This is a genomic window from Enterococcus sp. DIV0421 (genome assembly GCF_051713745.1).
Taxonomy (GTDB): domain Bacteria; phylum Bacillota; class Bacilli; order Lactobacillales; family Enterococcaceae; genus Enterococcus_D; species Enterococcus_D casseliflavus.
The window spans coordinates 1,355,344-1,413,014 of the sequence record NZ_JBIOQM010000001.1; the positions used below are offsets into that span (position 1 = coordinate 1,355,344).

Here is a 57,671-nt window from a genome sequence, read left to right on the forward strand (position 1 = left end):
GGCTTTGAAATAATCAATGCGATATTGATCATTGATTTCTCCCTTTTCATCGATTTCATCTGCTGCGCCCACGCCGTTTTCTACAATAAACAAAGGGATCCGATAGCGATCATAGAGAGAAAGCAATGAGATTCGGAGTCCGACTGGGTCAATTTGCCAGCCCCATTCTGTCATCGGTAAGTAGGGATTTTTCACCCCTGTCGCAATGTTGCCACTGACTTTTTCTCGCTGTTCGGCATCTTTTGAAACTACTAGGGACATGTAATAACTGAAGGAAAGAAAATCTACTGTGTATTCCTTGATTGTTGCCAAATCCCAGTTTTCCATCGCCACTTCAATGCCTTTTTCCTGCCATTCTCGCAAAAGCCATTTCGGATATTCTCCCCAGACTTGTACATCAGAATACAGATGATTTTCTCGGTTGGCTTTTTCTGCTAAAGCGATATTCTCGGGATGACAATCTTCTGGATAGGTCATGAGCTTGGTAACCATCGCCCCGATTTTTGCTTGTGGGTTTGATAAACGCCCATACTTAGTTGCCAACGAACTTGCCACAAATTGATGATGCAAGGCTTGGTAGATGGCGGCTTCTGCGGCTTGTTTTGTTTCATAACGCTCTTCGACTACGCCCACGGTCGTAAACGGATGACGAAAAACACTATCGATCTCATTGAATGTCAACCAATAGGTCACTAGATCTTTGTATTCGGCAAAAACGACCTTGCAAAATTTGACAAAGAAATCAACGACTTCTCGAGAGACCCACCCTTGATAATCGGTGACTAGATGCAGCGGCATTTCATAGTGAGAAAGCGTCACTAATGGTTCAATACCATTCTCTTTCAGCTCAGTTAAAAGGTCTCGATAGTATGCTAATCCTACTTGATTTGGTTTTGCTTCGTCGCCCCGAGGAAAAATCCGCGTCCATGCGATCGACACTCGCAGTACCTTAAAGCCCATTTCTTTAAACAGTGCGATATCTTCTTTATATCGGTGATAAAAATCAATGCCCCGACGTTTTGCATAATTACCGGTTCCTTTTTCGGCAATCGCTTCAGCAATGGCTTGTTCATCGACATGCCACTGCTTCTTATAGTCTTCTACAGAAACGTCAGGCTTGTATAGTGCTACATCTGCAACTGACATGCCTTTGCCGTCAACATCCCATGCCCCTTCTGCTTGATTGGCTGCGATCGCACCGCCCCATAGAAATCCTTCTGGAAAATAACTTTTTGTCATGAAACTCCTCCTTCGTTCTATTCCCTTGTATTCTTAAACAGACTCATCTTGAGAATCCTCTTACTATTCAGCTAACTCACTTTGGCGATTGCTCAAGAAAATAAATGGTAAATAAATGAACACCCCGACTACAATAATCAGCAATTGTAAAATGACTCCATTGATTCCCCATCCAAGAAAGGCACCGACAATGATCGGTAAGCCGAAAGGTACATCCACAATGTTCGAGCCAATTAGTCCAAACTGATTGGCAGCTAATAACATCGCCGCCGGGAGTCCACTTCCTAGAACAAAGGGAATCGCAAAAATCGGGTTCAATACTAGCGGCAAACCGAACACAACGGGTTCACTGATACCAAATAAAGAAGGAACTAAGCCAATTTTGGCGACGGCTCGCAGGTCATCTTTTTTCGAAAACATCAGTAATCCGATATTGAGAGAAAGAATCAATCCCGCACCGCCGGCTACTAAGAATGTTACCCAAGAGCCCATCGTGATGACTTGATCTGGCGTTTGTCCTGATTCAAAGGCAGCAATATTGGCGGCTAGTGCTGCAATCAAAATTGGGTTTCGAATCGGAGAAATAACGAGTCCGCCATGGATTCCGACTAACCAAAAAACTTGGGAAATAATCACTAAACCAATAATCCCAGCTGGATGCTGCAAAATCCCTTCCAACGGGGCTTGCAAGAAGCGGTACAATGCTTCGTTGATATAGAGACCTGACGCCAATTCAAACAATCTTCCAGCAATAGCGATGACAAACAGCGTGATGAAAATTGGTATCAGCACACTAAAAGACTTACTGATGGCGCTAGGAACACTCGGTGGCATTTTGATTTGCAGACGCTCGATCTTATTCAGCTTGCAAAAGAATTCTACGGTAACCATCGTCAAAATCATACCAATGAACAGTCCGCCAGCATTCAAAGTATCTACTGGCAGACCTGCAGCCATTCCTGCCACTCCATCAACGACCGTTTCAAGCCCTTGGGGTACGACTGAAACATAGGCACTCAAGGAGACCACCGCACACATGATACCGTTCTCATTGTTTCGCTCACCTAAAATCCACCCCAAAATGACGATCACGGCTAATGTCATGGTATTCATCGTCGCAAAGTTGATGGCGGTAAAGGCTGGTTCCATAACGGCTAAAAAGCTTAGGGCAGAAAACTGTGCCAGCCCTGTGGTTTCGCTCGTTAACAATGAATTACCCAATGTTGCAAAAGAGCCTACGATAATGAAGGGCATCAAAACTGTAAAGGTATTTTTTACGACACCTAAATATTTGTTATCATCTACTTTTTCTGCAATGATACTGACCCCGTCAGCGAATTTGTCGAAAGCACTCATCCTTGTCCTCCGTTTACCAACTCTTCCGCATGCTTCAAGACAGCTGCTCCATTGCCCCGACCGTAGTCGACTGCTTTGATGACTGCTACTGGCACTGTATCATTGACGATCTTTTTCACTTTACGCATCGTATGTTGTACTTGTGGTCCTAAAAGCAAGACATCGAAGTTACCTAATTCTCGTTCAATCAAACTTTGATCAATCGCCCAAATTTTGTAGTCTTTTCCTTGTTCTTTTGCGGCTTCCTCCATTTTGGCAACTAAAATACTAGTGGACATTCCCGCTGCACAAGCTAACATAATTCTCATGATGAAACTCCTCCTTGCAATTCAGAAATTTTTTGGTATAAGTAAAGCCATTCTGCTGCTTGTTCTGTGGCAGTCATTGCCATTGCTAAATGATCTTGAGCATGTATCAATATAATAGATAATTCCGTTTTTTCTCCTCTAGCTTCCGCTTGCACCAAATCGGTTTGACATTGATGGGCTTGCTGAAGCTCATTTTTGGCTTCTTCTAATAAACGTTGTGCTTCTTCAAAGGTTCCTTCGCGTGCTGCCTCAATCGCCATCATGGCAGCTGATTTTGCATTTCCCGCGTGTAGAATCAGGGTAAAACTCACTTCGTAGTTATCCATATTCTCTCCTTTAGCTGTTTTGACTTTTTTGTGAGAAGATTGTTCACACTTACGAATAGAAATCAAAAATTTCCTTTTTTATCTAGAATAAAAGGCTGACCCATGAACGCTTATTTTGACCATTATTGGCAATGGTATTTCTTTTTCTCCATTCAACGTCGTTCTTCGCCTAAAGAATCAACTATGACTGCCTATTTTTCTGCCAACTTCTGGTCGTTGTCCTCGTATTAGCTAGATACTTAGACTTAGGGAGCGGAAATGGTACTGCGCAGGTACCATTTTGTGGAACCGATAGTTTTTAGGAATACGCTCCCTTGCGCTCGCCTAGTACTGTTCATCATCTACTCTGTCTCACTCCGTGAGTCAATCGTAGTGATTCACAGCAAAAAGGCATTGGACGGATTTGTCCAATGCCTGTGAGATAGCTAAATAAGCGTTAGGCTTCTTGTGTTTTTATCGAAAAAAATGCATACTCCTACTAGAAATGAAGGCGTTTTTTCGGTACAATAAACACGTTGATGCCTACGGGTATCAACTATGGCAACTTGATTGGTCATCCGTGTAAAGATTGTGACTGATCAGGGCTTCGTATTGGTGCTACCAACACCGATACGAAGTGCCTATTTTTTTGATTTCTATTCGCCTTCTAGTTTATAGAAAGCGGTTTACTTTTGCAAGGGGAACTAAATTATAAATGAATGAATACGCATGAATATCATAATTTTGTATATTAAATCAATAAAATAATCGATAAGATTTATACTTTTTCTTCTTTTGTCATTTTTATGATATAGACGTGCCTCAGGGAGATGAAACTAAGACTCAAGTTGTCTTCTTCAATTTTTGAAAAAACATATTTGAATAGTTTATGTTATGTAAACTAAAAAAAGGAATTACAATCATTTAGCACACATTAGATATGCATGTCTAAACTGTCGTAAAGTCCCTTTTTTAGTTGTGAATTTAGTTAGAAACTAAACTCGATATTGTTACTGACACTATTTTTATGATAGAGTCTGAAATACTTCCCCAAGTAGTCATTCTAGAATCTCTTCAAACATTCATGCACGTTACCTAACACATTATGCTATAAAATGCATTTATGCAAGTGATTCATATAGAAAACAATACGAATTTATCGTGACTTAGGTATTAAAAATCTATAGATTCAGTTCAAATCCTTAGCAATTCTTTATAATTTATGACTGTTTTTTCTGAGGTATCAGTCACTGCTGCAGTCGATATTGGGGATGTTCTTCATTTCCTCTTTTTTTAACACATACGTTCTCACCTCTATCGATTTTGAGAAGGTCTTAGACTACCTTTTGTCAACTTAATTCATTGGTTATAAATAATTTAATGTTTAACAGGTCGTTCTAATAAAACGTTTTATTTTAATTGTATACATCATTTTTATTATTGAAAAACGTATTAATTTTGCTTCAAACACTATTTTCATGACACTTAGTATTTACCTAAAGAAGCAATATCCGTTTTTATCTCACTGTGTAAATTGATTCATCCTCATGATATTGAAATCTCTTTCGTTAATTTAAATTTAGCGTTATACTATAAAAAAAGGAGATTAAACTATGACGAAAATATGTTTTATGCTAACTTCCAATTCTGGTATAGGAACGACTACAATATTTGCTACCCACGCTAAACGTAATATAGATGATTTATTAGCTTATTTTTCTAATTATTATAATGTAACAGCAAATTACCCAGAAGATAAAGATACTGTCGATATACTTGTTATCCCAGATTCCTTTGGCGCATTCATTAATGAACGTAATCTACCTGTTATTAAGGTACCTACAATTTTATTTTTAGAGAGAAACTTTGAGAAAATCAAGGTTTATATTGATAATTATTTTTTGGAAATTTCAAAAAACAAAATTCAGATAGACAAAATATAATTCATTATTTAACAGTAACTCTATTTCATGTCTCAGCATTTTCCATTGTTCACTCAGTTTCTTCATGCGCATGAAAGGTATTTCAAGTACCTGATGGATTAAGAATACCGAGAAAATGGATGGTTAAATTTCGGAACAATGGTGGTACTTAGACCTTTTTTAAGAAAGAAAAGCGATCTTTTTTGCCCTCCACGACTTAGGAGGGCAAAAAATAAGACGTGCAAGGCACGTCTGTAGCGTCAATGTTTGATATCTTACCGAAATCTTGCTATAATTACTATGTAAAGAGGAGTTGCGTCAACAACTCCCCTACAGCACCGTTTAAAACGGTGGCCAGTTTTAATTAATTGTTAAAAAATAATCGTCGCCTGGCCAAAGAGGACGGTTATTTTTTTGCACTCTTTTTTCGTTTCTTCTTGCTTTTACGCTTAGAAGAACGAGTGTTTATAATCGTATCTGCTAGTTTCACACATGCTTCGATTAAACCAATAAAGGCTAATAAAACAGGCGCTATTGCTAACAAAATGCCGATTATATCTACACCTTGCAAAAGACTGCTCCTTTCTTCAGATTTCGATAGTACATTCATAATGCACCACCTCACTTTCAAAAAAAGCGCCACCGTCACAAACTTTACTGTCCTACTATTATACCAAAAATCCACGCTAAAAACCGATATTTATCAAGGTTTTTAGCGTTTTTCATGCGATAAAAAGGGCTAAAATAAATGAAGATTTTTCTCGTTTCATCGTTTAAAGGAACCATTCACTCGTTTTATCTACTTTGAAAGATTTTTCTTACCTCAAGAACACATGCCGACACCATTTTTCTCTGACCTTACCGCCAGAAATCCCCATTCCTCACCCTTCCTCCTCCCAAGACAGCTCATCCAAGATCCTAATCAACTTTTGGACCTCTTGATTCAACAACGCACTCTTTAGATAGGCATATTGAATATAAAAAATTTCCTTATCTTCAGGGACTAGCGGTATTTTCATTAAGCCTTCCATTTCTTGAAACACGGGAAATTCCGTCATCAAGGTAATGCCGATATTGGAACTGACCAGCTGACCAATCGTCTGGACGTCTGAAAAATAAAAGGGGACTTCTGGCTTCTTCTTTGATTTCTCACTTAAATTCTGAAAGGCGCGCATATGGGTATAGCCTTTCTCCAGTAAGATAAAGGGATATTCGGCAGCTTCTTCAAACGAGATTTCCTTTTTTCCTGCCAATGGGTTTTCTTTTGACACAAAGATAAAAAACTCTTGCTGATGCAGCAACTTCACCTGTAGATTCGGGTGGACGAGGGGATTGACGCTGCCCAGCAAGCTAAAATCGATTTTTCCTGATAATAGTTTTGAAAGCAATTCATTGGATCCCCCAGATACTAAGTGAAACTTCGAAATAAAGCGGATGATCTCTTTTTCATCTAAGAGTTTCGAAAAGACTTTGGAACGAATGATTGGCGGCAAACCGATGTGGGTCCGATTGTTTTTAGCATGGTCGATGGCTCGGTCCAAGGTCACAAATTCATCTAAGATATACTGTGCATGAGCCTTCAAAATTTCCCCCTCCGTGGTCAATGAAATGGAGCGATGAGAGGCTTCTCGAGCGATCAAATCACAGCCATAATGCTCTTCCAAGCGTTTGACAGCGTAGCTGACGGTTGGTTGACTGACCGCAAATTTATGCGCCACTTGCGTAAAAGAAAGCATATCTGCCAAAGCGTTAAAGTATTCTAAATCTCGTATATTCATCGTCTGATTCCTCCCTTAACCGGTTTAAACTAGCAGCGGTTTTGTTATAAATAATTTTTATTATACCACCGATAGTTGACTATAATTCTGTCCGAGGATTAAAGTAGCTAATGGAAATGAACGAGTACTCAAAATATATCCATTGGAGGAACATAATGAAAGCACATGACATTTTAAATAACCCATTTTTAAACAAAGGAACCGCGTTTACGCAAGAAGAACGAAAAGAACTAGGGTTGATCGGTTTATTGCCCCCTCACGTACAAACGATCGAAGAACAAGCAGAACAAGCCTATTTACAATATGTCACCAAAGAATCCGACATTGAAAAACGTCACTTTTTAATGGAGATCTTTAATACCAATCGGACATTGTTCTACTATTTGTTCAACCAACATATCGTTGAATTCAATCCGATCGTCTATGATCCAACGATTGCTGACACCATTGAAAATTACAGCCGCCTATTTGTGGATCCTCAATATGCAGCGTACTTAGATATCAATCATCCAGAGAATATCGAAGAAACGTTGAAAAATGCCGCTGGCGATCGGGACATTCGCTTGATCGTAGCCACTGACGCTGAAGGGATTCTTGGGATTGGTGACTGGGGTGTCCAAGGTGTCGATATTTCTGTCGGTAAATTGATGATTTATACAGCTGCTGCTGGGATCGACCCTGCTTCTGTTTTACCAATCGTGATCGATGCCGGTACCAACCGTAAAGAATTGTTAGAGGATCATTTGTATCTAGGCAATCGTCAAGAACGTGTCTACGGTGATGCCTACTACCAATTCATCGATCAATTTGTTCAAACGGCAGAATCATTGTTCCCTAAACTTTACTTGCATTGGGAAGACTTTGGCCGTTCAAATGCTGCAACGATTTTGGACAAATACAAACAAACAATTCCAACTTTTAACGATGACATCCAAGGAACGGGAATCGTTGTGCTGGGCGGTATCTTCGGTGCACTGGATATTACAGGTGAAAAATTAACGGATCAAGTCTACTTATGTTATGGCGGTGGTTCCGCTGGTGCCGGGATTGCCAGCCGTGTCCATGCGGAAATGGTCAGCGAAGGTCTTTCAGAAGAAGAAGCCTACAATCATTTCTTTATGGTTGACAAACAAGGGCTTTTGTTCGATGATATGTCCGATTTGACTCCTGCACAAAAACCATTTGCCAAAAAACGAGCTGACTTTGCCAATGCTGGCGATATGACGCAATTGATCAATGTCATTAAAGTCGCAAAACCAACGATTTTGGTCGGTACTTCAACCAATGCGGGTGCCTTTACCAAAGAAGTTGTGGAAGCGATGTGTGAAAACACTGCTCGTCCAGTGATTTTCCCTATCTCGAATCCAACCAAAAAATTAGAAGCAACGGCTGAACAAGTAATCGAATGGTCTGATGGAAAAGCCTTTGTAGCAACCGGTGTCCCTTCAGGAACGATCCAATACAAAGGGGTCGACTACCAAATCGGTCAAGCAAACAACGCCTTGATCTATCCTGGTCTAGGATTAGGTATGTTGGCTTCAGAAGCCTCTCTCTTGACCGACGAAATGATTGGTGCCGCTGCTCACTCATTAAGTGGTTTGGTTGATTTGAGCCAACCTGGTGCACCAGTTCTTCCACCATTTGAATACGTTGCGGACGTTTCTATCAAAGTGGCTGAAGCAGTTGCCAACAAAGCCAAAGAACAAGGGTTAGCCCAAGCGCAAGAAACCGATATGGCAAAAGCTGTCCAAAATCTTAAATGGTATCCAACATACTAGGAAGGTCTGAAAAATGAATAAATTAAAAACGATGACGATTTCGGGAATTAGTCTTCCCTTGTATCTCTTTTTCATGGTTGTCATATTCAGTGCGATTGCCTTAGACAAATTACCATTAAATATGGTTGGGATCACCATTTTACTGGTTGCCTTAGGACACCTGCTGTATTTCATTGGGGAAAAACTCCCGATCATGAATTCTTATCTTGGCGGCGGGTCAGTTTTTACCCTGCTTGGTGCCACCCTTTTAGCCTCCTTCCATCTCGTACCCACGAAAGTCATTGACGCGGTCAGTGACTTCATGGGGGGCGGTTTTGGCTTTCTTGATTTCTATATTGCCGCTTTGATTTGCGGCTCGATTTTAGGTATGAACCGTAATTTGTTGGTGAAAGCTTCTACGAAATTCATTCCCGTTGCTTTGATCACTATGGTAGTAGGCTTTTTCTCCGTCGGCCTTGTCGGTATGCTGCTAGGCAATGGCTTTGCTGATTCGGTGATGTATGTCTCTCTACCAATGATGTCTGGCGGGATGGGAGCGGGAATCACCCCACTTTCACAAATTTATGCCGATGGCTTGGCAAACGGCAATCAAGCTGCCATCTTTTCTCAATTAGCGCCAGCAGTTACTTTCGGGAATATTCTTGCCATTATTGGTGCTTTATTTATCGCCAAAGCTTTTGCTAAAACCAAATACAATGGCCATGGCACCTTGATCAATGCCACGAAAGAAGAATTAGAAAAACCAAAAATTACGCTTGATGCCCAACAAATCGGGGTCGGGATGCTCTTTTCCTTCTCACTGTTGGTCGTTGGTGCGATTTTAAGTGACTTTTTCCCTAAAATTCACGAGTATGCCTTTATGATCGTGATTGTCTTTATTCTGAAAGCCTTGAACATTGTCCCTAAGAAACTCGAAGATTCTGTGGTGATGTTCAACAATGTTGTGATGACGAATTTGACCCATGCGGTCTTAGCGGGGATTGGTTTGGCATTGATTGATCTGTCAACATTGGCATCTGCCTTTACTTGGCAATTTGTCGTGCTTTGCCTAACCAGTGTCGTATCTATGGGGGCTGCCAGCTGGTTCTTCGGGATGGTATTGGGGATGTACCCCGTTGAAACCGCAATTGGCGCCGGTATGATCAACAACTCCATGGGGGGAACAGGCAATATCGCTGTATTGTCTGCCTCTGATAGAATGGAAATGATTGCTTTTGCCCAAATGGCCAACCGTTTATGTGGTGCGATCGTGCTGATTTTAGGTGGGATCTTGATCCGTTTCTTCTATTCTTGATCTAAAACAAAAAAACAGGTGCTGCTGCGCATGACGCATAGCAGCACTTTTTTGCATTCCTCAAACGAATTCGTCCAATTGGTTGCACGAATCAAACAAAGGTTCAATCATTTCCTCCTCATAAAAGAGTCAAAAAGAGCAGTGCCACCGCACTGCTCTTGCGTTACTGATTCATTCAAGGGTTACAGCTTCTGAAACAAGGTTGGTGCTTGATCAGGAGACCATGTTGTGTCCCCGTAATTTGAGTGGGTGTTGATCACGACATAGTTGCTGCCTTTATGGCTCACGATTTCACCGCTTGTATACACTTCTGGTGCAGAGAAAGTTCCTAGTTTCCACACACGGTATTCTGACTCCCCACCTCCAGGTGTTTCCGTTTCTTCTTTGGCATTGGTTTTCACGCTCAGCTGGTTACTAAAGGCGGATTGTTCGCCCGTTTTACTGATTGCTTTGATTTGGTAATTGTAGGTTGTATCCGCTGCTAGATTCGTGTCTTCATAGGTTGTTCCTTTGGCTGTAGCGATTTTGACGCCATTGCGGTAAACGTCATATCCAGCGATCCCATTTGTATGAGTCGATGCTTGCCACATTAAGGACACGCTGCTGTCTGTCACGCTCATTTGGTGTAGGTTGCCTGGTGTCGAAGGGGTTTCGACTTGATTGTCTGCTGAGGTAGTCACTTTCACTGCAGCACTTTTTTCTGAAACTAACGCCGTAAAGCCGACTGCTTCTACTTGATAGTTATAGGTTGTGTTGGCTTTTAATTGCGTGTCGGTAAAGGTTGGCTCAGTAGTCGTTGCCACTAAGGCACCATCACGATACACGTTGTATTCTTTCGCATCGGTTTGACCGTTCCATGCTAAAGCCACCGTGCTGCTAGTCACTCGTTCTGAGCGGACATTTGCTGGTGCTGCTGGTTTTTCAGGAATGACCGTTGAACCAGAAACGTTAACGTCGATCACGTTATAAAAGGCATTTGGCGTATCGGCAACATCCCAGACCGCTAAAATGACATGGTAACCAAGACGATTTTCTGGAATGGTAATGGTATGGCTTGGACTATTGCTGGCAGCCGAACCATCGTGATTTACAGTGGCGATCAATTCCAAGCTATCTCTTGAAAGTGGCGCGTTTTGATCCCATCCTGGTTTCGTGATATAGTAATGCCATTTTGTGGTCTTATGCGGCGCTGTATAATGCCAGTTGACCCGCAATGGTCCTTGATTGATGTCTTGTTTGGTCCAACGACTGGTTCCTTGTTCATCAAGAACAAAGTCCCCGATTTGTCCGAGTCCACCATCTGCTGAAGCGATACGACCATCTACTGGTCCTGCTTCTGGAAAGCCTTTTTTGGTTTCCAATGATTGTGGGTTTGAAATGACATTGCCATATTTTTCAAACGCAGCGCTCCACCCTAACGTATTGCGATCCAAAGACCCTTGATAGCCCCGACTGACAGGTGATTCCACATAACCATGAGCAAATACTTGTTTTCCCGTGAAGAACAAGGTCCCTCCAAGTAAGATTGCCACCCCGACCGACCATTTTACCAATGCGTTTTTCATACTCTGCCTCCTAAAATTTTTTATCATCGAATAAACCAATCTTATCCGTTTATTCCTTGATTCCGATTCATTGAAAAGCAAACCCTACTGACAAAAACATTTTGTTTATATGTGAATTATAAATTATCAAATCATTATAAGATTATAATGACTAGTTTCCCGTCCTTTCAGTGAGAAATACAAAAAAACTTGAAACGATTCTCCTCCTAATCGCTTAAGAGGATTCGTTCCAAGTTTCTTTCTTTATATACGGTCTTTTTTAGGAAAAAACAGCCGCTTATTTCCCGTTTTCTTTCACATAGTCAGAGGATTGCGCGCCTGCTTGGCGACCAAAGACCATAATGTCGGCTACAGCATTGCCGCCGATTCGATTTTGTCCGTGGATACCGCCGGTCACTTCACCTGCTGCATACAAGCCAGTGATTGGTGTGCCATCTTCTTTCAATACTTGGGTCTTCGTATTGATTTTGACGCCGCCCATTGTGTGGTGGATCCCAGGTGCGATTTGAATCGCATAGAATGGCCCTTCCGTCAGATCATAGTCCATCGCCGTTTCACGACCGAAATCTTTGTCGGCTTTGTCTGCCACTGCTTGGTTCCATGTATCTAAGGTTTTCTTCAAGGTTGCTGGATCGACATCGATTTTTTCAGCTAAGGCTTCGATGGTGTCGGCTTCTACAACTACGCCTTGTTCTTTGTAGTAATCGACTTGTTTGGCTCTGCCTGCTAACGCATTGTCAAAAATCAAATAGGCATAGCTTTCTGGCAGATCCGTGATAGCAGCTGAAACATTGTCGCGGGTTTCTAATTCATTGTAGAAACGTTCCCCTTGTTGGTTCACCAAGATGGCGCCTTCTCCACGAACGGTTTCACTGATCAACATGCCTGTATCTTGAACCACGGTTGGATGGACTTGGATTTGATCCATATCAACCGTTGCGCCGCCTAATTCTTCGATCATCTTGATGCCATCGCCTGTACTTCCTTCAGAAGTCGTGCTGACATAGCCTTTCAGATCTGGACGGTATTTTTCGATCAGTTCTTTGTTGGAGCCAAAACCACCCGTAGTAACAACCACCGCATCACCAGCGATTTCTTTTTCTTCGCCATTGATTTTCACGTTGACGCCAGTGACTTTGCCGTCTGTTTCATTGATTTTTGTCACATCAGCATTTACAAACAAAGGAATTTCTTGCTCATGAATGTTTCTCAACAAACCATCCACCAAGTACGTACCGACTGCTGAACCGTCGTGAGGACGATGGATCCGTTTTACACTGGCACCACCGCTATAGCTGATATTGTCTAAAGTGATCCCCATTGAATCCAACCAATCAATCGCTGAAGCAGAGTTATCTACTAAATAATGCAGCAATTCTTGATCGTTGGTTCCTTTACCGCCTTTTAGGGTATCTTCAAAAAATAGTTCATTGGAATCTTCAATGCCTTGGGCTTCTTGGAACTTGGTTTCTGATGCGTTCATTCCGCCAGAAGATTTCAAGGTATTTCCGCCTGCGATCGGCATTTTTTCTAAAATGACTGGATTCATTCCAGCATCTTTAGCCGACAAGGCTGCTGCCATCCCTGCACCGCCAGCACCAACGATGACGATATCATATTGATCTTTTAACTCTGCTGGATCGGTATACTCTTGTTGGGAAGCACCTGAAGTGACTTCACTTTCTGAAGAAGAGCTTGCCGCACTGCTGCTGGCTTTTGTTCCGCCATCGGCACCACATGCACTAAGCAACAATAATGAGGCTGCCCCAATCACCCATTTTGACCATCCACTTTTTTTCATTTGTTTCCCTCCGTTTTTCTTGCTCTTTTCTCCTCACTGATCCCCGTCATATACGATAAGAAAAGCAGCATTTTTCTTGCGAACTCCGCCCAACTTGTTACTTTATTAACAATGATAAACATCTTGCGATCGGACTATTTTTCTATTCGATAGCGATAAAAACATTGTTTAAGCAACATTCCAACAGCGTTCTATTTTATTTAACCATTGTAACAAAAAAAGAAACTAAGTGTCTCGTAATAATTTGTGTATATTTTAACTATCCATTCTCATCTTATTCTAATTTTTTCGAAAAAAGATAATATATTTTTCTCGCTACTTTCTGCTATTGAAAGCTATCACAAAAGACACGCTCATAGAAGGACCGTTAAGCTTGTGGTCAAAAAGATATGGCCGCGATTGTTCTTTCTCTGTTCTTTTACCTTTGTTCTGCGTCTTCTTTTGTATAATAAAAGAAAAAGCAGAAATGGAGTGGCGAATGGAAAAATTGACCCGAATGTTCGAGCGAGTGATCAGTATTTGCATTGATAGCATGTTGGCGATCTTAGTCGTTGTCGTCTTGATTTTTATGGGAAAAGCGATTTTTATGATCAGCACGACGCTCTTTCCCTTAAGTGAAGCGCCCCACCTGTCCTTTTTGATTGAAGAAATTGCCACGTTATTCATTTTATTAGAAATCATTTTGATGTTGCTGCGGTATATGAAGGACGGACACCATATTCCCGTCCGTTACTTGATTCTGATCAGCATTACTGCGATTTTGCGCGAGTTATTGTTGACGCAAGGTATGGCGAACGATGCCCTATTTTTTGCTTTAGCGATCTTTGTTTTGGTACTCGTCTTGCTAGTCCTGCAAAAAATCAATGCCTTCCAACATACCCAAGAAAAAGACCACTGAAACCACCCCATTGGATCAGTTGGTTTCAGCGGCTTTTTCGGGATCAGTTAGAGGGATACCAATATAGAAGGTGGTTCCTTTAGGCGTACTTGTAACATCAATCAGCCAATCGTTTTTTTCCACGATCGAAGAGACAGTGGAGAGTCCTAGACCAGTACCGCCAGTGGCACTCTTGGTCGTGAAAAAGCGGGTAAAGATTTTTTCTTGGATCGCTTCTGGTATGCCTGGACCGTTGTCGGCGATTTCGATCAAAGCAAACTCCTGTTGCGCGGAGAAAGCTTGCTTACGAAACAGAAAGGTGGCGCTTTCTGTCGAAGTGCGGCTCAATCGAATGCTGCAGTCGGCATTTGCTTGGTATACATTCATCAACAAGTTGTAAATAATGACTTGCAGATCGATCTTCTCGTAGACAGCATATCCTACTTCTTGGATATCATACGTAAGGGAAAAGGCTTTTGGCAACAGTGCGCGCATAGTAGCGATGGCCTCTGTCAAGGTGGCGGCGATCGACTGCACAGTTTTATCGGCACTTTCGAGTTTTGAAAAACGCAGCACATTGCTAGATAACTCTTTGCCTTTTTCTGCTGCTTTGCAGACTTCTTGCAAGTCCTCCATCAAGACTTCATCGTGTTGGTTTTCCTCAATCAGCAATTGCAGATGACCAATCATGGGCGTCAAAAAGTTGTTTAGGTCATGAACGATCGAGGTCGTTAATAAGCCAATGGTTTCCAGTTTTGATTCTTGCAAAATGTTTTTTTCGATTTCGTGCTTTTCTTTTAACAGCCGTTGTCGTTCTTTCAATGCTTGGTTTTCGACATAGGCTTGATTGCGTTTCATGTAGTTTTTGATCAGGACCGTCAATAAAATCATAATGACAAACAACAAACCTAGTAGGCCGATCAAAATCAAGTTGTCTTGTAAAAAGAGACCGCTTTGCTCCAAAAAATCAGCATTGCTGGCGACGATCAGGCGACTGTCGCCGATGGTGATCCATTGATAAGCAGCCAATTTCAGCACTTTTTGCAGTGTTTCTTCGTTCCACCAATAAGAATAATAGACGGAGGTGCCCTCTTCATTGTCGCTTTGTTCTTGCTCCAAGCGCTCAAGATCGGTGAAATCCAGCTCTGGAAATTCTTTTTTGCGGCTTTCAACGATGGAAAAACCAATTTGTTCGTCCGATGGGTGCATAACGATCCGCATCTCGGCGTTTTTGACCATCGTATAGCCGGAGACATTGCGATCGGTGGTAAATTCATGTTGATACATGCGCTGTAGATTCAAAGGCATCACAAGAATCGCTTCTTTGTCGTCAAGGGTTAAGGACTGATACACATTTAGATAGGCCTGCTTGCCATCAAAATAGACTTGCCCATTTTGTACCTGCCGTCCTGCCAATACCTTGTCTAAGGATGGGTCTTTGAATAACAATTCTTGCACCGGCGGGTCTTCTGGTTTATTGACCGCCGTTGCAGTATTTTGAGCGATGACCTGACCTTGTTGGTCGATCAAAAACAATCCGACCATGGCATTGTTCGCAGAATTGATCACTGGTAACGTTAAGGGGCGCTGCAAATCAGCTAAGGCGGCGCCTTCGAGGCGGTCATCGGCATAATTGGTAAGAGCCATGTGGTACGATTCGATACTGCGGCTGATCAGCTTGATCGCCGCTTGATTGACCGTTTCCAACTGCCGCAACCCGACGGTTTCAGCTTGTCTTTGTGCGCTTTTATAACTTGTAAAGGTAAAAATAAGCCCAATCAGTGTAATGAATAAGGTAGCGACCACACTTAAATACAGCCAAAACTTTGATGGCGGTTTCATTGTAAACCCCTTTCATATTTACTATAATACTATTGATACAGGAGGCGGATATTTTGCGAGATGAAAAAATTTTAATCGTTGATGATGACCCTGCCATTCGGCGGCTGATTTGGAAATCTTTACAGTCGACGGGTATTTTGATCTACCAGACCGATTCCGTTGAAAAAACGATTGCGATCAACTCTCGTGTCAGCTTTGATCTTTTTTTACTGGATATCAGTTTAGAGCATGAAAATGACGGCTATCATTTGGCACAACTGATTCGGGAAGAAAACCCCACGGTGCCGATCGTTTTTTTGAGCGGAAAAAGTGACGAAAAAGACATGATCAACGGCTATGAGATTGGCGCCGATCACTACATTACGAAGCCTTTTTCACCGGCACTCTTAAAAGCACAAATCGTTTCGATTCTTGATCGCCGCAACGTGCTGCGAGAAAAAGGGATCGCCAAACCGGAAGGCGATCTGTGCAGCGGCATGTTTCGTTTTGACCAAAAACGCTATCAGTTTTTCAAAAATGATCAGCCCATCAAGTTGTCTTCAAAAGAAATCATGCTAATGCGCTTTTTCATGGAAAATCCAGATCAAGTGTTCTCGAAAGAACAGATTTACAGCAATGTCTGGCAAGATGGCCAATTCGATGCCAATACCGTGATGGTTTTTATCAATCATCTGCGAAACAAAATTGAAGATGAGCCGAAGCACGCCCGCTTTTTAAAAACCGTTTGGGGGATCGGCTATACCTTTTTACCAGAAGGAGACGCCTTCTAGCTGCAAGAAATAAAGCGCCAATGCTAAAAGATCCGCCGATCCGCCGGGACTCAAATGGCGCGCGATCAATACTTGATCATAGATCGTTAATTCACGAAGCAAGTCTGTATCTGACAGATTGGCTTGGTGAATTTTTTGCATCTCCTGCTGCACGGTCTTCATCGCATCGTAACCTCCTCGATGGACGAGGTTGCTGTCTTCGGTTTCACTCATTAGATAGACTAACCCGCGCAACAAGGAAACGGAGGTTTTTTGCGGTTGCTGCCGCAAGTACTCCAGCAGTTTTTTGACCGTTGGATACCCAGCTGCAGCTTCTCCACGAATCCCCATCGTGCCGTAGGTCAAATAATTTTTTTCTCCATAAGACAATTGGTCTTTGTGGGTGATTTGCTGCAGGTCTTGCTTGACCAAATGCTGGCAGATATCAGCGGCAAGCTGCAGGATCTGATTGGTATCTTCAGCCGTCAGCTCCGCCTTGCCATTTTGTTGATAATAGACTCCTGTCGCCCCCAACAAAACTGCAAAGGAAAAATTTGCCCCTTTGTGGGTATTGATGCCTTTGGTTGCCCGAAGCATCGCTTCTTCTGCTTCTTGACCGATCCCTCGTAACTGGTCAAACAGCTGGATCAGCGAGCCTGTATGGGCAAAGCCCGCTTGGCTATAGCGCTGAAAAAAAGGCGCCAAACAAGTGATACTGTTGATAAAGGTAAACACATTCATGTCCTGATGCGCACCAGAGGAGCAAGGATCTACTAAACCAGGCTTGGGTGCTAACGCTACCTCATAATGCAGCGCATTGACTGCATAGCTGCTGGCGGTAAAAAGACGGGAATCAGTCAATTTTTCTTCGCTCCATTTCAGCAAGAATAAATTGCAGGGAGTGATCCAAATGTTCATGAGTCAACAACGTGATCTGTTCCGTGTCATTGGTTCTCATGCCGCGATAAATCAGCCAATGTTCCGCCAATGCCGCATCCCTTCTTCTAGAAGAGCGAATCGCAATGTCACGAAAATACACGAGGTACGCTTGCAGATCTAGCACGATACTTTTTAACCGCAGCATTTGACTTTTTTCGTAAATAAACGCATTGAAGTCCGAAAAGTTTTTCAAGACCCCATCCACATCATCCTCACGATTCAGCTGTTCGCCATGTTCTAACAAGCAGCGCATCTCCTGGAAATCTTCCTCAGTCATCAAGTCCATCGCTTTGATGGTCGCTAACGTATCCAATGATTTGCGGATATCGTAAATCTCATAAGCATCTTTGATACTGATCCCTTTTACGACGATGCCGATTTTTGGCACATGCTCCACCAGTTTTTCAGCCACGAGCTGAGTCATGGCGTAACGAATCGGGGTTCGGCTGATATTTAGCGTATCGGAAAATTCTTTCTCATTGATGCGAGAGCCTGCGGGAATATCTCCTAAAATGATGGTTTTTTTGAATGCTTCATAGATCAGATCTTTTAATGGTTTATTTTTGGTCAGATCCAGATTTTTATTTACTGCATCAATAATTGGATTCATGATTTACTCCTATCATACTAAAAACAAATGAGATTTTTGGGAAAAAATAAGCTTATCGATAAACAAGGAAAACTACCGAGCAAAATGGCAGCCTGCTCGATAGTTTCTGTATGAAATTACTGTGGAATATAAAACGGCATGTGACCTAATAGCACGATCGTAACGACGAAGATCACGAAAATCCCCAGTGCGTATTTCGCAGCTTCTTTTTGCCATTGTCCCATATCTAAGCCCGTCAAGCGCAACAGCAAGTAGATAAAGGCAACCAATGGACTTAGCAAGTGGAACGCTTGGCCCATTAAAGAGGCTAAGGCCATCTGCATATTGGTGAAGCCATACGAACGACCTGCTTCTGCTAAGACTGGCAGGACCCCAAAGTAAAACCCGTCATTGGAAATAAAGAAGGTCCCAGGTGCAGAAATCAGGGCGATGACTAAGCCCCAGAAACCAGCCAATTGTTTAGGGATGATTTGCGTGAAGCTATTCGCCAAAGCCGTTGCCATCCCTGAGCCTTGGAACAAGCCCATGAAGACGCCTGCTGCAAAAACTAAAATTACGACTTGCACAGCGTCGCCGCCGTTGGCACCGATCCGTGACGACTGGTCTTTCAAGATTGGGTAGTTGACCATCAATGCGATACACGTACCTACTAGGAATAACAAGATTGGTGGTAAAGCGATACTAGAGATAAAGGAACTTGCTACTAACCAGCCAATCAAGACGATCGTTAAGATACCGTTGAAGACAAAGTTTTTCGGACGGCGGATCGCTAATGTATCAGGATCAGTCACAGTTGTCATTTCTAAAATCTCATCATTCGTCAGCTCGGTAACTCCTAAACGTTTCCGTTCTTGGATCCCCATTCTGCGAGCTACAAAGAAAACCACATAGAGCAGAGACAAAATCATTCCTGGCAGCAGATAAGAAAGAATATCCGCATCGACTTCCAGCACGGCCATTGCCCGAGCAGTCGGTCCGCCCCATGGCAACAAGTTCATGATGGTGTTTTGCAAAATGATCAAGACACCAAGGTTCATCATTTTCATATTCAACTTCTTATAAATGGGAATAAACGCAGAACAACAGATCAAGGTCGTGGTCGTTCCATCACCGTTCAAAGAGACTGCAGCGGCAACGACTGCCGTTGCCATCAAGACTTTCATCGGATCGCCTTTAGCAAAATAAATCATTTTTTTCGTGATTGGATCAAACAATCCCGCATCCAACATAATGGAAAAGTACAAAATCGCAAACAGCAACATGATCCCTGTGTTGGCTGTGGTGGAGATTCCCTCAAGGACAAAATCACCGATATTGCCTTTTTCTGAAACACCAGCAACCATCGCAACGAGGGTAAATAGTAATGGGATAATTACTAAGGATGTAAAGGGTGACATTTTTTTCTTCATGATGACGAACATGAAGACAATAATCATAGCATAGGATAAAATCGTTAAGAACATTTTCTTCTTCCTTTCATGCATCGAAATGTGTAAGCGTTATCAAAAAACATTTTAAAAAATTACAGGCCCGTAATTTGTTAGCGACAAGCGTCACTAGTTTGTGAATATTTTTCTTTTCTTAAAGGAAATAATGTTATTGAATGCTTTACACGTCTAAGAATAAACAATCAAGAAATAGAAAAAAAGACCCGTTTAAAAAAAGAACAGCAAAAAAACAATTTCTCTTTTCAAATCTTATTTTTCGTTTAAAAAGTTCTTAATAGAATATTAACGCAAGAAAAACCTTGATAAATCAACGTTTACCAAGGTTTTTCGCTCTTTTTTCAAAAAAGGAACACTGAAAAAACAATTTTTAGCCGAAATAAATCTCGCTGATTGAACGGGAATTTCTATAATGAAAGGGAACGAATCATTGAGAAAGGAGAAACCCATGAATCTTATTAAAAGATTGTTCAAAAAAACGCATGATGAACCTGATGCGCCTGTCAGCTCCCCTTTGAAGCCCGAGGAAATGATAACGGATCCACCCGCGTCTGATTGGCAAGAAGTGTTGAGCTATCAGCCAGCGCCTGCAGAAGATTATCCATTAGTCAGTCTGATAGCCGCCGCACTAGGGGCTGAATGTTACCCTGAAAGTCAGTTTATCATTCGAAGAATTGAGAAACGCAATCCTGAATTTAAGCGAGTCGCCCTGATTGCTGCCAGTATTGCCGCAGGAGAGCTGCCTGATTCTCAGTTCACAATCAAAAAAATAGCCAAAAAAAATGAAAACAAGTGAGGGAAAAACATGTTACGTAAATTTAAAATAGCGATCGATGGGCAAGAATACCTTGTCGAAATGGAAGAAATCGGTGCGCCGCAACCTACCGCTCCTGCTCCAGCAGTGCCAACACCGGCTCCCACAGCGGTACCTGCTCAACCAGAGGCAGTCAGCACACCAGAACCAGAAGTAGCACCACAGCCAGCGCCAGCTACGCTTCCTGCTGATGGCGAGCCGATTCATTCTCCGATGCCGGGAACGATTTTACGTCTCTTGGTCAATGTAGGTGATACTGTACAAGAAAACCAGTCGTTGATGATTTTAGAAGCCATGAAGATGGAAAATGAGATCGTGGCACCAAAAGCAGGAACCGTGGTTGCCATTGCAGTCAATGCGGGCGACATGGTCAACCCAGGAGAACTGCTGATTACGATCGGCTAATTTATTGAAAAGGAAGTGACGTAGTGGAAACGTTAATTGAAGGTGTAGTCGGGTTAGGATCGGAGCCGGGACGGATCGTTATGATGTTCATCGGTGGTCTATTGATGTATTTGGGAATCAAGAAAGAATATGAACCGACCTTATTAGTACCCATGGGATTGGGCACGTTGTTAGTGAACTTCCCGAACTCAGGTGTGTTAAGTGCTGGCGGAGAAGCTGGCCCGTTCCAAGTATTGTTTGATATGGGGATCTCAACTGAATTGTTCCCCTTGCTTTTGTTTATCGGGATTGGCGCGATGATCGATTTTGGTCCCTTGCTGCAAAATCCATTTCTTTTGTTGTTTGGCGCTGCTGCGCAATTCGGGATCTTCTTTACGATCATCGTTGCCGTGTTGCTTGGTTTTGATTTAAACGACGCAGCTTCCATCGGGATCATCGGCGCTGCTGACGGTCCGACTTCGATTTTTGTCGCAAATACGCTGAACTCGAAATATATGGGTGCGATCATGGTAGCAGCTTACTCTTACATGGCGCTAGTACCGATCATTCAACCGGTTGCCATCAAAGCAGTGACGACCAAGCATGAACGAAAAATTCGTATGTCGTATCGTGCCGGCGAAGTTTCGCAAACGGCCAAAATTTTGTTCCCGATCGTGATCTCGATCGTAGCAGGGTTAATTGCACCTGTTTCATTGCCACTGGTTGGATTTTTGATGTTTGGAAATCTCTTACGGGAATGTGGTGTCTTGGATCGTTTGTCCATCACTGCTCAAAACGAACTAGTGAATATCATTAGTATCCTCCTAGGTTTATCAATTTCTGTGAAAATGCAATATGAAGAATTCTTACAAGTCGATACATTGATGGTTATTGGTTTAGGGCTGGTTGCCTTCATTATGGACTCGGTCGGCGGCGTGTTGTTTGCGAAAGTGCTGAACTTGTTCCGTAAAGAAAAAATCAATCCAATGATCGGTGCCGCTGGTATCTCTGCGTTTCCAATGTCTAGTCGGGTCATCCAAAAAATGGCGACAGATGAAGATCCGCAAAACTTTATTTTGATGCATGCAGCCGGTGCCAACGTTTCAGGACAGATTGCTTCGGTCATCGCCGGTGGCTTACTGCTGGCACTGATTGCTTAGGTCACTAGAAAGGAGAGGAAAACTATGAGTCAAGATTTACTGACTTCATTTGAATTGTTGTTATTCGGTTGGGGCGGCGTCTTTGTCGTGATCCTGATCATCTACTTCGCATCCTTGCTTTTGTCGAAGCTCTTCCCAGTAAAAAAATAAAGAAGGCATTGTATGTATACCCTAAAAAGAATCTGGCTGCAAAAAGATCCAGAAGTCTTTTTGCAATGGCAAAAATTGATCACCCGTGCTGGCTTAGCCGTCGGTGAAGAAGTAGCCTATACCGTCGGCATTTTTGACCAGCAAACCTTGATTGCTACTGCTTCTTGCTATGCCAATATCATCAAGTATGTGGTGGTCTGTGAAAAAAGACGCTCCGAACAGCTGTTGACGCAATTGATTTCACACCTTAGCGATCATATCAAAGACGAAGGCTTCACCAAGTCCTTCGTCTATACAGCACCGAAAAACCGCCTGTTTTTTGAATCCCTCGGGTTTCGTGAAGTGCTGGCAGCACAAGACATCTTGTTCATGGAACAAGGCGTTCCTTCTTTTGAAAGCTATGCCCAACAGCTGCAACGGCAGCGAATTGGACAAAACAACGGCGCGATCGTCATGAACGCTAATCCTTTTACTAAAGGACATTTGTACTTAGTCGAAACGGCTGCGAGTCAAAAAGAACAGGTTTATGTGTTCGTTTTATCAGAAGACCGCTCGCAATTTTCTGCCAGCGAACGGCTGCAGATGGTGACGGATGGTGTGGCTCATCTGCCAAATGTAACGGTGCTGCCGACCAACAACTATCTCGTCTCTTCGGCGGTCTTTCCCAGTTATTTCTTGAAAGAGCAAGCACCTGAGGCGATCGCCAAAAAACAAGCCGCCTTTGATGCAACCCTCTTCAAAGAAAAAATTGCCCCGCTGTTGGCGATCACTACGCGTTTTGTAGGCTCAGAGCCTTACTCGCCCGTGACCCAACTCTACAACGAGGCCATGGCTGCCGTTTTTTCTCCCGAGCTTGAACTGATCGTGATCGACCGTCTGAAGATCAACCAATCAACCGTTTCGGCTACAAACGTTCGGAAAGCGATTGCAGAAAAAGATTTACTTTCTTTGCAGCAATTTTTACCAGAAACAACGTTCTCATTTTTAATGCAGCATAACTATATTTAGAGGTGATAATAAGTGGAAATCAAAAAAAGTGCGGTTGCTGGCTCTGTTGAATCCAGTGATATCTTGATCGCGATCGAGCCTACCACAACCCAAACCATCGAGCTGACCCTCGATAGCAGTGTCGAAAAACAATTCGGCAAACAAATTCGCGCCGTCATCCTTGAGACGCTGAACCATCTAGGCGTGACACAGGCCAAAATCACCGCCACCGATAAAGGCGCCTTGGACTGTACCATCAAAGCCCGAACTCTGACCGCCGTTCATCGGGCCGCCGAACAAGAACAGTATGCTTGGAAGGAGATCGACACATGGAACGTTTAAGAAGAACGATGATGTTTGTACCAGGAGCCAATGCTGCCATGCTACGGGATGCACCATTGTATGGCGCCGATTCCGTTATGTTTGATTTAGAAGATGCGGTCTCCTTGAATGAAAAAGACTCCGCTCGGACACTGGTGCATTTTGCCTTAAAAACCTTTGACTATTCTGCCATCGAAACCGTCGTACGCATCAACGGCCTCGACACGGTGGGTGCCCTTGATATCGAAGCGATGGTCCTAGCGGGGGTCAACGTCATTCGCCTACCGAAAACCGAAACCGCCCAAGATATCATTGACGTTGCCGCTGTGATCACACAAGTAGAAGAAGAAAACGATCTGCCTGTAGGAACCACCAAAATGATGGCTGCCATCGAGTCTGCCGAAGGCGTTTTAAATGCCCGAGACATCGCTACAGCTTCCGATCGTTTGATCGGGATCGCTTTAGGGGCAGAAGATTATGTCACCAATATGAAGACTCGTCGCTACCCAGATGGGCAAGAATTGTTGTTTGCCCGCAGTATGATCTTGCATGCAGCTAGAGCTGCAGGGATCGCCGCCATCGATACCGTCTTTTCTGATATCAATGACACCGATGGCTTTATCGCTGAAACGACTCGCATCAAGCAGCTTGGTTTTGACGGAAAATCAGTGATCAATCCACGGCAGATTCCCCTAGTCAATGGGATCTATGCGCCTTCAAAAGCCGAGATCCAACAGGCCAAAGAAGTGATCTGGGCCATTCGCGAAGCCGAAAGCAAAGGTTCTGGTGTGATCTCCTTGAATGGCAAAATGGTCGATAAACCAATCGTTGAGCGAGCGGAACGCGTGATCGCCCTTGCCAAAGCAGCGAAATTGATTACCGAGGAGGAAGTGTAATTATGGTGTTAAACAAAGCAGGAAAAGACATCCCTGAATGCTATGCCAACCAATACGGGGTCTTTGAAAATGAAACGGCCAATATCCATGCCTACAAAGAAGCGAGTCGCAAGATCGAGCCAGTCCTGCCAGGCAAAAGCAAGGTCTTAGGCAGCATACGTGAAGCCATTGAAAAAACAGGGCTAACGGACGGCATGACGATCTCCTTCCACCATCATTTTCGCGAAGGGGACTTTATCATGAATCTCGTTTTGGACGAGATCGCAAAAATGGGCATCAAGAATCTTGCGATTGCCCCTAGTTCCATCGCGAATGTCCATGAACCATTGATCGGACATATCAAATCTGGGGTCGTGACCAATATCACCTCCAGCGGTCTGCGGGACAAAGTCGGTGCCGCAATCTCCGAAGGCATTATGGATGCCCCAGTCATTATCCGTTCTCATGGCGGTCGGGCTCGTGCGATTGCCGCCGGCGATATCCACATCGATGTCGCTTTCTTAGGAGCGCCTAGCTCAGATGCGTATGGCAACGCTAATGGCACCGTCGGAAAAGCAACCTGCGGCTCATTGGGCTATGCGATGGTCGATGCAAAATACGCCGACCAAGTCGTGATCATCACCGACACCCTGGTGCCGTTTCCAAATACCCCAATCAGCATTCCCCAAACGGATGTCGATTATGTTGTGGAAGTCGACGCCATCGGTGATCCTGCAGGGATCGCAAAAGGTGCGACCCGCTTTACCAAAAATCCAAAAGAATTGCTGATTGCTGAGTATGCAGCCAAGGTCATCACCAGCTCGCCTTACTACCAACATGGCTTCTCCTTCCAAACTGGAACGGGCGGTGCCGCATTAGCCGTTTCTCGTTTTTTACGCGAAGCAATGATCCAAGATGAGATCAAAGCCAGCTTTGCCCTTGGCGGCATCACCAATGCCATGGTGGAACTGTTAGAAGAAGGATTAGTAGAAAAACTGATCGATGTCCAAGACTTCGATCACCCTTCTGCACAATCGTTAGGAAAAAACGCCAATCATTATGAGATCGATGCCAATATGTATGCCTCACCGTTAAGCAAAGGGGCGTTTATCAATCAATTAGATACCGCCATTCTTTCCGCACTGGAAGTTGATACGAATTTCAACATCAATGTCATCACCGGTTCTGACGGTGTGATCCGCGGTGCTTCTGGCGGCCACTCAGATACCAGTATGGCGTGCAAAATGAGCTTAGTGATCGCTCCTCTCGTGCGGGGACGGATCCCAACGATCGTCGATACCGTCAACACGATCGTCACGCCAGGCGCCAGCATTGATGTCGTCGTCACGGAAATCGGGATCGCCATCAATCCTGCTCGCAAAGACCTGATCAGCCATTTTGAAGCATTGGATATTCCCCAATACACCATTGAAGAATTAAAAGAAAAAGCCTACAGCATTGTCGGTCAACCCGAACCAATCAAGTACGGGGAAAAAACCGTCGCTTTGATCGAATACCGCGATGGCACGATCATTGATGTGGTCAAAAATGTCTGATGCCCTATTTTCAGGAACCCCTGTGACGCTAACCGACATGCTGCAGGCGCGAGAAAATAGAAGCTCCCTTCAACGGGAGCTTCTCGCTGCGGATGAAAAAGCGGCATTACTTGTTGCCACCATGAATATTCCTGGTCCCGTGAAAAATTCTGCCTCATTGACCGCAGTTTTTGAAGAACTCATTACGGAAATCGAAGAGGTCGTCAAGGAACTAATTCCACTGGCAAACCTCTACCGCAGTTTGGAGACCGGACCAGAATATTATCTCGTACTGCCCACAGATCCTTATGAACTAAAACGAATGATGGTTCAGATTGAGACCAATCATCCTTACGGCCGGTTGGTGGATCTTGATGTCTTAACCAAAACCCAAGACCAGCTTTTACCTATCAGCCGCACCGAAATTGGACTGCCTGCAAGAAGCTGCTACGTCTGTGAACAAGAAGCCAAAGTTTGTGGCCGTTCTAGAACTCATAGCGTAGCAGACATGCAGCAGCAGATCCGTAAAATCATTCAGGAAAGAGTGAAAGAATGAAAAAAATCCAATTTACCGAAACCGTCTTGCGGGACGGCCAACAAAGTCTGATCGCCACGCGAATGCCTACCAGCGATATGCTGCCGATTCTAAAAACCATGGACCAAGCAGGCTATCATGCCCTGGAAATGTGGGGCGGCGCGACCTTCGATGCTTGTCTGCGTTTTTTAAATGAAGACCCATGGGAAAGATTGCGGGCGATCCGCAAAGAAGTGAAAAAGACCAAACTGCAAATGCTCTTACGGGGACAAAATCTCTTAGGCTACAAAAACTATGCCGATGACGTCGTCACCGACTTTGTGACCAAATCGGTCGAAAACGGCATCGACATTCTTCGTTTGTTTGATGCTTTAAATGATGTCCGCAATTTAGAAACCGCCATCCGCGCCACAAAAGCAGCCGGTGGACACTGTCAAACGGCAATCTCTTATACTACTAGCCAGATCCATACCGTGGATTACTTCGTTGACCTTGCCAACAAAATGGCAGACCTCGGCGCAGATTCTATCTGTATCAAAGATATGGCAGGCGTTTTGACGCCGCAAACCGGCTACGAGTTGGTCAGCCGAATCAAAGACGCGGTCGATCTGCCGCTGGAAGTCCATACCCATGCCACCAGCGGCATTGCTGAGATGACTTACTTAAAAGTTGCGGAAGCCGGTGCAGACATCATTGATACCGCCATTTCCTCTTTTGCTGGCGGCACCAGTCAGCCAGCAACCGAATCTGTGGCAATCGCCTTAGAAGATTGCGGCTTTGCTACGGGACTTGATTTGCAGAAAGTCGCTGAGATCGCGGAACACTTCAATCCCGTTCGTGATCGTTTCCGCGAAGAAGGACTACTGAACCCGAAAGTCAAAGACATCGAACCCAAAACCTTGATCTATCAAGTACCTGGCGGCATGTTGTCGAACCTACTCAGCCAATTGACGGAACAAGGATTGCAAGACAAGTATGAAGAAGTTCTAGCAGAGGTACCAAAAGTCAGAGCGGACTTGGGCTATCCACCGCTAGTGACCCCATTGTCGCAAATGGTCGGCACTCAAGCCTTGATGAATGTGATTTCAGGAGAACGCTACAAACTTGTCCCAAGTGAGATCAAAGATTACGTCAAAGGATTTTATGGACAATCGCCAGCACCCATCAGCGAAGAAATCAAAGAAACAATTATCGGAGATGCTGAAGTGATCACTGTCAGACCAGCTGATCTACTGGCACCACAACTGCCAGCCTTTCGGGAAGAAATCGCTGAGTATGCCAAAAGCGAAGAAGACGTGCTGATGTACGCCCTCTTCCCTCAGCAAGCCCAAGACTTTTTAGGCCGACGAGAAGATCCCTTTTATGATGTCCCCGTACAGACAGTGTCTGTGAGGATTGCGGTGGATTAACAATGAAGCCAGAAATAGAGAAAACAACTTAAAGTGCCCCTCACAAATTCGCTTGCTTTAGCAAATTTGTGAGGGGTATTACCATCTATAGGTTGTTTCTTCGTTTTTACTAATCTGCAGTGCAAAAATACGTACGCCACAGCCACTCCACCAATAAGCTTGCATTAATCGCTTCTCGCTCACGTATTTTGGGTAGCTGAGAAGCCAGGATTGTGCTTCTTCTCCATCCATTCTATAATCAGCTAAAAGAAGCGTTTTAAAGGAGGGTCTAGCCATGCAACGATACATCGCTTTATTAAGAGGCATCAATGTCGGTGGGAATAACAAAATTTCTATGAAAGAATTGAAAGCCGGTTTTGAAGAACTGGGGTTTAGCAATGTGGTCACTTATTTGAATAGCGGCAATGTGATTTTTTCTAGCGAAGATGATGATCCACAAGCCCTTGCCGAAATGATTAAAGCAATGATCAAACGGTACTTTTCCTTTGATATCGCTATTTATATCATTCGCCAAAGAGACCTGCAGGAACGCTTGACCCATATACCTGACTGGTCAGGAACGGAAGATAAAACCATCTATGACAACCTGATCTTTTTGATGCCTTCACTGACCTACGAGGTGTTATCTGAAAAACTCGGGGCTCCAAATGCCGACCTTGAACAGGTTTTCCCTTACAAAGACGTCGTCTTCTGGTCCTACATCCGCAAAGACTATCAAAAAACCAATTGGTGGAAAAAAACAGCCAGCACCAGCGTCGGCAAACAGATTACGATTCGGACTATCAATACGGTGCGGAAGATTGCGGAGATGTGAGGAATAGCAAGCCTTCTAATAATTATAAAAACCGTCAGGTAGACTCTCCTGACGGTTTTCTTATAACATTCTAATGTCTAATTAGTTCTCGTTACTACTATTCGTGATGCGCTTTAATTGACGTTAAGTTTCTACGCAATCATCCCGACTAGAAGCAATAAACTACCGAGAAGAATAATAGATTTTCACATCGTTTATTTCTATACTGAATATCTATGATAAAACAAAAATCAAGCATTAAGAAGCAATTTGAGTCAACTAGACAATAGTATAGAACGAAAGAAAAAATTCTTATTTGCAACATTCGATTACGCAAAAGATACATATGAACATCTATTATTAGCTATCCTTTTTTCTAGCTCTCATTATAGTTAACCTTTTTTATCTATCCTAACTGTTTTAAAAACTATTACACACGTTCTTTGACATGCTGTTATTGTTCCAACTTCTTTATTGCTAAAGCTAAGCAGCCGATCAATCCTGCATCGTCAGCAAGCATTGGAGTTAGTAGGTATTCTTCGAGAGTAGGGGTATCCACATAGGAACCCATTTTTTCTTTAAACGCTTGGCGAATCAACTCGAGTAGTTGCGGCTGTTTCATTACACCCCCGCCTAAAATTATTACTTCCGGTGCATATAGTAACGTTGTGTTATACACACACTGAGCAAGATAATCTGCCTCAATCGCCCAATAAGGATGATCAAATGAAATGGTTTGGGCTTTTCTTCCAAAGCGCTTTTCAATCGCGGGTCCTGAGGCTAACCCTTCCAAACAATCATGATGAAAAGGACAGATTCCTTCAAATTGATCTTCATTATGACGTTGTAGGAGCATATGTCCCATTTCAGGATGACTGAAACCTGCGACTATTTTCCCACCCACTACAGCTCCACCACCAACACCAGTACCAACGGTGTAATACAGAACACTATTTTTACCTTTTCCATAACCTGCCATATATTCTCCATAACAAGCAGCATTTACATCGGTAGTCCAATAGATGGGAACCGACAAGGCGTTTTCCAAAGCTCCTACAAAATGATAATTTTGCCAAGCTAACTTCGGTGTGTTGGTGATATATCCGTAAGTTCTTGATTCGATTTGAATATCAATAGGACCAAATGCTCCTACACCAATTGATGCGATATTTCCTTTGTACTTATCAAAGAAATCAAACACTTGCTTCATCGTTTCTTCTGGTGTTGTGGTAGGAAAACTTTTCCGTTCTATCACTTGTAATTGTTCATTACCAATCCCACAGACAAACTTTGTTCCACCAGCTTCTATCCCGCCATATAACATTTTATCTACACCTTTCATTCACTCATTTTCAAAAAAAGAAACGTATTTGCACTAAGCAAAATCGTTTCTCACTAAAGGTTTCGTTGTGCCACCTTCGCCAAATTCAATCGGCAATACGGTACGTTTTTCTACTGTCTCTCCATTAATGACAGCAATTAATTTTGCCACTGCCACTTCCGCCATTTGCTTTGTAGGTTGGGCAATCGTTGAGACTAAATAAGGATCTCCTTCTGTCATCTTTTGACCATCAAATCCAATAACTTGGACATCCTCTGGTACGTTTTTCCCTATTTTTTCAAGCATACCAATGACAGCTAATGCCATCGGATCGTTGATCGTAAAAATCCCATCGATATCGGGATTCTCTAACAAAAAATTTGTTACACGTTCTGAGAGATGGTCTAAAGGTTCTAACATATCTAACGCTTTATAGGAAATCCCCAGTTGACGGCACTCGATCTCAAAATATTTTCGACGACTCTTCGTTTCATTCGGTGTTTCTTGGTACCCACCGATATATGCTACATTCTGACATCCTCGGCGATAAAGTTCATTTGCAGCCAAACGTCCACCGGCCGCATTGTCAGCGGTCACATAAATCACCTCTTCAGTGAAATAACGGTCAATACTAACAAAAGGCAGATTACTCGAAATGTATTCATCGATATCTGAATAAGTAATTCCAATGATGCCGTCTACTTTATTTTGGCTGACCATCTGGATATATTCTTGTTCTTTTTCACTATTACCACTGGAGTTACACAAATAAAGCTTGTAGTTTTGTCTTTCTAATGCTGTTTCTACATGGTAGGCAAATTCGCCAAAAAATGGATGCCATACAGTGGGTAGAATCAAAGCAACCGTATTCGTATGCTTCATCTTTAACCCCCGGGCATAAAAATCTGGTTGATAGTTTAACTCTGTCATTGCTGCTTCAACTTTTTCTCTAGTAGAAGCTTTAACAGAACCGTTATTCAATACCCGGGAAACAGTTCCTACTCCGACACCTGCTAATTTTGCGACATCTTTCATTGTTGCTTTCATAGTTGATCCCTCACATTTCTGCACAAGTTTAGTATAATGAATTTTGTCATAAATTACTAATTTTTTCAAAATACTAATAGCAAAGTCATGGGAAATCTAGCTATCTGTTCTTTTCTAAAAATATTATCCTTCAAAACCTATTAAATAATTGATACACCGCCTAAGCAATCAAACATTTATTTCACACTCGCTGTTTCAAAAGCTTGAATACGACTTTCTCCAATCGAATGAAACAAGATATCTCGAGCTTTTTCCAGCTCATAGAAAGTAGCCGTCATAACTTCTAAACCATTAATAAAGACTTCAACTGATGAGGTATCTCTAAAAATCTCAAGAACGAGCTGATTATCAATCAAAGGTACTTCAACTTTTCGGACATTCAGAGATTCTTCTTCCGCCCCTGTAAGCTCTCTTCCTAGTTTCTGACGATCCAATTCAAAAACCTGTTTAGCAGTGTCATAAGTTAGTTTGAGACAATCCGTCTTAGACCGCAGTAATTCAATTGTAAAAACTTCTGCTTTCTCCAAATCTGCGACTAGATGTAAATATGAAGAATCCGACAGTGCGTTTCGAAATACGACTGATGTGTCAGTCACTGCGATATTTTCACTGCCTTGTTGATAAACTAAATGACTATATACAGTTGAGATGGGTTTTTGTACCAATCGATTTTTTTTCACTCTTAACTCTCGGGGCAAACTCATAGAGCCTGCCCAAAGATGGCCTAACTCATGTGTAGGCAATGTACGATCCCACATCTGCATCCAAGCAATCATCACCCGTCCACCATTAGGATCTGTTGTTGTTTGTGGTGCATAAAAATCCATTCCAAAATCCATTTCATGGAAATTATCAACTATCATCTGACCTGTTTCCCAGTCTACCTCACCAATACAAGCCATGGTAGAACTGATATTATGATATTCCAGTCCGTTCTTCTTGATTTGTATCGGTGACATGATTAAGACATCTCGTCCGTCTAAATGGAATAAATCAGGACATTCCCACATTATTCCTTGCTCTGAAGTCCCTTCTAGCAACACAGAGTAAAAGTGCCAAGTATACAAATCTGACGATTGAAACATCACTATTCTACCAGTAGACTGTGTAGATTTAGTAGCTACTACCATATAGTAAGCATCGTTGTGAACAATTACTTTAGGATCACGAAATTCTTGTATCAGCCCATTCTCACCTAGCTGTTTTTCTGCTACCACAGGATTACCACTGTATTTGCTAAAATGAATACCATCTTCAGAGACCGCCAAACATTGATGCTGATGGCTAATACCATCAATTTCTTGACAGCCTGTATAAAATAAATATAGTTTTCCGTCTCTTTCAATTGCACTTCCTGAGAAACACCCGCCGCTGTCATAAGGTTGATCTGGGGCTAACGCTACTGGTAGATCTTCCCAATGGACCAAATCACTACTGCGCGCATGCCCCCAATGCATGGGCCCCCATCGACTATCGTAAGGATAGTATTGATAGAAGAGATGGTAATGCCCTTTGTAATATATAAATCCATTGGGGTCATTTATCCACCCGATGGGTGCGGAAAAATGATAGTTTTGTCGATACTGAGGGTTAACTTTTCCTCGCATCATTTCAATAAATCGATTTGCTTTATCCAAAATCGCCGTTTCTTCTACTAACACTTATTGTGCTCCCTTCAAAAAATTATCATAGCCAGTTTGTTTTATTTGAATCCATTCTTCCAAACCTACACGTTCCAATTCAGCAAGGTATTCTTCCCATTCTTCATCGATTTTACCGCCGGTGATCCACTCTGCTCTTTTGCGATAGATGTAATCCCACATATCTGTTTCAATTTTTGCTAATCGATCTGTTTCTTCTTTTTCTAAAAAGACACGTGGATAGATATTGTCTTCTGTAATATATGGCAAATACGTGTCATGCATCAAATCTAAACGCCACTTCGCATCATCTGGCATTGTCGTGACTGTGCCGTAATAAGAATCAAGAACTGCTAATGGTCCTCCAGCTTCGGTTTTTTGTCTTAGTTCCCCCGGTGCTGTCCCCTCTAAAGGCAAATGTTTTAACATACCATCCTTTAATTCAAAAATATTCGCCTGTGCTTCATCACCGTAGGTTCCCCAGTTATTTTGGACAGACTGTAACGGTTCATACATTTTATCTATCCACCTAGCTGTAAGTTCCAAGTTTTTATTCGCACTAGTAATTACGAAACGATCTCTTGAGAAACCCATGCCATTCGTACGAGTAACGTGTTTCGTTCCATCTGGTCCCGCTAAGACTGGCAAGACGTCATAACTATCATCTGCACCCGTGATATTTGCTTTATCCCAAGTAAAATACACGCCATACTTATGTTCTTTCCCTTTGGCAACATACGTATTCCAATCTTGTTCGAAAGCCTCTTTATCAATAAGACCTTTATTATTCATTTCATTGAAATATTTGATGGCTTCTTTATACCCTTCTTTGTTAGCAGTAAATTGTACCTGGCCATCGTTATCAACGACTAAGTGGTCATCATTATCACCTAGACCGAATGCCCCCATTAAAAATTTTAAGTCTTCGTTTCCTCCATTGTTAATAAAGCTAAAAGGAATTTCATCTGCTTCACCATTACCATTTGGATCTTGCGTCTTGAAAGCCTCCAACACAGTCATCAACTGATCAGTGGTTTGCGGCATTTCAAGACCCAAATTATCCAACCACTCCTTGTTGATCCAAGCCATCCCATTTACTGTATGAATCGACTCTTTTCCTTCGCCTAATTCTTCAATCCAAGGCATAGAGTAAATGTGACCATCAGGTGCAGTAGACATTTGTCGGTATTCGGGGTTTTCATCAAAAATTTTCTTCAGATTTGGCATATAATCTTCGATCAAATCTTCAATCGGTACAATAACGCCACTTTCCGCCCAGTTTAATAAATCATAGTCACCTGCAGCGGCGTTGAAGATGGCATCTGGTAAATCCCCACTAGCGATATCCAAATTTCTTTTTTCGGCAAAATCACTACTGTAGTTTGTCCAATCAATATGGAGATTGGTCTCTTCTTCTAACCGTTGGAAAATCAATTTGTCATTAGGATCATTGGGAGCCAAAGGGGCACTTTGAGACATCATTTTTAAAGATACTTTTTCTTTCAATGGAAAAGAGACATTTTCTAGTTCATAATCAGGGCTTGATGTACTCTTTTCTTTTGAGCCTCCACAAGCCCCCAAAATTAGTACGGAAGTAAAAACGATTGGCAGCATCCATTTTGCTTTCATCTTAAAATCTCCTTTATAATTTTTATTCATACAAATAGTGAACAATACTTATCCTTTAACAGAACCAACTAAAACACCTTTATCAAAATATTTTTGGAAGAAAGGATACATTATGATTAATGGCAGACTAGAAATGACGATCGTTGCGTATTTGATCAACTCAGCAATTTGTTTCATTTCTGCCATGGCTGTATTGGCTCCCACCATGTCTTGTGAGGGTTGGTTTTGGATCAAAATATTTCTTAATACGAGTTGCAACGGCTGTAAGTCGGGATCTTTGATATAGATCATGGCATCAAAATATGAGTTCCATTGCCCAACAAAGGCATATAAAAACAATACGAACATAATTGGTTTAGCTAATGGAAGCATGACTTTGAACAGTATTTGCAAGTCATTGGCGCCATCGATAGTAGCAGCTTCAGAAAGTTCTTTTGGCAAAGCACTAAAATAGGTACGCGCTAAGATAATATTCCACACATTTATAGCACCTGGTATGATAATCGCCCATACACTATCTAACATGCCCAAGTTCTTTACCAATAAATAGGTAGGTATCAAGCCGCCACCAACGAACATTGTAATGACAAAAAAAGTCATAATAATCTTTTTCCCAGCCAAGTTAGGTCGAGATAAAGGATACGCAGTGATCATCGTAATAAATACAGTCAATAAGCTGAAGCTAAAAGAGTAAAACAACGAATTTACAAAACCGCGTAAAATGGAATCATCTGCAAATACCCGTTGATATCCTTGTATTGTCCAATCTTTCGGATTGAAGCTTATACCTTTATTGATCAAAGTAGCTGGGTCCATAAAAGAAGCTACCAGTACATAAATCAGCGGAACAATGGTGATGACGACTAAAAAAGTTACAATCACTCGATTCAACCATAAGATTTGACGGTCGATTTTTGATAAAGCACTATTCATAATTTTCTCCTTTCATTACAAGCCTTGACCATCGTTTAGCCGCTTGGTTATATTGTTGACAATCAGTAATAAAACGACATTAATAATCATATTGAACAGACCAACAGCAGCAGAGTAGGCATAATCACCTGATTGCAAGCCGACTTTGTATACATAAGTGGAAATGATTTCTGAGGCAGGGATGTTCATTGAAGTTTGCATCAAGTAGGCTTTTTCATATCCTACATTCATAATACCGCCGGCGGCCAAGATGAAGCTGATCACCATTACAGGCCTCAATGCCGGCAAATCGATATGCCAAATCTTTTGTAAAATATTTGCCCCATCGATATTTGCTGCCTCATATAAATCGGTACTGACTCCCGCCAGCGTCGCGGTGTAAAGAATGGATGACCAGCCGATTCCTTGCCAAATTCCCGATAAAATATAAATCGTTCTGAAATAAGCTGGATTAGACATGAACATAATTAGTTGCCCCGTAACCTTTTCTACTAACCCATTAATAGGTCCATTTGCGGATAGGAACAAAAACAGCATCCCCACGATAATAACTACTGAGATAAAATTCGGCGCATATAGAATCAACTGGATTTTCTGTTTTATTTTTTTATTGATAATTTGATTCAAGCTCAGTGCTAAAATAATTGGTGGAAAAAAACCTAACAATAAACCATAAATGCTAATTTTTAATGTGTTGCTCAGCAAAAGCGTAAAATTTGGTGAACTGATAAATTCCCTAAAGTGATCTAGTCCTACCCAAGGACTTTCCAAAATTCCTAGCATAGGATTATAGTCTTTAAATGCAATCACAGCACCGTACATTGGCACATACTTAAAGATAAACGTCATGATGATACCTGGTAAGAGCAACAAGTACATCCACTTATCACGCCGCAACTGTTTCTTTAATTTTTTCCACTTCGAGATATTTTTTTTATCCCGTTGTACCGTCCTTATCTCACCACCTGGTCCCAATGTCTTTTCCAATTCAATCTCCTCCCAATACATTTTAGAAACGTTTCCATTTTTGTTTAAAAAAATAAAAATTTAACGAAGATGCTTTTTTGGAAACGTTCCCACTATTTTCGTTTATAGATTACCATAGCCATTTTTTTAAGTCAATATTTTTTTGTAATTATTCTTTCACTCACACTAAGCTTCCTTCAATTCATTTATGGTTTACGAAAATTGTTAAAAATTAAGGATCTCGATTATTTCATTAATCCTATTTTTTCTCTACTTTTCTAGCATTCTTCTTTTATGAGTTTACTTATCACAACTTGCATTCCCTAATCTATTTTCTAACAATCATTCACTGTTTAACCGTTCCAATCGGAAGATTATCTAGTTAATTATTTAAAAATAGCTCGGATTCACATTTATTTTTTGCTTTTTAACTAACTAAAAGCGAAAAGATAAGAGTTAAATTTGTAAATGTATATAAGGTTAAGAGCTGTTAGATGAGCTTTTTAGGGGAATCTCGGAAAACTAAAGATATTCAAAAAAATTGTGAGTTTACTCCAAATCAATACAAAGCTTTTCTTTCAAGTAATCAAGTTTTCTATAGAGACGCTTGCGCTTTCCTCCTATAGCAGTCCCATACTTAGTCAATCTCAACATTCAGCTACGAAATGCTTTTGCATATGAATGATCTGTGATCAGCTACTGATCAAATCTACAATAATCATTGTATTCTCGATGTAAGAGCGTTTAGATCACTACGCAAAAAGCTAGTCAGGGACTGTTCCTAACTAGCTGTGATTACTTTTTCATCTTCCTGTACGTGCCTTTACCTAAGCTAACCGTTAAAGCTAGTTTTATCTTATAGAACTTAGTAAAAAAGAGTTTCTCTTGACTACTATCTCTCTTACTTTTAACTAACTTTAAGCTTCCCTGCAATCAGCCCCACTAGAAGCAATAAACTGCCGGAAAGAACAAACACCCACCGTACATCAAAAACATCTGCTACCTGTCCCATCAACAAGGTGAATAAAGCAAAAACACCGGAATTTAAGATGCCTGAGGCAGCGTAGATGGCAACCAATCGATCGGCTGCTACTTTTTGTTGGATTAATGAGGCTTGTGGAATATTTTTGATCTGGGAAAAGAGCCCGATTAAAACGGATAGTCCTAGAATCAAAAAGCGGTCGCTTGATAGGGCAACGGCAACGGTGATCAGTCCGCCCAAGACAGCGCCCATTACAATCGCTGTTCGTTTGTTTTTATCAAACCGCTCGGAAAATCGCATCACCAGCGCACTTCCTAGCAACGCACCAACAAAATAAGTGGCGTTGATATAGCCCCACCAAGCATCAGGTGCCTGCATCACTTCTCGGACGAATACTAACACAATCGCGGACACCCATGCTGTATTGGCGATACTTTCCAGCATGTCCATACCAACGATCACCCGAACCAGAGGATCTTTCATAATCCAGCGCCAGCCAATAAACAACTGGTGTCCTAATGGCTGCTTTTCGTTTTTTTCTCGAGTCGTTCTAGGCAAAAACGCTAATACTATCGAGGAACTTAGAAACAGAAAGCTGTCTAATAAAACCAACTGATGAACAGAAAATACTAGCAGCAAGGAGGTTCCGATCGCCCAGCTGCCGATGTTGACTGTTTGAAGCATCGAATTGAATATTCCATTGGCTTTGACGAGGCGATGCTTTTCCACATATTTCGGGATCAAGGCACGACTAATTGGTTCTGAACAGCCGTCCAAAAACGAAATCAATGCGACAAGGCAATATAAAACCAATAGATTCATCGTTTCAGCTTTCAGATAGAGATACGCGGTCATAAAAAAGAGTAAGGCTGTTTTGCACATCTGGCTGACCTTCAGCACTTGTTCTAAGCGAAAATAACTCGTGATGACCGGTGAGAGAAAGCCGGAAATGACACCACCTCCTGTTACTAGCACTGGGACAAGCGCCGCTGCCAAAGCAGAGTCCGTCCAGCTAAAAATAGAACTGATAATTGCCACAATATAAATGGTATCCCCGACATTCGCCACTGTTTGGCCAATGATCAATTGAGTAAATCCCTGATTCTTCTTCATTTGTTTTCCACCTTTACTTAGAAATAACGATTGCTCGTTTTTCTAGTTATTGATCGCCATTTGCTAAGTAAAGGATTTTATTTTGTATGATTCATTTGTGGGCCTCCTCTATCTGGTGTTGCCTAGCTGTCTAATAGTTCTACTATACCAGATTGACGGGTAAAATTATCTTATGTACACTATAATCACATTGCTCAAGGAGGTGCCTATGAATAATTTAGGAACCACGTATCGTAAAATCAGAAAAAGCCGTGGCATCACGCAAGCGCAAGTTTGTAAAGACCTGCTTTCAAGAACCACCTTATCTAAATTTGAGAATGAAAAATTAACGCCCTCCGTTACCCTTTTTATCGCACTTTTAGCGCGAATCGATTGCGGTTTTGAGGAATTTTTTTACATCGCCCAAGGATACCGTTTAAATGAAAAACAACAAATCTTGCATCAATTTTTCTCTTTGTTTTCCAACCAGGATCTAAAAGCATTGCTTGCTTTGAAAGAACAATGTTTACTTTTCCAAAGAACATCCGTCAGTAAAACCATTGACTTATTGTTGTATGTAATCGACTCTCTCACAGCGCTCTCAACGAATGCAGAAAAAGAAATTCCTTGCCTGCCCAAAGTTCTTTTGACGGTTCCCTGGGATGCACTTCAAGCTTATTCCGACTGGACCCTTGATGATATTAAGCTGATCAATTGTCTTTTATACCTCTTTCCAGTTGAAATCGCCCACGCCATCGCCCGCCAATTGATCCAACAACTAAAAAAATACGAAGCACTAGAAAACACTATGTCTTTACAGTGTGCGATTCATTTGAATGTCGCCTTGCTTTATCTGCAAGAGCAGCAACACCAAGAGGCGAAAGAAGCCGCGGATCAAGCCCTGCTATTGGCAAAAAAGAGCAAGCGCTATGATTACTACTCGTTAGCCACTGCTCGAAAAAGTTTTGCGATCGGAGATACGGATTTGTTTGAGCAAGCAAGACAGATGGCATCGTTATTTGAAGATAAATGGACTTGTGAGTTGATTGAGAAGGAGGGACGACAGTTTTTGGGTTGATAGCAGGTTTATTGGAGGATTGCATTGTTTATAATGAGGGAATTGGTGATGAAAGTTTGTTTTGAGCTGAGAAAGTGACTAGCCCCTCCATCTTTTTTGGAGGGTGATGTTGTGATGATTCAGTCGATCGTTAATTGAATGCTGTTGATGCTCCATTATTTTAGATTTAGATAAGATCACACGGTTGTTACTAGCGGTCAACAAGTAGCTTTAAATTCCATTATTTTAGATTTGAACTAGGATCTCCCATAAGTTGTTTTGGTATGTCTTCGATTTACATTCCACTCTTTTAGATTTGAACCGCTTTTCTATAAATATCAAAAGCTTGATCTCTTTTATTTACATTCCACTATTTTAGATTTGAACCCCGCATCTACTACACATTGAAATAATAGGCTTTATAGTCCTCTTTCTGTCGATGTCAAAAATTAGGAGTGATTCATCCCCTTAGATAACATTATATATCAAAAGAAGCTTATATTCTAAGTACTTTTCGTCATCTGTCGTAACTAGGGGAAATTTGAGTTATTCGACATCGACAGACGAATCATTTAAAGCATTCTGTCATCAATTTTGGACTAACAATACCACCACACTTGTTTTCGGATCTTTTCCGATTTGTATTAAAAGAAAGATTCGGTCCAAATTTTCTCAGGTCTTCTGTCGAACGGACTTTTTGTGTTGGATCATTTTCTACGCAAAAACAAAAAAGAAGCGAACTAAAAAATCATTTTACAATTTTTTGGTTCGCTTCTTTTAATAGATTCTCGAAATGAATGATGAAAAAGCCGCCACTACATCTTTTTTAATTTGTATCTATGCTTTAATGTAGCCCTACTTCCAGCACCATAACAATAGACTAAAGCCGAACTTTTTCTATTTGTACTCTGGCAAATAACCTGCATGGGCTTCAATTAATTCATCCACTAGGCAAGTAATTGCTTCTAGCGAGAGTTCTGAAGAGAGATGCGGATCTAGGTAAGCTGCTTGATAGATTTTCGACCGGTTCAATGTCAATGCAGCTTCGACTGTTAATTCTTGTACGTTGATGTTTGTTCGATTTAACGCTGCTAACTGGGTAGGCAGTTGACCTACATAGGTTGGTTGAATGCCGTTCTTGTCCACTAAACAGGGGACTTCAACACAGCAGTCTTCAGGAAGATTGGTTATGAGGCCTTTATTCAAAACATTCCCTGCTATAACAGAAGGAGTACCAGTTACAATTGAATCCATAATGTATGACGCATATTCATTACTGCGAGTATGGGTTAATTCCCCATTCATAACAATACTTTCCCTCATCTGATTCCAGTCACTAATTTGATTTTCACAGCGGCGCAAATACTCATCTAGCGGAATATCGAAACTATCGATTAATTCTGGGTACAAATTTTTAATAAAGTAAGGATGATATTCTGCATTGTGTTCACTGGATTCTGTGATGTAATAGCCAAAACGTTTCATCAGTTCAAAACGCACCGAATCTTGATGAGGATGTGGTTTGGCTGCTGCTAGTTCTCTGATTTTTGGATAAAAATCTTTCCCGTCTTTTGTCAATTCCAGTAAAAAAGCCATATGGTTGATCCCGGCGATCTTCCACTGAAATTCATCAGCATTATATTGTTCTGAAATCCCAAGTTGCTTAAACAACTCTGACACACAAACTTGCACACTATGACAGAGTCCAACAGTTTTAATTTTCGTTCCTTTCAAAATCCCCATCGTCAACATCGCCATTGGATTGGTGTAATTTAATAACCAAGCTTGAGGGCAGACTTCCTCCATTTCTCTTGCAAACTCTAGCATCACTGGCAATGTCCGTAGGGTGCGGAAAATCCCACCGATCCCCATGGTATCACCAATGGTTTGTCTTAGACCGTATTTTTTGGGAATCTCAAAATCAATCACTGTAGATGGCTGGTAGCCGCCTACTTGGATTGCATTGATGACAAAATCTGCGTCGGTTAAAGCTTCTTTGCGATTCTGATAGGTTCGGATTTTTGCCCGATCATGATTGGCATTTTTATTGATCGTTCTCAACATTAGCTCCGATTCTCTAAGCCGCTGTTCATTGATATCGTATAATGCAATATCAGCCTCAGATAAACTTGGGGTCAGCATCGCATCCCCCAACACATTTTTTGCAAATATCGTACTTCCTGCACCAATAAATGTAATTTTAACCATGTACTTGCTCCTCTCAATCTCTTCCATATTTTCTCGAAAAATCAATCTTCTATTTTCCTATTGGCAACATTTACTCCATCGATTGTTTGTCTATTTTTATCTGTAGCAAGACATAATTTTTCAACACTAGATACATTGATACACTTCCAGAAAAGAACAACAGAAACATCGGAAAAAGAAACCCTATACACGCTATGAGAATAAGCAAAGCCAAGACCTTAGCTGTTTGAACTGGAAATGCCAGTGCAAAGCATCCTGCTGAAAAAAAGGTCTGATACATCGATCTTCCCCAATAAACACTGATAGGAAACACATAGACAAGCATGGATAAAGTACCAATAATCGCTAATAGTATGGGAATGCGTAAACCGATAAACAGCGGCTCTTCGGAGGTTAAAACTATGTGAAAATTGATCCCTAAGCTGCCGAGAATCAACCAACAGATGCATCCTAATTTATTACTACGAAAAAATACTTTTTTATAGCAAATAAAGAAGTCCTGCGCTGTCCATTCGGTTTCACCATCAACGATGAAGCTCTTTAACAGAATGAAGCTAGTCATCGTAGCTGGAAAAAATCCAAAGAGACCAACCCCTAAAAGGGTAAACCCTAACCAGAGAATGTTGAGGTACGCAAATTTCATTACCCACTCTAGATACTGTGCCAGTTGATTGATTTTCACTTATTAATCATCCTTTTTTATCTATCCCTTGATCCCTGTCAATGTGATTCCTTCGATAATATAGCGTTGGGCAAACAAATAGACCAGAATAATTGGAATTACCGAAATCGTGGCACCTGCCATCATGTAAGACCAATTTGTCACATAGAGTCCTTTAAAGTTATTTAGCAACAAAGGAACCGTGAATTTTTCAGGCGTTGAAAGATAAATCAATGCATCCATGAAGTTATTGTACGTGCCCATAAAGATAAAGATCGTCATGGCTGCAAGCGCCGGTTTGATCAATGGTAATATGACACTCCAATAAATACGCGGGATGCTCGCACCATCCATCACTGCCGCCTCTTCTAATTCTTTGGGGATTCCTCGAATAAATTGTCTCAATAAAAAAACTGCAAAGGCGTTAAATAAAGCACCAGGAATGATCAACGGCAAATGCGTGTTTAACCAGCCGAGCTTGTCCATAATCAAATACAATGGAATCATGGTGACTTGCTTAGGAATCATCATTGTCGCTAAAAATAGCAGAAACAGAGCCTCGGAACCTTTGAATTTCAATTTTGCAAAAGCATAAGCAGCCATCGATCCAGTGAAAAGCTGACTAACAACGACGATGATCGTAATGTAGAAGCTGTTCCAATAGGCGCGACCAAAAGGCATCGCTTGCAATGAATCGAGGTAATTTTGCCAGACAATCGGATTCGGGAACCAAACAGGTGGTATTGCAAAAATCTGTGTCATATTTTTTAAGGAACTGCCGATCGTCCAGAGAAAAGGAAAGACCATCAAAAAAGAACCGATTGCTAGTAATCCGTGTAAGCACAATTTGCCTACGCTAATTTTCTTATTCTTCATAATGAACCCACCTTTTTTGCGCATAAAATTGAATCAATGTAAGAACCAAAATCGCTACAAACAGGATAACCGCGCCTGCTGCACTTGACCCAAAGCGAAAATCAATAAAGGCCTGCTGATAAATGTGATAAACAAGTGTATAACTGGCTTTCCCCGGACCACCTCGAGTAAGAACAAACGCTTGGTCAAACACTTGAAACGAACTAATGATCGCCATAATGGATAGAAAGAATGTCGTTGGTGAAAGCATCGGTAAGGTGATTTTAAAAAATTGCTGCAACTTACTGGCACCATCCATTTCCGCGGCTTCATAATAGGATTTGGAGATATTTTGAATACCTGCTAAAAAAATTACCATGTTGTACCCTAGTTGCCACCAGATGCTTAACATAGCGATAGATAGCATCACGATCCGAGTGTCCGTCAGCCAATTAGGTCCTTGGATACCGATCATCCCCAATACCTGATTCAATATCCCAATATCACCATTTAAAATCCACATCCACATGACGGACACAGAGACTGAGCTTGTCACAACCGGCATGAAAAAGAACAATCGATACACATTTTTTCCAGTACGTTTATTCAAAACGACCGCTAATACCAGCGCCAAACTCAGACCGATCGGAACAGTGAATAAGGTATAGAGCAATGTATTGTATGTTGCTGTCCAAAAATCAGGATTGGCAAATTGATTGATATAATTCTGAATCCCTACAAACGTCCGAGCACCAAATCCATCCCATGACATGAAGCTCAAGCCAATTGCTATTGCCACTGGAATCAGAGAAAAAATGATGAGCCCTACTAATTGTGGCGTTAGAAATAACCAGGCCCATTTTGTTGTGCTTTTCCTCATCCTACCACCTCCTCATCTAATAAGTATTGCTACGGTTGATTGGCTTCGATCAATTCATTGGCTGTTTTTTCCAAGCGTACTACAGCTTCATCAAGCTCTAACTGCCCTAAGAAGAGTAGATCCAGAATACTTTCTAATTGATCACTTAGTCCTGGAACCAATGCCTGTTTGTCTTCTACTTTACCGATATCTCTTGCATCGATTAAATAGTTGGCATGCTCAGGTATCGTGGCATTTTCAATGATGTCATCTGCTGCCGTCACAGAAGGAACAGCATTCCCCTCATCTTCTAACCGATCCCGTTGTCCTTGCTCCGAAGTATAGTAGGATAGAAAGCGCAACGCTTCTTCTTTATTTTTTGAATGATCACCTACTGCTAAATACGCGGTTGCAATAAAGCTAGGCTCGATTTGTTCACCTGTATTAGTAGGATATGGAATGTAATCAAACTCTAATGCCTCATTTTCGCTGAACATTGGTGTAAACCACCGCCCCGCTGACACAAAGGCTGTTTGGTTGGACATAAACATGGCATCCCCACCTTGCCCCTCTGGCAAAGCCCCGGCATAGGTGAAATTCCCGTCAATTACATTTTTCGTCAAATAAGCAAAGGTTTCTATTCCTCGTTCATTTTCAGGTAAAATAAACGAACCATCGTCCCCATACATTTCTCCACCATTTGACCACAACCAACTGAAGTAGTGATGTGCACCATTTTCTAGGACATGACCATATTTTCCATTAGCAGTGACCGTCTCATTTATCTTTTGGAAATTATCCCAAGTCCAATTTCCAGATTCATATAATTTTTGCGGTTCGTTAGGATCAAGTCCTGCTTCTTCTAGCACTTTTTTGTTGTAATACAACAACATTGGATTGGAATCGACAGAAACACCGTAGATTTGCTCCCCTCTTCGAGCAGGTCCCCAGATTCCTGAGGCAAAGTCATCAACTTTGACATAGCTATCCTCTGATTCCAAGAAATCTGTTAATTCAATCAATCGTCCAGTCGCAATCAGTTGCGCCATTTGTACCTCCCCTACATAAAATAAGTCAGGAGCTTGACTTCCTTGCAACTGCGTGAGTAATTGCTGCGCATACGTATCCCCAGGAGCAGGAATAAGTTCGATGGATACGTTTTCATTTTGTTTCATATAGGCATCAATCGCTCGCTGATATACTTCTTGTTCTGCGGGATTTCCCCAGGCTGTCATGGTTAGCGAAACTTTTCCTTCATTGCTGCCAGACTCACTATGATTTGATTCATTGGAACAAGCCGATAGAAACAGGATACTAACAAAACAAACTATCCCTAGCAAACACAATCTTTTTCTCACATAAATTCCTCCTTATAATTGTTTGGTTGAAAATCAACTAAAGCCTAAGCCTTTCTCGCAAACTTTGTCTGGAAATCAAGTGGTAACGTTTATAAAATTCCTCCTTTCTCTTTCACTTACTATGATCGATCAAAGTTTTATCATTGGTGCTGTTAGGAAAGTCTTAGGTGTGTGATGAAACTCTTCTCCAGTTCGTGACTATGAGCATATTCTATTGAACTTTACCTTAATCATGAAGTTCCTTGGTAAGTTTAAAAATTAGTGTTGTATATGGACTTGCATTATCTGATTGATTTGACAACTCATGATAAAAAAGTAACTGGCAACAGCTGATTCCCATGGAAATAGATTGAACGAATGTATTTCCCAGCACATAGTCTCATTTCCATTTTTCAACCTATAACAGTTTTAATTAAAACCGTATCTATTTTGTATACAACTCATCTTATAACAACAAAATAGATATTTAAACAGTAAAATCTATTTTATATACAAAACATACCTATTTTGTATTCTGTGATACGCTTTTATAAAACAGGTATGAGAGGTGCAGAACTTATGTCCCAACAAGAGAACTTATACGAACCCTCAAGAATAGGGGAAAATGTGGTTAATCTCAGAGAAAGTAAAAATTATTCTCAAGCGCATCTAGCAAAGCTAATGAACCTTAATAAAAATGTTCTCGGCAGAATTGAACGAGGCGAGCGACCGTTAAGAGATACCGAGATTTTAAAACTAGCAGAAATATTTCATGTGTCTACAGATTTAATTCTTGATAATCAAACCGAAGCTATCCCTGATTTACAAAAGAATTTCTTAGACTATCGAAATAGCAGTCAAAAAGATATTTCTAAACAAATGGTAAAGTTTCTTGATTTTCTAAAAAAAGAACCTAACTTAACCTTCTCAGGAAAGGTGCTTTCTAGTGAAGAGCGAAAGAACATCACTACGGCGTTTGAAGTGACAAGTCGTTTGATTAGTGAACAGTTATCTCGAAAATAGAATAGTGGTATGGTTGCGTATTTCTAGTTGAAAAGCTGCGAGAGAAGCAAGATATCAATACATAAAAAAGAAGTACTCAAAATAAATCATTTTGTAGTGACCCCAAAAAGTTAGACTTTTATGGAGTGGAGAAATCCACTCCTTTTTTGTACGATAAAATTAACTGTTAAACAGCTGTTTTTACAGCTTCTCGAAACTGAACTGGACTTCGCCAATTTAATTTCTTTTTGATGCGTTTATGGTTGTAATAATAGATATATTGGTCAATTTTTGTTTTCAATTCATCTAAACTCCGATAGACTTCTCCATGAAAAATCTCTTGCTTTAATAAACCAAAGAAGTTTTCCATAGGTGAGTTATCTAAACAATTCCCTTTACGAGACATACTCTGGAAGATTTTATGCTGCTTCAATTTATTCTTATAAGCATTCATTTGATAGGCCCATCCTTGATCTGAATGGAAGGTTCTACGAAATGGACAATCATTTGTCATCTGGATTGCTTCTTCTAATCCTTCCATTATGGCTAGTGCGTTTGGTTTTTCAGAAATCCGATAAGATAGAATTTCACTATTGTAGAAATCCATGAAAGGATCTAAATACAGCTTTTTCTGACGAACGACACCTGTGGTGTCTACTTCATAATACTTAAACTCTGTGGTATCAGTTGTAATTTTTTGGTGACAGATATTTGTATAAAACCGACGATGAATACGATTTTTGGCGACAGTGCCAACCTTCCCACGATAAGAATTGTACCGTCGAGATTTTCGAGTGTAAGACTTTACTTCGATACCTAGTTTTTTTATCAGACGTTGAATCTTCTTTTTATTGACATGAATCCCTTGATTCTCTAATTCTTTTTTTAGTCGCAGACAGCCATAGTCTTTATGCTCCTTGCGAATTTCAATCATTTTTTCTTCAATTTCTTGGTCTGGGTTTGGTCTGTCAAACCGTTTCTGCCAATACATATAGGTTGCTTTAGGAAATTTCAATGTTTCAAGAAGCTCAACTAGTTTGAATGATCCTCGGAGGCTGGCGATGATTCGTGCGATTGATTCTTGCGTCTTTGCTGGGCTTCCTGTTTTCGCAGCTTCCTCAACTCTTTTAAAAAGGCATTCTCAATTTGAAGGGATCGGACTTGCTTTTCTAATGCCTTGATACGATCGCGTTCTTCAGTTGTTGTATTTTCTTTTTTGTTCTCTTTTTTTCTAGCCAAAGTAAGTGGTCGTCCTTTCTCTTTTGAGATCCCCTCAATACCTGCTTCTCTGAAATTACGCATCCAATTGGCAATAAGCGCAGGGTTGTTCATTTCTAAAGTGCTGGCAACTTCTCGATAGGACATCTCACTTGTTTGATATAACTCTATCGCATTTAACTTAAATTGAACAGAATATTTCTGATTTTGATGCTTTCTCAATAGACCTTCCTCTCCGTATTCACGATAGGCATTCACCCAATCACTTACTTGAGACTTGCTTGAAATACCGTATTTATTGGCAAGATGCCGATATCCACCCACACCACTAAGATATTCTTTAACGATTTTTAGTTTTAATTCAAAAGGATATTTTGCCATACAAATAGCGACCCCCAAAAGTTAGATTTTTGGTCTAACTTTTGGGGGTCGCTTCATAAGCCAGATGAGAGTGCTCTTTCGAAAGCTTTGACAAAAGGTCGACCAAAACTGCTGAACAACAGCCGGTGCTTTTCCTTCTATCAGGTCAGTCGCCACTTTTGAGCCCGCAGTAATGGCTGCACCGATCGTGAAGAGCGGCAAACTAAAAAACAAGAGTAGTACATTTAATAGGAGCAACTGGCTGAATTTCCAAGCGATTCGTGCGAAGAAGTTTTCTGAATGAAAAAAGTGTATCATGTGGGTTTACTCCTTTACTGATCCGACAACGATTCCTTGAACGAAATATTTTTGTAGAAGCGGATAAATAATCAATAACGGCACCACTGCCACCACGATCTTCGCTGCATTCAAGTTTCGATCAGAGACCGCTAGTAGACTTTGTAGCTGCTCGGAAGTCAAATTTCCGGCTTGTTGCATTGTTTCAGCAATGTTGACTGATAGTGTTTGGATATAGGTCATTAAAGGATAGTTTTCAGTCTTGGTCATATAGATCAGTCCACTGAAAAAATCATTCCAACTGCCGACAATACTGAATAGAGAAACGGTTGCCAAACAAGGCAATGACATTGGGATATAGATTCGTCCCAAAATCTGCAGCGGGTTGGCACCATCGATCCGAGCAGATTCTTCCAATGATTTGGGGATTCCCCGAAAGAAATTCATCACCAAGATCACACTGCCGATAGGGACTGCACTAGGTAAAATCAGGGACCAAATCGTATTCAATAACCCTAGATTGCGAACGACTAAATACGTTGGGATCATGCCGCCGCTGAATAGCATAGCAAAAACCATCACGCCCATGAATAATTTTCTCGTTCGAAATACTTTTTTTGATTTAGACAGCGGGTAAGCCATCGTTACGATCATCAAGAGGTTCAACAGCAACGAAACGATCACACGAATGACCGAGATCCCAAAGGAACGCCAAAACTGCTGATCGCTCATGATGCGCTCATAAGCCGCTAAGGTCAGATCCACTGGCCATAGCCCCACAGCATTTGCCGCGACCGCACTGCTGCTGCTTAAAGAAAGTGCCACGACATTCAACATCGGTACTAAACAAGAAAGAGCTAAAACAATGACGATCAAATAAATTACTGCATGCCGTATACTAAATTTTTCTTTCATCTCTTTTTTCCTTTCCTTAAAACATCACTCTGTCAGTCTTCTTCTCCGCAATTTTGTTGGAAGACCAAATCAAGAATAGACCGATCACCGATTTGACCAGACCAACGGCAGTCCCTAAGCTGTAGTCTCGACCGATCAGACCGATTCGGTAGACATAGGTATCGATAATATCACCGCTTTGATACACAACCGGAGAATACAGGTTATAAATTTGGTCGAAGCCGGCATTTAAGATATTAGGCAGCGACAAAATCGTCATCAGCAAAATAAAAGGCATCATCCCCGGCAGGGTTACGTGCCAGACTTTTTTTGACCAAGAAGCACCATCCATCGTTGCTGCTTCATATAACCCTGGATCAATCGAGGTAATGGCAGCAAGGTACACGATCGAACTGTAACCGAAACTTTTCCAAACATCGGTCCCGATCAGCAAACGCGGAAATAGCTGATTACTACCCAAAAAGTTTAATGGTTCTACACCAAAGTTTTGTAAAATTTTATTCACCGTTCCATCAAGGCTGAATAAATTGACCACTACTGAAGCCAGTATGACCCATGAAAGAAAATGGGGCAAATAAACGATGGTCTGAATGGAGCGTTTCATCCACTTTACACGTACTTCATTTAATAGAATCGCAAAAAGAATCGGTACGATCGTATTAAAGATAATTTTCCAAAAAGCGATAAAAATCGTGTTTTTAGTCACTAAGAAAATATCCGGTAAACTGAACAAATAGCGAAAGTGCTCGAATCCCACAAATTCAGAACCTAATACACCTTTCGCTGGCACATAATCTTGAAATGCCATCAACAGCCCAAACATAGGACCATAAGAAAAAATCAAAATAAAAATGATGCCTGGTAAAATCATCCCTAAAAAGAAAAGCTGGTCTCGAGAAAACCACTTTTTCTTTTCTTTTTTGCTTTCTTTTTCAACAGAAAGTTCCATTTACTTACTCCTCCATAAAATTTTTGCCTCACCAGCCGCTTGATGAAAAAATTCGAACAAAGAAAAGGCACCTGCAGTCGATTTCCCTGCATACAACCTTGCTTTTCTTTGTTCGAAAGACGAGTGTCAGAACCGCTGGAGTGGCCGCTTAATTATCTGCTCGCTGATCTACTACTTCTTGCATTTCTTCAAGTATGGCTGTTCCACCTTGGCTATTCCAGGTTTCAACATAGTTATCGAAGTTTTCCAGGGGTTCTTCTCCAGTGATAAACTTAATGAAGGTCTCTTCCTCCAGTTTCCCTACTTGTGCCCGTTTCGTTCATTGGCTTTGATCGAATCAAAACGCGGTGGTTTCACTTCATTCAAGCGTCCTTGCTCTCTGATACCGCCCATCACATTATTGACGGCTAAATAGCGGGAAGCATAGCGGGTCCAGTCCACCGGATCGGTTTCTTCAGGGCTATCCAGATATTGCTTGATTTTTTCGGCATTTTCTTTGATGAAGAAGTTAGAGATATCATCGATAGATGTTTCACCAACCGCCGCCTTGGAAGCTTCTACAGCATCATCAATCTCACTATAGGCTTTTAAGAAAACAACATTCCATGGACGAACCGTCCCATCGACATCCACTTTCGCATAGTCATAAATTTCCGGAAACTCGGTTTCAATATCTTCCGAGTTGGCAACTTCACCATAAATCAGATTGATCATCTCCATGATTTTTTCCGGCTCAGAAAAACCTTTGCGTACCACGATGTATTGCCCAGTACCGCGGTTAGCCACGGCATTGACCCCGCCATCGCCGTTAGCATTTTCAAGGGCATAAGGAACAAATTCAGCATTCGGATCATTTTGTTTAGCTTGTACTAACCCCCAGTCAGGCATGTGCCAAGGACCAAAAGCGATGCCCGTTTCCCCATTAACCATCATGGCATGGATATCGTCATACGTCCGGGTACCAAATTGCGGATCCATGAACCCTTCATCTTGCCATTCCTTCAGCAGCGTTAGTGCTTCTTTCATTTCTGGCGTATTGGATCCATAAAACATCTGTCCATTCTCATCTTGGAGATACGATTTTGGGTAGGCTCCAAACGCATTCATAATGGCTGTCCCTGTATATGCCGTGCCGCCATGATTTGGCGAGGACAACCAGAAGGCCAATGGCAAACCAACCGCTTTTCCGGTGTTGGCTAAATCATTTTCTTGAAAAGCAATCGCTGTTTCCTTCAACTCATCCAATGTAATTGAGCGATTGCCATCTTTATCCAGTTCAATACCCAGCTCATCTAGCCAGTCCTGGCGCAACCAGACAAGATTGGGCCCGAAGTCATCGCTAGTAGATGGGATCGCCATCAAGCGATCATCAAACGTAGCTGCTTCTAACTGAATCCCATCAAACGAATCATAGATGTCTTTTAGAAAATCGTCGGCATGCTCCTCAAATACTTCGGTCAAGTCTTCCACTAAATCATTGTTAACTAATTCTTCCAATTCATCTCTTGATCCGACGATCATTGTATCCGGTAGTTCCCCTGAAGCGATCGCTAGCGATACTTGCCGATCGTAATCTTCCCCGTGGGCTTCAAAGGCACTCTCCAGTTCGATGCCCAAGCGTTCTTGAATCAATCGAGTATACGCGTTGTTGCTGTAAGAGTCCCCCTCCGGCAGTTTTGAGTTCGGTGCGGTTTGGCGTCCGATCGTAATCACGGTATCCCCATTTTCATTGGTCTTTGCTTCTTCTGAACTGCATCCTGTCATAATAAGTGCTGAAGCCATGGCTGTTAAAATTGCTGTTCCCCGCCTGAATTTCATTGTTTTCCTCCTCAAACTTTTTTGATATCCTTATTATACGCAATCGCTTCCATAGAAAATATAGCACTTTTTTCAGATTTATAGCACGATTTCCAGAAAATAAAACGTTTACAAATTTGTTCTGTTGCTTTTTTTGTTTATCGCTTACTATAGAAAGAAGAAGCGACTGTGTAATTTTCTCTATACGAAAGGACGGCGAAAACCATGTACCGACTGCTGCTTGCTGATGACAGCTACGATCAAAGAGAAGTGATCAAATACTTCTTGAGTCAGCATGAAAAAGAATGGCGGATCGAAGAAGCCAAAAATGGCCGCGAAGCCTGGCAACTTTTTCAGAAACAGCCCTTTGACTTGATAATTACCGACGTAAAGATGCCCTTTATGGATGGACATGCCCTCGTAGCGAGAATCAAAGAAGCAGTTCCTGAAATTCCTGTGATGTTTATCAGCGGCTTTGAAGATTTTCATTATGTAAAAAAAGCCATACAGTTACAAGCGGTTGACTACCTCTTAAAACCAATCGACCCTGATGATTTTTATGAACAAATAAATAAAATCATTCTTTTTATCGATCAACAAAAGCAGCGCTCTTACACAAAAACAATCGCACAAACCCATTATTTGAAAGAGATTTTGAGTAAACTTTTTTATGGCTATCCTTGGCATTCACTACCGAAGGAAGAGCAATCGGTTGCACAAGATTTTTTTAAGACTCATCCCTCTTTTTTTCTCGTTACTTGGCCGCTGGATTCTTGGAATGCGCCGGATTTCGTCCCTTCACTGTCTGCTGCATTTCCTGAAATGTTCAGTTTATTTTTAGCTCCAGCACAACTGCTCTTTTTTAACGAACCTTTGCCAAAAAGGGAAATCGAGGAGCGAAAAAACAACTTGACTACCTATTTTTCCGAGCAGTTTCAGCAAAAAATAACACTTTTTGACAGCGGACCAGTTCCCCACCATTCAGGAATGTACGGCACCTATCATGACTTACTGAAGACCAGTCAGCGGTCTTTTTATCAGCAAAACAAAGGGAAAATCTGCCAGCTGCTTCCGGGAGATCACTACATCGTCAAGAAAGCTCTTTTTGAAAAAACCATTTCGTATGTGAATCAATACGAAAGTAAAAAAGCACACGCGCTTGTGAAAACAGTTTTCGACTGCTTTGAAACAAATGGACGTGAGGAACCAACCAATACCAAATTTTATTTTGCGACCTTTTATCAAACCATCATCGATCAGTGCACGATCGCCTTTGATGCGGAGCATGGCGCTAATCAGATCGGAAAAATACTGGAAGCGCCAAGTCTACAATTAATTGCGGATATTTTTGATGCCCTCTTCCGTTATATCCATGATGCACTGCTTCAAATCAACGGGAGTCAGTCAAATGACTATGTGCGCCAAGTAAAATCCTATATATTCGCTCATTTTCACCAAGAGTTGAGCTTGGAGCGCTTAGCAAAGGAAGTCAATATCAATCCTAACTACCTAAGCGAATTATTCAGTACTTCTGAAGGCATGGGTATCACCAAATACATCAAGTCTTACCGTATCAAACAGGCTCAGAAGCGTTTAAAGAACTCGAACTGCAGCATTCGAACTATCTCCAAACAAGTTGGCTTTAATCATTATTCCTATTTTTGCAAAACGTTCCGAGAAATTGTCGGAATGACGCCGGATGCCTATAGAAAGAGAGGTCCCTCTTGTTAAGAAAAGTCCACGATTGTTTTAAAAATTTTCGCTTTCAAAAAAAGATCGCCCTTATTTCGATTCTTTCAAGCATTGTTCCTCTGATCGTTTTGACCTTTGTCGGGGTGTCTATCATCCGAGCCTTTATCCAACAGCAGGAAAAAAGTGCTTACTCCGATAATCTCAAAAGTATCAGCTATCAGTTAGAAAGCAAGATCCATACCTATCGGGACAGCCTGCTTTTCTTAGCCAACAATACCGCCTTGACGCAAGAACTTTCTAGTCAACGCTTCTCAAACTTTGATCAATACAATCTCTTTCAAAATACGATCTTGCCTTTGTTTCACAGTGTTCGTTTTCCGCAAGCAGATATCAAAGGCATCACGCTATACACCACGATCGATCTTTATGATCATGGGCAATATGTCAAAAAAATCACTGCTGACACGGCGCTGCCTTTTCTCAAAGAGAAACCCTCGACTGAAATTCGCACGTATTTTGACAAAGAACGGGAGGAACTTTCTTTTTATACCAACCTTTTTTTAAAAGGCCATACCGCAGATTCCCTAAACTACATCGTTTTGACCATCGATCGAGCAGCATTGTTCACGAATCTTGATGCAGTCACTGAGGAACCTTACGATTTGACGATCCAGTCAGAGACCGGGCAGACGCTTTACCGCATTGATTATTTGACGAAGCAGCAGCGTACTCAAAAACAGTGGTTGGTTGGAAGCGCAGTTATTGAAGAAGCCCCTGTACTGCTGGATAATCATTGGCAAATCGTTTTTGTTAAAACCGCACAGTCATTTTTCAGCAGTCTACTGTATCTAGTTGGTGCGGCACTCATTATCTTTGGTTTTGTATTAGTGATATTGGTTTTATCCAGCTGGTGGCTAGCAAAAACAGTGGTACAGCCGATCAATTCTTTGGCCCAGCAAATGGCTTCTTTATCAATGGATCAATTCAAAATCGAGCATAGTTATTCTTCAGAAGATGAAGTTGGACAGTTATACACCAATTTTCAAAAAATGCTAGATAAAATCGCTGAGCTGATCAATGAAGTATATGAAGCCGAACTGAAACAAAAAGAATACGAATTGCGGGTTCTGCAAGCCCAGATCAATCCGCATTTCTTTTATAATTCCTTAGCATTGATCAGCAATACTGCCACACTAAACGGCAATCACGAAATCCGTGAGATGGCTCAGCTGCTGTCTCGATTCTACCGTCTCAGCCTAAACCAAGGATCCAATCGGTTATCTGTCAGCAAAGAACTCGATCTGACGATCACCTATGCTAAAATTCAGCAAAAAATGCATCACCATTCCTTTGATTTAGTCCTCGAAATTGACTCAAATATCGATGAATATCCGATGATCAATCTACTCTTGCAGCCGTTTGTCGAAAATGCCGTCTTTCATGGGCTGGATCATATTGAAGATGACCGCAGAGGTGTATTGACGATCCGCTGCCTCAAAGAAGGACAATGGCTGCGGTTTGAGATTCAAGACAATGGTCCTGGAATTGATCCTGAACAGCTAAAACAACTGGAGCAACCTTCTGATCAACATTATGGTATCAACAATGTACGCCAGCGGCTAGTATTGTACTATGGCACGCAAGCTTCCTTAGCGATTCAATCAGTAAAAGGTGAAAAAACCACAATTGTTCTACTCATACCGCAAGACTTGCCTCCTCAAAAAAAACCGTTAGTGAAGAATGTTTGATCACTAACGGTTTTTTTGTGTCGAAATATTCAGATATTTATTTTAATGCTTGATTTCAAGTACCTATTCTTCTACAGCAAACGCACCAGCCTCTAACAATGCTTGCGGTCCCCGATCACGTGGCGCGCTTTCTGGTTCCTTTAACATTCGTTCCCAATACTCAATGGTATCTTTCATAAAATCATTCTTGCTGTCACTACACCCTTCACGAATAAACAGCAATACCAACCCACTAAAAAAGATCAAGGCTTCTTCATGATATTTTCTCAGATCGCTTTTATGCGCACATTGAAAAACAGCTGATTCAGCAATTGCTTCTTGAAAATAAGCAAAAGAACGCTCTTTTATGTAAGGACCACAGCCAATATCATTTAAAAAAAGTGCGAAAAAGAGGTTACGATTGCGGCTGGCAAATACGTAATAGTCCTGCCAAAAGCTGTATAAGGAATCGAGTGTCTCTTCTGACTCTTTTTTTGTTTCGTGAATGTCGCGAAACACATCATCAACCATCGCCTGTTTATAATTTTGCATGTTTGAAAAATTTAAATAGATCGGTTGGGTCGATGTTCGTGCATATTTAGCAATGTCGCGGACAGTGATTGGTCGATAAAGATATTCCACCAGATATTTTTTTAAGCAATTGATCAAATATTTTTTCGTAATCGTTGCTTTTCTCATAATACCCCTTCCTTTCTGGACGTCACCAATTCTTGCTGATGTTCGTCTCATTCACTTTGACTACTTGCAGCTTTTAGAAGCACAACCAACGCCCATTTTCTTACTGAAAGTAATCTTTATACTTCTACTTTAACAAAAAAGAGCACGTTAACCTATACTTTCCGCCGATTTTCTTAATTTTATTTTTTATTTTTGACCATTTTATTAAAGAAACTCTTGTTGTCTTATGGTGCTCAGACTTAAGGCTGATTTTGACTGGTGCTGCTTGTGGAATGATACTATGTAATGTATAGTATGAGTATGAACAGGAGGAGAGCCTTTGGATGCCCAATTAAAAAAAGGATTATTGGAAATTTGTGTGTTGGCTTATTTGCAGCATGGTGACTCTTATGGCTATGAATTAGTCAAAAACATATCTCCTTTACTGCCAATCTCAGAATCAACGCTCTATCCTATCTTGAAGCGCTTAGAAGCCAGCCGAGCGGTTGAGACTTATAATAAAAGCCATCAAGGACGGACCCGAAAATATTACCGCTTGTCCAAAATCGGAAAACAGCGGATCGACGATTTTTTAACCAACGACTGGCCCCAATTGACATTGATCCAGCGATTTATTAAAGGAGGAACATTAGATGAACAGAGTTGATTTTATCAAGGCATTGGCTGCGGAATTATCTGAAAAAGTCAGACCTAGCGAGATTCATCAGCTGATCAACTATTATGACGAGATGATCGAAGATTTGATGGAAGAAGGATACACCGAAGAAGAAGCCGTGGCACGCCTTGGCTCCCCAAAAGAACTGATCCAAGCAGTTACCGAAACGGAAGAGGTCGTAGTTGAGATTCCCCGCCGCTTTCATCCCTTCTTGCTCTTGATTTTAGTGCTGGGCTTCCCATTGTGGGGCAGCCTCTTGTTAAGTGCCGCTTTGCTGATCCTAAGCTTTTTAATAATCATCTGGTGTGTACCTTTCACCACTGGCATGATTGGTGTCACTACGTTTATCGGTGGGATCGCCAGCGTTGTCTTAAGTCCCATGCTGATGGCGGATGGTTTCTATCTCTTTTTAAGTCAGTTAGGCATGGGGATTTTCTTATTTGGTTTAGGGCTGCTTTGCCTGATCGCCACTTATAGTATGAGCCGACCTTTTTCACGTCTTACCCACTCCCTTGTCGTTTGGCCGAAATCATTTGTTCAAAACTATCGAAAGAAGGCAGTCCTATGATCAAAATCAATAAGCGCTTTTTCGTTTTTCTCAGTCTGTTGTTTATTATTCTCGGACTGGTCATCACCTTTATCGGTTTTTCAATGTCAGGCTACTCACCTGATGCCTACCATATTGAGCATCGTCGCTGGTATCAACTCGTTGGTTTCTATACGGAATGACAGACGGAAAATAATTATAAGTTGATTTTTTCGTCAGAAAAACTAGTAATTTGCATTAATTTCATGTATCGGTGAAAAAATTGAACTTCTCTTTTTGAGTGAACCATATTACTATATAGGTACATCCTGTATCCTATTTCATAGGGTAACCAAAAAAACCCATACCATCCTATGGGTTTTTTTGCTGTCTATAAAAGCAAAAAACGTGCTGCAAGTCCAGGTATCGCCAAGCTAGCTGTTTTAGCTAACCTTGGCAGAACCTGTCTGCAGTAC

Annotated in this window: 54 protein-coding genes and 1 pseudogene (1 of these 55 running past the window's edge); 24 read left to right on the forward strand and 31 right to left on the reverse strand. The window is 41.5% G+C overall.

Annotation, left to right across the window (positions count from 1 at the left end):
• From IGI96_RS06670 to IGI96_RS06685, 4 genes are all read right to left on the reverse strand, one after another.
• Window positions 1–1,239: the 5' portion of a glycoside hydrolase family 1 protein gene (locus IGI96_RS06670; protein WP_086338794.1), read on the reverse strand. It extends 231 nt beyond the left edge of the window; the window shows 1,239 of its 1,470 coding nt (coding positions 1–1,239); it begins with the start codon at window positions 1,237–1,239; its stop codon lies beyond the left edge, outside the window.
• Window positions 1,240–1,302: 63 nt separating this feature from the next.
• Window positions 1,303–2,595 carry a PTS sugar transporter subunit IIC gene (locus tag IGI96_RS06675; protein ID WP_016608539.1) on the reverse strand — a complete coding sequence of 431 codons (1,293 nt, stop codon included), beginning with the start codon at window positions 2,593–2,595 and terminating at the stop codon, window positions 1,303–1,305.
• A complete protein-coding gene (locus IGI96_RS06680; protein ID WP_005233157.1) occupies window positions 2,592–2,903 on the reverse strand; it encodes a PTS sugar transporter subunit IIB in 312 nt (103 codons plus the stop codon). Before IGI96_RS06680 ends, IGI96_RS06675 begins: the two co-directional genes overlap by 4 nt.
• The gene (locus IGI96_RS06685) at window positions 2,900–3,229 is read right to left on the reverse strand and encodes a PTS lactose/cellobiose transporter subunit IIA (RefSeq protein WP_016608540.1); all 330 of its coding nucleotides are present in this window, start codon (window positions 3,227–3,229) and stop codon (window positions 2,900–2,902) included. Before IGI96_RS06685 ends, IGI96_RS06680 begins: the two co-directional genes overlap by 4 nt.
• 102 nt (window positions 3,230–3,331) lie before the next feature.
• On the opposite strand from IGI96_RS06685, the gene IGI96_RS06690 reads away from it, so the two are divergent.
• The gene (locus IGI96_RS06690) at window positions 3,332–3,460 is read left to right on the forward strand and encodes a hypothetical protein (RefSeq protein ID WP_016608541.1); all 129 of its coding nucleotides are present in this window, start codon (window positions 3,332–3,334) and stop codon (window positions 3,458–3,460) included.
• Between the two features lie 1,361 nt (window positions 3,461–4,821).
• Window positions 4,822–5,151 carry a hypothetical protein gene (locus IGI96_RS06695; RefSeq protein ID WP_010748124.1) on the forward strand — a complete coding sequence of 110 codons (330 nt, stop codon included), beginning with the start codon at window positions 4,822–4,824 and terminating at the stop codon, window positions 5,149–5,151.
• A 385-nt stretch (window positions 5,152–5,536) separates the two neighbouring features.
• On the opposite strand, the gene IGI96_RS06700 is transcribed toward IGI96_RS06695, so the two are convergent.
• Window positions 5,537–5,740, reverse strand: a complete 204-nt coding sequence (locus IGI96_RS06700) for a hypothetical protein (RefSeq protein ID WP_086338795.1) — start codon at window positions 5,738–5,740, stop codon at window positions 5,537–5,539.
• 271 nt (window positions 5,741–6,011) lie between these two features.
• On the reverse strand, window positions 6,012–6,908 hold the full coding sequence (locus IGI96_RS06705; RefSeq protein ID WP_086338796.1) for a LysR family transcriptional regulator: 897 nt from the start codon (window positions 6,906–6,908) through the stop codon (window positions 6,012–6,014).
• 116 nt (window positions 6,909–7,024) lie between these two features.
• Here IGI96_RS06705 and IGI96_RS06710 point away from each other — a divergent pair, with 116 nt between their 5' ends.
• Both IGI96_RS06710 and IGI96_RS06715 read left to right on the forward strand, forming a co-directional pair.
• Window positions 7,025–8,686, forward strand: a complete 1,662-nt coding sequence (locus IGI96_RS06710) for a malolactic enzyme (protein ID WP_276525021.1) — start codon at window positions 7,025–7,027, stop codon at window positions 8,684–8,686.
• A 13-nt stretch (window positions 8,687–8,699) separates the two neighbouring features.
• Window positions 8,700–9,980 (forward strand): 2-hydroxycarboxylate transporter family protein, encoded by a 1,281-nt coding sequence (locus IGI96_RS06715; protein WP_005230514.1) that lies wholly within the window; start codon window positions 8,700–8,702, stop codon window positions 9,978–9,980.
• A gap of 182 nt (window positions 9,981–10,162) precedes the next feature.
• Here IGI96_RS06715 and IGI96_RS06720 read toward each other — a convergent pair whose 3' ends face one another.
• Together IGI96_RS06720 and IGI96_RS06725 are read right to left on the reverse strand one after the other, a co-directional pair.
• A complete protein-coding gene (locus IGI96_RS06720) occupies window positions 10,163–11,545 on the reverse strand; it encodes a lytic polysaccharide monooxygenase (protein ID WP_034858718.1) in 1,383 nt (460 codons plus the stop codon).
• A gap of 277 nt (window positions 11,546–11,822) precedes the next feature.
• Window positions 11,823–13,346 carry a flavocytochrome c gene (locus tag IGI96_RS06725; RefSeq protein WP_010748911.1) on the reverse strand — a complete coding sequence of 508 codons (1,524 nt, stop codon included), beginning with the start codon at window positions 13,344–13,346 and terminating at the stop codon, window positions 11,823–11,825.
• A 478-nt stretch (window positions 13,347–13,824) separates the two neighbouring features.
• Here IGI96_RS06725 and IGI96_RS06730 point away from each other — a divergent pair, with 478 nt between their 5' ends.
• The gene (locus IGI96_RS06730; protein ID WP_074934197.1) at window positions 13,825–14,244 is read left to right on the forward strand and encodes a phosphate-starvation-inducible PsiE family protein; all 420 of its coding nucleotides are present in this window, start codon (window positions 13,825–13,827) and stop codon (window positions 14,242–14,244) included.
• Between the two features lie 15 nt (window positions 14,245–14,259).
• On the opposite strand, the gene IGI96_RS06735 is transcribed toward IGI96_RS06730, so the two are convergent.
• Window positions 14,260–16,065: a sensor histidine kinase gene (locus IGI96_RS06735; protein ID WP_438784965.1), complete on the reverse strand. Its 1,806-nt coding sequence runs from the start codon at window positions 16,063–16,065 to the stop codon at window positions 14,260–14,262.
• Between the two features lie 53 nt (window positions 16,066–16,118).
• On the opposite strand from IGI96_RS06735, the gene IGI96_RS06740 reads away from it, so the two are divergent.
• Window positions 16,119–16,835 (forward strand): response regulator transcription factor, encoded by a 717-nt coding sequence (locus IGI96_RS06740; protein ID WP_005230498.1) that lies wholly within the window; start codon window positions 16,119–16,121, stop codon window positions 16,833–16,835.
• On the opposite strand, the gene citG is transcribed toward IGI96_RS06740, so the two are convergent.
• The 3 genes from citG to IGI96_RS06755 form a co-directional block, all read right to left on the reverse strand.
• The gene (gene citG, locus IGI96_RS06745) at window positions 16,812–17,675 is read right to left on the reverse strand and encodes a triphosphoribosyl-dephospho-CoA synthase CitG (protein ID WP_254907865.1); all 864 of its coding nucleotides are present in this window, start codon (window positions 17,673–17,675) and stop codon (window positions 16,812–16,814) included. The genes IGI96_RS06740 and citG overlap by 24 nt on opposite strands.
• The gene (locus tag IGI96_RS06750) at window positions 17,668–18,363 is read right to left on the reverse strand and encodes a GntR family transcriptional regulator (protein WP_005230494.1); all 696 of its coding nucleotides are present in this window, start codon (window positions 18,361–18,363) and stop codon (window positions 17,668–17,670) included. Before IGI96_RS06750 ends, citG begins: the two co-directional genes overlap by 8 nt.
• 116 nt (window positions 18,364–18,479) lie before the next feature.
• Entirely contained in the window at window positions 18,480–19,826 is a 1,347-nt protein-coding gene (locus IGI96_RS06755; protein ID WP_010748906.1) for a CitMHS family transporter, read from the reverse strand.
• 430 nt (window positions 19,827–20,256) lie between these two features.
• On the opposite strand from IGI96_RS06755, the gene IGI96_RS06760 reads away from it, so the two are divergent.
• From IGI96_RS06760 to IGI96_RS06810, 11 genes are all read left to right on the forward strand, one after another.
• A complete protein-coding gene (locus tag IGI96_RS06760) occupies window positions 20,257–20,604 on the forward strand; it encodes a hypothetical protein (protein ID WP_254907866.1) in 348 nt (115 codons plus the stop codon).
• 9 nt (window positions 20,605–20,613) lie between these two features.
• A complete protein-coding gene (locus IGI96_RS06765) occupies window positions 20,614–21,027 on the forward strand; it encodes an acetyl-CoA carboxylase biotin carboxyl carrier protein subunit (RefSeq protein ID WP_086338800.1) in 414 nt (137 codons plus the stop codon).
• A gap of 23 nt (window positions 21,028–21,050) precedes the next feature.
• Window positions 21,051–22,166: a sodium ion-translocating decarboxylase subunit beta gene (locus tag IGI96_RS06770; RefSeq protein ID WP_005230469.1), complete on the forward strand. Its 1,116-nt coding sequence runs from the start codon at window positions 21,051–21,053 to the stop codon at window positions 22,164–22,166.
• Window positions 22,167–22,190: 24 nt separating this feature from the next.
• On the forward strand, window positions 22,191–22,316 hold the full coding sequence (locus IGI96_RS06775; protein WP_008381833.1) for an OadG-related small transporter subunit: 126 nt from the start codon (window positions 22,191–22,193) through the stop codon (window positions 22,314–22,316).
• A 12-nt stretch (window positions 22,317–22,328) separates the two neighbouring features.
• Window positions 22,329–23,324, forward strand: coding sequence for a [citrate (pro-3S)-lyase] ligase (gene citC, locus IGI96_RS06780; protein ID WP_074934203.1), 996 nt, complete (start codon window positions 22,329–22,331; stop codon window positions 23,322–23,324).
• Window positions 23,325–23,336: 12 nt separating this feature from the next.
• Window positions 23,337–23,645 carry a citrate lyase acyl carrier protein gene (gene citD, locus IGI96_RS06785; protein ID WP_005230465.1) on the forward strand — a complete coding sequence of 103 codons (309 nt, stop codon included), beginning with the start codon at window positions 23,337–23,339 and terminating at the stop codon, window positions 23,643–23,645.
• On the forward strand, window positions 23,633–24,520 hold the full coding sequence (gene citE / locus IGI96_RS06790; RefSeq protein WP_005230463.1) for a citrate (pro-3S)-lyase subunit beta: 888 nt from the start codon (window positions 23,633–23,635) through the stop codon (window positions 24,518–24,520). The genes citD and citE overlap by 13 nt, the downstream gene beginning before the upstream one ends.
• 2 nt (window positions 24,521–24,522) lie before the next feature.
• Entirely contained in the window at window positions 24,523–26,055 is a 1,533-nt protein-coding gene (gene citF, locus IGI96_RS06795) for a citrate lyase subunit alpha (RefSeq protein ID WP_086338801.1), read from the forward strand.
• Window positions 26,036–26,590 carry a citrate lyase holo-[acyl-carrier protein] synthase gene (gene citX, locus IGI96_RS06800; protein WP_086338802.1) on the forward strand — a complete coding sequence of 185 codons (555 nt, stop codon included), beginning with the start codon at window positions 26,036–26,038 and terminating at the stop codon, window positions 26,588–26,590. The genes citF and citX overlap by 20 nt, the downstream gene beginning before the upstream one ends.
• Window positions 26,587–27,978, forward strand: coding sequence for an oxaloacetate decarboxylase subunit alpha (locus IGI96_RS06805; RefSeq protein WP_086338803.1), 1,392 nt, complete (start codon window positions 26,587–26,589; stop codon window positions 27,976–27,978). Before citX ends, IGI96_RS06805 begins: the two co-directional genes overlap by 4 nt.
• Before the next feature lie 274 nt (window positions 27,979–28,252).
• Window positions 28,253–28,792 (forward strand): DUF1697 domain-containing protein, encoded by a 540-nt coding sequence (locus IGI96_RS06810; protein WP_086338805.1) that lies wholly within the window; start codon window positions 28,253–28,255, stop codon window positions 28,790–28,792.
• A 433-nt stretch (window positions 28,793–29,225) separates the two neighbouring features.
• On the opposite strand, the gene IGI96_RS06815 is transcribed toward IGI96_RS06810, so the two are convergent.
• From IGI96_RS06815 to IGI96_RS06845, 7 genes are all read right to left on the reverse strand, one after another.
• On the reverse strand, window positions 29,226–30,095 hold the full coding sequence (locus IGI96_RS06815) for an ROK family protein (protein ID WP_086338806.1): 870 nt from the start codon (window positions 30,093–30,095) through the stop codon (window positions 29,226–29,228).
• A gap of 51 nt (window positions 30,096–30,146) precedes the next feature.
• The gene (locus IGI96_RS06820) at window positions 30,147–31,139 is read right to left on the reverse strand and encodes a LacI family DNA-binding transcriptional regulator (protein ID WP_002323463.1); all 993 of its coding nucleotides are present in this window, start codon (window positions 31,137–31,139) and stop codon (window positions 30,147–30,149) included.
• A 176-nt stretch (window positions 31,140–31,315) separates the two neighbouring features.
• Complete coding sequence (locus IGI96_RS06825; protein WP_086338807.1) at window positions 31,316–32,800, reverse strand: glycoside hydrolase family 32 protein; 1,485 nt, start codon at window positions 32,798–32,800, stop codon at window positions 31,316–31,318.
• Window positions 32,801–34,408, reverse strand: a complete 1,608-nt coding sequence (locus tag IGI96_RS06830) for an ABC transporter substrate-binding protein (protein ID WP_002323465.1) — start codon at window positions 34,406–34,408, stop codon at window positions 32,801–32,803.
• A gap of 48 nt (window positions 34,409–34,456) precedes the next feature.
• Window positions 34,457–35,341 carry a carbohydrate ABC transporter permease gene (locus tag IGI96_RS06835; RefSeq protein WP_010748894.1) on the reverse strand — a complete coding sequence of 295 codons (885 nt, stop codon included), beginning with the start codon at window positions 35,339–35,341 and terminating at the stop codon, window positions 34,457–34,459.
• 15 nt (window positions 35,342–35,356) lie between these two features.
• Entirely contained in the window at window positions 35,357–36,349 is a 993-nt protein-coding gene (locus IGI96_RS06840) for an ABC transporter permease (protein ID WP_438784966.1), read from the reverse strand.
• An 865-nt stretch (window positions 36,350–37,214) separates the two neighbouring features.
• Window positions 37,215–38,402, reverse strand: a complete 1,188-nt coding sequence (locus IGI96_RS06845; RefSeq protein WP_086338809.1) for an MFS transporter — start codon at window positions 38,400–38,402, stop codon at window positions 37,215–37,217.
• A 208-nt stretch (window positions 38,403–38,610) separates the two neighbouring features.
• On the opposite strand from IGI96_RS06845, the gene IGI96_RS06850 reads away from it, so the two are divergent.
• Complete coding sequence (locus IGI96_RS06850; RefSeq protein ID WP_254907867.1) at window positions 38,611–39,459, forward strand: helix-turn-helix transcriptional regulator; 849 nt, start codon at window positions 38,611–38,613, stop codon at window positions 39,457–39,459.
• A gap of 876 nt (window positions 39,460–40,335) precedes the next feature.
• On the opposite strand, the gene IGI96_RS06855 is transcribed toward IGI96_RS06850, so the two are convergent.
• From IGI96_RS06855 to IGI96_RS06875, 5 genes are all read right to left on the reverse strand, one after another.
• Complete coding sequence (locus IGI96_RS06855; RefSeq protein ID WP_086338811.1) at window positions 40,336–41,646, reverse strand: alpha-glucosidase/alpha-galactosidase; 1,311 nt, start codon at window positions 41,644–41,646, stop codon at window positions 40,336–40,338.
• A 70-nt stretch (window positions 41,647–41,716) separates the two neighbouring features.
• On the reverse strand, window positions 41,717–42,328 hold the full coding sequence (locus tag IGI96_RS06860) for a YesL family protein (protein ID WP_086338812.1): 612 nt from the start codon (window positions 42,326–42,328) through the stop codon (window positions 41,717–41,719).
• 21 nt (window positions 42,329–42,349) lie between these two features.
• A complete protein-coding gene (locus IGI96_RS06865) occupies window positions 42,350–43,183 on the reverse strand; it encodes a carbohydrate ABC transporter permease (protein WP_005233037.1) in 834 nt (277 codons plus the stop codon).
• Window positions 43,173–44,042 (reverse strand): carbohydrate ABC transporter permease, encoded by an 870-nt coding sequence (locus IGI96_RS06870; RefSeq protein WP_005233036.1) that lies wholly within the window; start codon window positions 44,040–44,042, stop codon window positions 43,173–43,175. Before IGI96_RS06870 ends, IGI96_RS06865 begins: the two co-directional genes overlap by 11 nt.
• 29 nt (window positions 44,043–44,071) lie before the next feature.
• Window positions 44,072–45,379, reverse strand: coding sequence for an ABC transporter substrate-binding protein (locus IGI96_RS06875; protein ID WP_086338813.1), 1,308 nt, complete (start codon window positions 45,377–45,379; stop codon window positions 44,072–44,074).
• 558 nt (window positions 45,380–45,937) lie between these two features.
• Here IGI96_RS06875 and IGI96_RS06880 point away from each other — a divergent pair.
• Window positions 45,938–46,381: a helix-turn-helix domain-containing protein gene (locus IGI96_RS06880; RefSeq protein WP_254907868.1), complete on the forward strand. Its 444-nt coding sequence runs from the start codon at window positions 45,938–45,940 to the stop codon at window positions 46,379–46,381.
• A 166-nt stretch (window positions 46,382–46,547) separates the two neighbouring features.
• Here the strand turns inward: IGI96_RS06880 and IGI96_RS06885 are convergent, their stop codons facing one another.
• The 6 genes and pseudogenes from IGI96_RS06885 to IGI96_RS06910 form a co-directional block, all read right to left on the reverse strand.
• Entirely contained in the window at window positions 46,548–47,435 is an 888-nt protein-coding gene (locus IGI96_RS06885) for an IS3 family transposase (protein WP_315850476.1), read from the reverse strand.
• On the reverse strand, window positions 47,393–47,959 hold the full coding sequence (locus IGI96_RS06890; RefSeq protein ID WP_015509615.1) for a helix-turn-helix domain-containing protein: 567 nt from the start codon (window positions 47,957–47,959) through the stop codon (window positions 47,393–47,395). The genes IGI96_RS06885 and IGI96_RS06890 overlap by 43 nt, the downstream gene beginning before the upstream one ends.
• Before the next feature lie 21 nt (window positions 47,960–47,980).
• Window positions 47,981–48,256, reverse strand: a complete 276-nt coding sequence (locus IGI96_RS06895; RefSeq protein ID WP_438784967.1) for a DUF624 domain-containing protein — start codon at window positions 48,254–48,256, stop codon at window positions 47,981–47,983.
• Between the two features lie 6 nt (window positions 48,257–48,262).
• Entirely contained in the window at window positions 48,263–49,150 is an 888-nt protein-coding gene (locus tag IGI96_RS06900) for a carbohydrate ABC transporter permease (protein ID WP_015508704.1), read from the reverse strand.
• A gap of 16 nt (window positions 49,151–49,166) precedes the next feature.
• Window positions 49,167–50,099: an ABC transporter permease gene (locus IGI96_RS06905; RefSeq protein WP_438784968.1), complete on the reverse strand. Its 933-nt coding sequence runs from the start codon at window positions 50,097–50,099 to the stop codon at window positions 49,167–49,169.
• A 148-nt stretch (window positions 50,100–50,247) separates the two neighbouring features.
• Window positions 50,248–51,917 (reverse strand): annotated as a pseudogene (locus tag IGI96_RS06910) (extracellular solute-binding protein).
• A gap of 204 nt (window positions 51,918–52,121) precedes the next feature.
• On the opposite strand from IGI96_RS06910, the gene IGI96_RS06915 reads away from it, so the two are divergent.
• Together IGI96_RS06915 and IGI96_RS06920 are read left to right on the forward strand one after the other, a co-directional pair.
• Window positions 52,122–53,627, forward strand: coding sequence for a response regulator (locus tag IGI96_RS06915; protein WP_086338863.1), 1,506 nt, complete (start codon window positions 52,122–52,124; stop codon window positions 53,625–53,627).
• Window positions 53,621–55,336 (forward strand): sensor histidine kinase, encoded by a 1,716-nt coding sequence (locus IGI96_RS06920; protein ID WP_086338862.1) that lies wholly within the window; start codon window positions 53,621–53,623, stop codon window positions 55,334–55,336. The genes IGI96_RS06915 and IGI96_RS06920 overlap by 7 nt, the downstream gene beginning before the upstream one ends.
• A gap of 63 nt (window positions 55,337–55,399) precedes the next feature.
• Here the strand turns inward: IGI96_RS06920 and IGI96_RS06925 are convergent, their stop codons facing one another.
• Entirely contained in the window at window positions 55,400–56,014 is a 615-nt protein-coding gene (locus IGI96_RS06925; protein WP_172462561.1) for a TetR/AcrR family transcriptional regulator, read from the reverse strand.
• Between the two features lie 319 nt (window positions 56,015–56,333).
• Here IGI96_RS06925 and IGI96_RS06930 point away from each other — a divergent pair, with 319 nt between their 5' ends.
• From IGI96_RS06930 to IGI96_RS06940, 3 genes are read left to right on the forward strand one after another with little or no spacing between them, the layout of a single operon-like run.
• Window positions 56,334–56,660, forward strand: coding sequence for a PadR family transcriptional regulator (locus IGI96_RS06930; RefSeq protein ID WP_086338861.1), 327 nt, complete (start codon window positions 56,334–56,336; stop codon window positions 56,658–56,660).
• Complete coding sequence (locus IGI96_RS06935; RefSeq protein WP_010748498.1) at window positions 56,647–57,237, forward strand: DUF1700 domain-containing protein; 591 nt, start codon at window positions 56,647–56,649, stop codon at window positions 57,235–57,237. The genes IGI96_RS06930 and IGI96_RS06935 overlap by 14 nt, the downstream gene beginning before the upstream one ends.
• Complete coding sequence (locus IGI96_RS06940) at window positions 57,234–57,398, forward strand: hypothetical protein (RefSeq protein WP_005226470.1); 165 nt, start codon at window positions 57,234–57,236, stop codon at window positions 57,396–57,398. Before IGI96_RS06935 ends, IGI96_RS06940 begins: the two co-directional genes overlap by 4 nt.
• The last annotated feature ends 273 nt before the right edge of the window (window positions 57,399–57,671 follow it).

Coding starts and splice junctions, on each gene's coding strand:
- IGI96_RS06895 (WP_438784967.1), bottom strand. CDS start 48,256: ATGATACACTTTTTTCATTCAGAAAACTTCTTCGCACGAATCGCTTGG.
- IGI96_RS06830 (WP_002323465.1), bottom strand. CDS start 34,408: ATGAAAGCAAAATGGATGCTGCCAATCGTTTTTACTTCCGTACTAATT.
- IGI96_RS06680 (WP_005233157.1), bottom strand. CDS start 2,903: ATGAGAATTATGTTAGCTTGTGCAGCGGGAATGTCCACTAGTATTTTA.
- IGI96_RS06840 (WP_438784966.1), bottom strand. CDS start 36,349: ATGTATTGGGAGGAGATTGAATTGGAAAAGACATTGGGACCAGGTGGT.
- IGI96_RS06675 (WP_016608539.1), bottom strand. CDS start 2,595: ATGAGTGCTTTCGACAAATTCGCTGACGGGGTCAGTATCATTGCAGAA.
- IGI96_RS06710 (WP_276525021.1), top strand. CDS start 7,025: ATGAACGAGTACTCAAAATATATCCATTGGAGGAACATAATGAAAGCA.
- IGI96_RS06880 (WP_254907868.1), top strand. CDS start 45,938: ATGTCCCAACAAGAGAACTTATACGAACCCTCAAGAATAGGGGAAAAT.
- IGI96_RS06685 (WP_016608540.1), bottom strand. CDS start 3,229: ATGGATAACTACGAAGTGAGTTTTACCCTGATTCTACACGCGGGAAAT.
- IGI96_RS06835 (WP_010748894.1), bottom strand. CDS start 35,341: ATGAATAGTGCTTTATCAAAAATCGACCGTCAAATCTTATGGTTGAAT.
- IGI96_RS06765 (WP_086338800.1), top strand. CDS start 20,614: ATGTTACGTAAATTTAAAATAGCGATCGATGGGCAAGAATACCTTGTC.
- IGI96_RS06720 (WP_034858718.1), bottom strand. CDS start 11,545: ATGAAAAACGCATTGGTAAAATGGTCGGTCGGGGTGGCAATCTTACTT.
- IGI96_RS06810 (WP_086338805.1), top strand. CDS start 28,253: ATGCAACGATACATCGCTTTATTAAGAGGCATCAATGTCGGTGGGAAT.
- IGI96_RS06855 (WP_086338811.1), bottom strand. CDS start 41,646: ATGGTTAAAATTACATTTATTGGTGCAGGAAGTACGATATTTGCAAAA.
- citC (WP_074934203.1), top strand. CDS start 22,329: ATGTATACCCTAAAAAGAATCTGGCTGCAAAAAGATCCAGAAGTCTTT.
- IGI96_RS06700 (WP_086338795.1), bottom strand. CDS start 5,740: ATGAATGTACTATCGAAATCTGAAGAAAGGAGCAGTCTTTTGCAAGGT.
- citF (WP_086338801.1), top strand. CDS start 24,523: ATGGTGTTAAACAAAGCAGGAAAAGACATCCCTGAATGCTATGCCAAC.
- IGI96_RS06870 (WP_005233036.1), bottom strand. CDS start 44,042: ATGAGGAAAAGCACAACAAAATGGGCCTGGTTATTTCTAACGCCACAA.
- IGI96_RS06925 (WP_172462561.1), bottom strand. CDS start 56,014: ATGAGAAAAGCAACGATTACGAAAAAATATTTGATCAATTGCTTAAAA.
- citX (WP_086338802.1), top strand. CDS start 26,036: ATGTGGTCAAAAATGTCTGATGCCCTATTTTCAGGAACCCCTGTGACG.
- IGI96_RS06715 (WP_005230514.1), top strand. CDS start 8,700: ATGAATAAATTAAAAACGATGACGATTTCGGGAATTAGTCTTCCCTTG.
- IGI96_RS06695 (WP_010748124.1), top strand. CDS start 4,822: ATGACGAAAATATGTTTTATGCTAACTTCCAATTCTGGTATAGGAACG.
- IGI96_RS06900 (WP_015508704.1), bottom strand. CDS start 49,150: ATGAAAGAAAAATTTAGTATACGGCATGCAGTAATTTATTTGATCGTC.
- IGI96_RS06805 (WP_086338803.1), top strand. CDS start 26,587: ATGAAAAAAATCCAATTTACCGAAACCGTCTTGCGGGACGGCCAACAA.
- IGI96_RS06915 (WP_086338863.1), top strand. CDS start 52,122: ATGTACCGACTGCTGCTTGCTGATGACAGCTACGATCAAAGAGAAGTG.
- IGI96_RS06775 (WP_008381833.1), top strand. CDS start 22,191: ATGAGTCAAGATTTACTGACTTCATTTGAATTGTTGTTATTCGGTTGG.
- IGI96_RS06940 (WP_005226470.1), top strand. CDS start 57,234: ATGATCAAAATCAATAAGCGCTTTTTCGTTTTTCTCAGTCTGTTGTTT.
- IGI96_RS06730 (WP_074934197.1), top strand. CDS start 13,825: ATGGAAAAATTGACCCGAATGTTCGAGCGAGTGATCAGTATTTGCATT.
- IGI96_RS06905 (WP_438784968.1), bottom strand. CDS start 50,099: ATGGAACTTTCTGTTGAAAAAGAAAGCAAAAAAGAAAAGAAAAAGTGG.
- IGI96_RS06725 (WP_010748911.1), bottom strand. CDS start 13,346: ATGAAAAAAAGTGGATGGTCAAAATGGGTGATTGGGGCAGCCTCATTA.
- IGI96_RS06845 (WP_086338809.1), bottom strand. CDS start 38,402: ATGAAGAAGAATCAGGGATTTACTCAATTGATCATTGGCCAAACAGTG.
- IGI96_RS06865 (WP_005233037.1), bottom strand. CDS start 43,183: ATGAAGAATAAGAAAATTAGCGTAGGCAAATTGTGCTTACACGGATTA.
- IGI96_RS06760 (WP_254907866.1), top strand. CDS start 20,257: ATGAATCTTATTAAAAGATTGTTCAAAAAAACGCATGATGAACCTGAT.
- IGI96_RS06815 (WP_086338806.1), bottom strand. CDS start 30,095: ATGTTATATGGCGGGATAGAAGCTGGTGGAACAAAGTTTGTCTGTGGG.
- IGI96_RS06890 (WP_015509615.1), bottom strand. CDS start 47,959: ATGGCAAAATATCCTTTTGAATTAAAACTAAAAATCGTTAAAGAATAT.
- IGI96_RS06705 (WP_086338796.1), bottom strand. CDS start 6,908: ATGAATATACGAGATTTAGAATACTTTAACGCTTTGGCAGATATGCTT.
- IGI96_RS06690 (WP_016608541.1), top strand. CDS start 3,332: ATGAACGCTTATTTTGACCATTATTGGCAATGGTATTTCTTTTTCTCC.
- IGI96_RS06850 (WP_254907867.1), top strand. CDS start 38,611: ATGAATAATTTAGGAACCACGTATCGTAAAATCAGAAAAAGCCGTGGC.
- IGI96_RS06750 (WP_005230494.1), bottom strand. CDS start 18,363: ATGAATCCAATTATTGATGCAGTAAATAAAAATCTGGATCTGACCAAA.
- citE (WP_005230463.1), top strand. CDS start 23,633: ATGGAACGTTTAAGAAGAACGATGATGTTTGTACCAGGAGCCAATGCT.
- IGI96_RS06735 (WP_438784965.1), bottom strand. CDS start 16,065: ATGAAACCGCCATCAAAGTTTTGGCTGTATTTAAGTGTGGTCGCTACC.
- IGI96_RS06820 (WP_002323463.1), bottom strand. CDS start 31,139: ATGAAAGCAACAATGAAAGATGTCGCAAAATTAGCAGGTGTCGGAGTA.
- IGI96_RS06935 (WP_010748498.1), top strand. CDS start 56,647: ATGAACAGAGTTGATTTTATCAAGGCATTGGCTGCGGAATTATCTGAA.
- IGI96_RS06755 (WP_010748906.1), bottom strand. CDS start 19,826: ATGTTCTTAACGATTTTATCCTATGCTATGATTATTGTCTTCATGTTC.